Raw genomic sequence first — 57,671 nt, 5'->3', positions numbered from 1 at the left:
AGTTCGGTGATGACCTGGGACGAGGCTCGCTTGGCATGGTCGAGGTAGCTCGTGGCCGTGGCGTTTGCCGTGCCGAGTTGAGCGGAGGCTGCGTCCAGGTTGAGTCCGAGTCCGGTCAGGAGTGGTCCGAGCCCGTCGTGGAGGTCGCGGCGTAGCCGGCGGCGCTCCTCCTCCCGGGTGGTGACCAGCCGCTGCCGGGCGGCCAGCAGGTCGACGGTCAACGCCTCGGCTCGCACCGAGCCGCCCACCAGTTGCGCGATCGTGGCCAGGACCTGCCGGTCAGGCCCGGCGATCTGATCGAAGCCGTGGCGAGGCGCCGCCATCAGCTCGCCGACCGTCTCGCCGTCCAGGAGAACCGGCCAGGTCTCGATGGTGCTGTTGGGTGCAGCGCCGCAGGAGGCCAGTACCCGGCCATCGCGTCGGATCGCGAGATATGGAAGCCGCAGCATCTCGGCCGCCACCCGGACGGTGTTCTCCACCACAGTCGCCGGAGAGGCGAACGTCGCGACTGCCGAGCGGCGGATGATCGAGTCGATCGCCCACAGGTCGTAGCGCAGCACCGGGACCACCAGCGTGGTGACGAACCACAACGGCGCCACGTCCTGGATCACATCCTCGACGACCGTGGGCAGGACCTCGGTGACCACGAGCGGGAACAGCGCCAGCGCCCCGACGACACCCACGGCGCGCCACTTCAGCTGGAGCCGTTCCACGCCCTCGGACCGGACGAACCGCACCACCACACCGATCCCGGCGACGATGCCGAGCAGGATCACCACCGGAACCGCCACCACGGTCAGATTGGCGATGTCCACCAGGTGGGTGCCGTCGACGAAACGGCTCGCACCGCCGGGTGGCCCCGTCGGGTAGATCGCCCGCACTGCCGAGTCCCCGAGCACCCCGCCGACGACTCCGACGACGATGCCGACGACGATGGCTCGGTCCAGGATCAGGCCCCACCGACCGGTCGGCGTACCCGAGGGGAACCGGGTGTTGACCAGGCCCTCCAGGGCCACCGGCACGAACATCAGCGAGCCGGCGGTCAGTCCCCACACCGCGAGTTGGCCGCCGTTCCCGTGATCGAGCGCGATGATCGAGGGACCCGCAATCGCGAGCATCGCCACCAGGGACATGCCGGCCAGGCAGAGCAGCCACCCGAACGGCAGGTCCGGGCGTCGCGCCACCAGAACCGCTCCCACCACGCCGTACGGGAGGACCTGGCAGGCCACGTAGACCATGTCGCCGGCATCGACGTACGGCGTGGCGGTCAGCGCGCGGGCCGCCACGAGCGCGGCGCCGGCGCCGGCCACGCTCAGCACGAGCACCACCACCGCCACAGCTGGGGCCTGGCGGGTCGCGAAGAGTCGGACCGCGGCGATCACAGTCCTTGTAGCATCCCGCGCCGCCCGTGAGACGGGCAATCGCCCCACGTCCCGGATCGCCGGGACCCGATTCACGACCACCCGGGACACCTCGACGGCCTCGGCGGGACACCACACTCTGCACGCGGGACACGACCCGGACCAGAGTCGACCTCGTCCAAACCTGTCCGAACCCCTCGGACACCCGTTCGGAGGAGACCATGATGAAGATCCTCACGTGGGCAGCGGTCGCCGTCACCGCGCTTTTCACCTTGATGAACCTCGGCGCCGTCTTCGAGCCCGATGCCGCTATCCCGTACCGCGTCGTCGCGGCGGTCCTGGGCCTGGCGGGTGCCGCGGCTGCAGTCGGCCTGGCCACCACCCAGACCTGGGGTAAGCCAGCGGTCGTCGCCGTGGGCGTGCTCAACGTGGTCGCGGCCATCATCATGGTGTTCACCGGCCAGCAAGGCGCCGCGATCGGCATCGTGGTCGGCGGCCTCGGTGCGGCGCTCGGAGCGCTCGCCGACGGCGATCTCAAGCCACGAGTGGCGGCCCAGCGATGACCACCCCCATACCCCCTGCCACGGCCGTCCGCGCCACTCGCGACACCCGCAGCTACTGGCGGATCCTGCTCGCCCTGTCCGCGCCGATCGGCTGGCTCACGGTCGGCATCTCCAACGCGCTCAACCCGTACCCGCTCGGCGGCAGCACGGCCGAGAACGTCGCCGGCATCGCCGAGGACCCCGACCGGATGCGGGCCCTGCTCGACATCGCGCCGCTGTTCTTGTTCACCTTCGTGCCAGGCGTGATCGCGCTGGTCGTAGTCTGCCGGCGCACCAAACCGCTCTTCACCGCGATCCTGGGGACCCTCGGCATCCTCGGTGCTCTCGCCGGCACCTTCAACCCGCCGGTCGACATGATGGTCTGGCTGGGGCTCAAGAACGGCCTCGGCCAGGGCCAACTCGTCACGCTGGCCGACGCGTTCGACAGCAGCCCGTTCGGCTGGACGCTCCTGTTCACGCTCCTGTTCATCACCGTCGGCAGGATCGCCGCCGGCGTCCTGCTCTGGAAAGCCGACGTGGGGCCGCGCCCGCTCGCCGTGCTCATGGCCATCAGTCCCGTGATCGAGTTCGGCGGAGGCGCCCTCGGCCTCGGCAACGGCGCACCGGCGGCAGCATGGATCGCCTCCGGGATCGCCATGCTCGGCGTCAGCAGCGCTCTCCTGAGAATGCCCAACGACGAGTTCGACCTGCCACCGGTTTCGACGGCCTCGGACGATCGGCGAGAGTGACCGGTCGAGCCGCAGATCAGCGCACCGCCCGCATGGCCGGTCGCGACTCGGGCGTCACTGCACACCGATCTGACGCCGGGTCGGTCCGGGTCAACCGCAGGGCCGTCTCGTGCGTCCTCCACGACGTGCTCCCGATCGGCCTCTTCCCGGTGGCGGCAGCGGTCATGCCGCTGGTCCTCGGCCTGCCCAGCAGTACGGCGGGGGAGCGGCTCGGCGAGGCCGGCGCGTCCTCGTCCTGGGGCGGGCCGGTCCTGACCGACTGCGGCACCCGGCCGGGCACGGTTGTCCGTCAGTACCCCGAGTCGGGGAAGCGGCTGCGACCCTCGACCGAGGTGCGGATCCGGACCGCGGCCATCGACCCGCGGCTCGGTCCCTGCGACCGGGGACGGGGGATCGCGGGCGCCTTCTACCGGTTCGCCGTCGACCCGTCGCTCGGGGCGCCGTTCGCGGCCGGCGACACCTGGGCCGGGATCGAGGACGGGGCGCCCGGGACCTGGCTCGATCCGGTCGAGCGCGCCGACCCCGCCGCCTGGCGGCTGCCGGTCGGGTACGCCGAGCGGGGCAGCCCGACCGACCTGCTCCGTCCGCTGGCGGCCAGCGGCGGCTGGTACCGCGTGCGCCCCGGCGTCGTCGCCGGCTGCGCGTTCGACGACGGCGACCCTCCGCCACCGCTTCGCGGTCTGCGTGCGATCACGCTGACGCCGTACGACCCCGTCATGTCCTGCATGGACTGGTGGGGCGTGACCCTCTTCGTCGAGGACGGGCGGATCCGGGGGGTGGCGCTGCGCCAGGGCTCGCCGTGAAGTAAGGTTTACCTAACTTTATGTCGAGCGAAGGGCCGTCATGACCCAGACCGCCTCCCACTCCCTGCCGATGATCCTCGACGAGGTCGAGGTGGTCCGGGTGGACCGGCTCTCCCCGTCGTTCGTGCGCGTCGAGCTGGGCGGTGCCTGCCTCGCCGAGTTCGGCGTGGACGGCCCGCTCTACGACCAGCGGATCAAGCTGGTCTTCCCCGGCGTGCCCGGCGGCCCGCCGCCGTCGTTCGAGGGCGCCGACGAGTCGTGGTTCGACACTTGGCTGCAGCGCCCGGAGGAGGAGCGCGGCCACATGCGCACCTACACCGTGCGCGACGTGCGCGGCGAGGGCGCCGACACCCGGCTGGTCGTCGACATCGTGGTGCATCCCGACGACCACGGCGACGTCGGGCCGGGCTGCGCGTGGGCGGCCCGCGCGGCGATCGGCGACCGGCTGGTGCTGATGGGGCCGCGCCGGGGCCAGCTCTACGGCGGCATCGAGTTCGACCCCGGTACGGCGAGGCGCCTGCTGCTCGTGGGCGACGAGACCGCCGTGCCGGCGATCTGCGCCACACTCTCCCAGCTCCCCTGGAGCGCCACCGGTGCGGCGTTCCTCGAGGTGCCGACGGCCGCGGACGTGCAGACCGTCCAGCACCCCGAGGGGGTCGAGGTGGTCTGGCTGGCCCGTGACGCGCAGCCGCACGGCGCGGCACTCAGCGCGGCGGTGCTGGCGCACTTGGGCGCCGGCTCCGGCGCGGACGAGGAGCCCGAGGACGTGGACCCGGACCTCTGGGAGACCCCGACGTACTCCTCCTCGGGCGAGGACGTCGAGACCGGGCAGACCGTGGTCGGCCACGACCTCGAGGACCTCTACGCCTGGATCGCCGGCGAGTCCGGCCTGGTCACCGGCCTGCGCCGGGTGCTGGTGAGGGACCTGGGCGTCGACCGCCGCCAGGTCGCCTTCATGGGGTATTGGCGCCGGGGTGTGGCGATGCGCAGCTAGCTGTCCACGCGGTCGGCGAACCGGCGCAGCCGCTGCGCGAGCAGGTGCCGGTGGGTGGTCGCGGGGATCTTCGGCGTCCGCGCCCGGGCGATTCGCTCCGCGATCTCGCTGCGGTTGGCGTCGGCCTCGACGGTCGGGCTGTTGAGCTCCATGGTCTGACTCCTCTCGGTTCCGCATCTCAAACACGTGCTCAGATCTCGGTGAGGACGACGTCGCCGCTGACGACCTTCGCCCGGACCTCGACGTGGGGGGCGCCGTCCTCGGGCTGGCCGGCGCCCCGCAGGCTCGACCGGATCTCGCCGGTGACGGTCGAGATGTCGGTCCACACGGGCACGCCCGCGGGGATGCCGACGTGGACGTCGCCGGACGCGCCCTTGGCGGTCAGCCGGCCGCTCCGCGCCGCGCTCACGACGAAGTCGCCGGAGCCGGTCGTCATCGTGACGTCGGTGCCGGCCGCGTCGACCTTCAGGTCGCCGGAGCCGGTCTTCACGACGGCCGGGCCCCGGGTGGTGCCCAGCCGCACGTCGCCGGAGCCGGTGGAGATCAGGGCGCTCGCGGAGGCCTCCCGCACCACCACGTCGCCCGAGCCGCTCTTGAGCTTCAGCTCGGCGCCGGCGTGCTCGACGCGGACGTCCCCGGAGCCGGTCTCGACGACCAGCGGACCGTCGACGACGTCGAGCGCCACGTCGCCGGACCCGCTCTTGAGCTGGGTGGGGCCGACGGTCCCCGACGTCGAGATGTCGGCGCTGCCGGTGCGCACGGTCAGGTGGCTGCCGGTCGGCAGGGTGATCGCGACGTCGAGGCGGTTCTCGTTGCCGAAGAGCCCGCCGCGCTGCTTCGGCGCCACCACGGTGAGGTAGTCGCCGTCCTGGCGCACCACGACGTGCTCGGCGTCGCGCCCGGTGACCTCGACGCGGGTCTGGGTCGTCTCGGTCGCGGTGACCTGGACGCTGCCCCGCCCGACCTCGGTGAAGAGCCGCACGGGACGGGGGGTCTCGAAGTGGTGCTCGGTCATGTCGTCCTCCTGCGGACAGGTCGAGAGTGTGCCGATCGACGGGACCGGCGTGCTGCCGGGCCCGAGAGGTCGGGTGGGGCGCTGCTATATCCAGCCGGTCATCCGGCGGTTGCCGCGCCTGCCGCCGAAGGGGTCGGTGCCGCCGAGGAACGGGATGCTGGAGAGGTCGAGGTCGACGTTGATCGCGCCCCCGTCGCGGGTGGCGGCGCGGACCACGTTGACCAGCCAGGTGTTGAGCGAGCCTCCGGACCGCGCGGCCATCTCCTCGGCCCTGGCCTTGACCGCCTCCGGGATCCGGAGGGTGATCCGGGCGACGTTGCCGTCGTCCTCGGGCTCCTCGTCGGTCGGTGCCGGCCGGGCCGCCTCGGGGGCGGGGGTCGGCCCGGTGTCGACCACGAAGTCGAGCTCGCGGCCGTTGAGCCGGACGTCCACGCTGCCCGCCGGCATCTCCGCGGTGATCTCGGCGGCGGCCTGGGAGACCGCCTCCATCAGCGCGAGCCGGGCGGCGGGGTCGAGCGCGAAGGCGAGCCGCTCGGTGGCGGCCCGGGCCTCCGGGCCGGCCGCCTCGGCCGCGGCCAGCAGGTCGCGGCGGAGGCTCTCGACGTACGGCGTGATGTCCATGCGCACCATAATGACACCATAATGGTGTCATGTCAACACCGAGGTGACGTCACGCGACAGCCGGACCGGCGCCCCAGGTTTGTCGCCCTCGGCAACCGGGCACGGCCTCCGATGGTCCATCCTCGGGTGTGAAAGGCGCGACGCATGCAAGGTCCGACCGTCCTGGCGACCACGATCATCGACGCGAGCGCCGTCGACTACCTGATCGTCGCCCTGTACTTCGCCGTGGTCCTCGGGATCGGCCTCCTGGCCCGCCGCCAGATCTCCGACTCGCTCGACTTCTTCCTGTCCGGCCGCTCGCTGCCGGCCTGGGTCACCGGCCTGGCGTTCGTCTCCGCCAACCTCGGCGCCGTCGAGATCATGGGCATGTCCGCGAACGGCGCCCAGTTCGGCCTGCCGGCCGTGCACTACTTCTGGATCGGCGCGATCCCGGCCATGCTCTTCCTCGGCGTGGTGATGATGCCGTTCTACTACGGCTCGAAGGTGCGCTCGGTCCCCGAGTTCATGTACCGCCGGTTCGGCACCGGCGCCCACCTGGTCAACTCGATCTCGTTCGCCGTCGCGCAGTTGCTGATCGCGGGCATCAACCTCTACCTGCTCGGCAGCATCATCCGGGCCCTGCTCGGCTGGAACCTCACCGTCGCGCTGATCGTCGCCGCCGTCATCGTGCTGTCGTACATCACCCTCGGCGGCCTGAGCGCGGCGATCTACAACGAGGTGCTGCAGTTCTTCGTGATCGTCGCGGCCCTCCTGCCGCTGACCATCCTGGGCCTCCAGGAGGTCGGCGGCTGGGGCGGCCTCAAGGACAAGATCACCGAGAACGCCGGGGTGGGCGGCTCGGCCAGCGCCTCCGAGCAGCTCAACTCCTGGCCGGGTACGGCGCTCACCGGCTTCTCCTCCGACCTCCTCTCGGTCGTCGGCATCGTGTTCGGCCTCGGCTTCGTGCTGTCCTTCGGCTACTGGACCACGAACTTCGTCGAGGTGCAGCGCGCGATGGCGACCGACTCGATCTCCTCGGCCCGCAAGACCCCGATCATCGGCGCCTTCCCGAAGATGTTCGTCCCGTTCATCACGATCCTGCCCGGCATGATCGCGGCCGTCCTCGTGACCGAGATCGTCAAGACCAAGGAGGGCCAGGCGGTCGCGGGCGGTGCCGGCGGAACCGTCACGTTCAACGACTCGCTGATCTACCTGATGCGCGACCTGCTGCCCAACGGACTGCTCGGCGTGGCCATCGCGGGCCTGCTCGCGGCGTTCATGGCCGGCATGGCGGCCAACATCTCGGCGTTCAACACGGTCCTGTCCTACGACCTGTGGGAGCGGTACGTCGTCCAGGACCGCGACGACCAGTACTACCTGCGCATCGGCCGCTACGCCACCGTCGCCGCGACCGTGATCGCGATCTTCACCGCCCAGCTGGCGTCGAACTTCTCGAACATCATGAACTACCTGCAGACGCTGTTCGGGTTCTTCAACGCCCCGCTGTTCGCCACGTTCATCCTCGGCATGTTCTGGAAGCGGATGACGGCGACCGCCGGCTGGGTGGGCCTCACGGCCGGCACGCTGTCCGCCGTACTCGTGGCCCTCCTGAGCGAGGACGCGTTCGGCTCCTGGAGCACCGGTGCCCTGCCGCTGAGCGGCCAGGGGGCGTCGTTCGTCGCGGCCGGCGTCGCCTTCGTGGTCGACGTCGTGCTCAGCATCGTGGTCTCGCTCGCGACGAAGCCGAAGCCGGCCTCGGAGCTGCGCGGGCTGGTCTACTCCGAGACGCCGCGGGAGGATCTGGTGGATCCGGAGGAGGCGTCCTACCCGTGGTACCGCCGCACGATCCCGCTCGCGGGCATCGCGTTCGTCATCGTCGTCGTCTTGAACTTCGCCTTCTGAGGAGCACGCCATGGCACGCAACCAGCAGACCGCGGGCGCCTTCGACATCCGCAACGTGATCGGCGGCCTGATCGGCGTCTACGGCGTCATCCTCACGGTGATGGGGATCTTCGGCGCCGGCGACAACGGCACCGGCGACGCGAGCGCCAATCTGTGGGCCGGCCTCGCGATGCTCGCCTTCGGCGTGGCCTTCCTGGCCTGGGCCCGGCTGCGGCCGGTCGTGGTCGAGGAACAGGGTCGTCCGCCTGAGGGCGGTCTCTAGCCCCGCCAGAGGCGGACGACCCGGTCGGGTCGGTGAGCTCAGAGGTCGAAGAGGGACCCGGACTCGTTGATGTCGACGTCGGTCTTCGGCTGATGGGCGGGGCCGCTGGGCGGAGCCTTCGACCGCTCTGTCGCTGCCCCAGGCTCAGCCCCTGCCCCTGCCCCAGCCCCGGGCTCAGCCCCGGGCTCAGTCTCGGTCTCGGTCTTGACCTCGGGCTCCGGCTGCTCGTCGCGCGCGGCATCGGTGGCGGCCTGGCTCAGGGCGACCGGGTCCGGCTTGCCGCTGTCGGTGGGCTCGGGCTCCTCCGGCTCGGCCTGCTCCTGCGCGCCGGCCGCGGGCGACGCGGACTCGGCGGGAGCGATGTCGAAGAGCGAGCCGCCCGCACCCAGGTCGGCAGCGGGCTGCTCCTCGGCCTTCGGCTTCTCCGTCGCCTCCGGCTCGGGGGCGGGGGCCTTCTCCTCGGCGGTGGGCTCGGTGGTGGGCTCGGCGGCCGGCTCGTCCGCGCCGATGTCGAAGAGCGAGCCGCCGGCCGACGCGGCCGGCTTCTCCTCGATCGCCGCTCCCGCCGGCTGGGCGGGGGTGTCGAAGAGCGACCCGCCGGAGGTCGCGGGCTGCTTCTCCTCGACCACCTCCCCCGCGGGCTCTGCGGGGGTGTCGAAGAGCGAGGAGCCGCTGCTGGCTTGGGCGGGGGTGTCGAAGAGTGAGGAGCCGCCGCTGGCCTTGGCGGCCGGGCCGGCGTCCTCGGTCTCGACGACCGTGTCGGCGGTGATGGTCTCGTCGCCGGCCTCCGGCTCGGCCTTCGTCTCGACCGGCGCGGCAGCGGGCGCCGCGGCCGCGCCAGAGCCCGGCGCGAGCTTGGTCGCCATCTCGCCCCGCACCGACGCGAGCAGCATCTGCGCGACGTCGAGGACCTCGACCTCCTCGCGCGCCTCGCCGCTGGCCTGCTGGGCGGTGAGTCCGTCGGAGAGCATCACCCGGCAGAACGGGCAGCCGACCGCGATCTGGTCGGCACCGGTGCCGACCGCCTCCTTGGTGCGGTTGACGTTGATCCGCTCGCCGAGGTTCTCCTCCATCCACATCCGGGCGCCACCGGCGCCGCAGCAGAAGGACCGCTCGGAGCTGCGCTCCATCTCGACGTACTCCGCGCCCGGTAGCACCTGGAGCAGCTCGCGCGGCGGCGTGTAGACGCCGTTGTGGCGGCCGATGTAGCAGGGGTCGTGGTAGGTGATCGACCGCTTGTGCGCGCCCGCGCCGTCGCGCACCGGCGTCAGCCGGCCCTCGCGCACGAGCCGGTTGAGCAGCTGGGTGTGGTGCACGACCTCGAGCTCGACGCCGAAGTCCCGGTACTCGTTCTTGAGGGTGTTGAAGCAGTGCGCGCAGGTCGAGACGACCTTCTTGACCCGGTGCTCCTTGAAGGTCTCGGCGTTCTGCTGCGCCAGGCCCTGGAACACGAACTCGTTGCCGGCGCGGCGGGCCGGGTCGCCGGTGCAGGTCTCGCCGTTGCCGAGTACGCCGAAGGACACGTCCGCCAGGTGCAGCAGTTCGGCCACGGCGCGGGTGGTCTTCTTGGCGCGGTCCTCGTAGGCGCCGGCGCAGCCGACCCAGAACAGCCAGTCGACCTCGTCCAGCGACTCGATCCCCCCCTGATCGGACGGGGCGCCGACGACCTTGACCTCGAAGTCGAGGCCCTTGGCCCAGTCCAGGCGGGCGGTGGGCGACATGTTCCAGGGGTTGCCCTTGTTCTCCAGGCCCTTGAAGAGGCCGTTGAGCTCGGCGGGGAAGTTCGACTCGACGAGGATCGCGTAGCGGCGCATGTCGACGATGTGGTCGACGTGCTCGATGTCGACCGGGCACTGCTGCACGCAGGCACCGCACGACGTGCAGGACCACAGCACGTCCGGGTCGATGACCGCGGAGCCGTCGTCGGGCAGGTAGAACCACTCGTCGCCGGTGTCGCCGACCAGCGGCCGCTCGACCTCGCGGGTCAGGGTGTCGCTGCCCGCGAGCAGCGCCGGGCGGGCGTCCTCGGCGGCCTGGAGGTACGGCGCCTTGGCGTGCGCGTGGTCGCGCAGCGCCGTGACCAGCAGCTTGGGGGACAGCGGCTTGTCGGTGTTCCACGCCGGGCACTGCGACTGGCAGCGGCCGCACTCGGTGCACGAGGTGAAGTCGAGGATGCCCTTCCAGCTGAAGTCTTCGATCGAGCCGACGCCGAGCACGGTGTCCTCGTCGAGCTCCTCGACGTCGTCGAGCGACACGGGCCTGCCGGCGGAGGTGAGCGGCTTGACCGCGCCGAGCGCCGTACGACCCGAGGAGTCGCGCTTGAACCAGATGTTGAAGAACGCGAGGAAGCGGTGCCAGGCGACGCCCATGGTGAGGTTGAGCGAGATCGTGATCATCCAGACGAACGAGATCAGGATCTTGAGCATCGCGACGAGGTAGATGCCGTTCTCGATCGCGCCCGTGGACATCCCCGAGAACGCCTCGCCCAGCCAGAACGTGAAGGGGAAGTGGAACGCCGAGGCGTTGTCGTCGCCCGCGTGCTCGAGGTGGGCGTACTCGAGGCCGCGCAGCACGAAGATGCACAGCCCGACGCCGAGGATGACCAGCTCGACGAAGTACGCCTGCCACATGGTGGAGCCGAAGAACCGGCCGCGGGTGCCACGGACCCGCTCGCTCGGCCGGGTGAGGCGGTAGCCGATGAACGCCGCGATCGCGACGATCATCACCGTCGTCACGAACTCGGTCAGCCACTCCCAGAGGAAGAACTGGCCGATCAGCGGCAGCTGGAAGCTCGGGTCGAAGAGCTGTCCGAACGCGGTGACCAGCGTGAAGAACAGCAACCCGAAGCCGATGAAGACGAACCAGTGGCCCGCGCCGACCCAGTGCCACTGGAGCATCCGGGTGTGGCCGAGCGACTCCTTGAGGAGCGTGACCGTGCGCGCGCCGGGGTTGTCGGTGCGGCTCGCCGGCTGGCCGACCTTGAGCACCGCGACGATCGACCGGATCGCCCGGACGAACAGCGCGATGCCGACGGCGGCGACGGCCAGCGAGACGACGATGGCGACAATCTGCATGGGAGAGCTGACTCCTCGGGGTCCGTGGTGCTCCTCGGCGCCCGCGGGCGCGCCCGGTGAGCCTATGCCCAGCGCCCGGCGGCGTCAGTCCCGCGCGGACGTGAGAAGGATCCTACCCACAGGTAACTTGTCGGCCCTCCGGCCGAGCGCGAGCGGCGCGAGGCCGAGGCTGACCACGGTGGAGACGGTCACGCCGACGGCCGCGACCAGCAGGAACAGCGCGCCGATCAGCATCCGCCAGGCGCTGATGGTCACCACCGACAGATCCTCGGCGTCGCGGATGAGGTGCACCGCGAGGCCGCCGGTGCCCCGGAGGACACCGGCGAGACCGATCTGGAGGAGGCCGAGGCGCGGGCTCACCGGCTCCCGCCGATCCGGCGGGCCAGCCGGTGGGCGGTCTGGGCGACGGCCGCGACCATCCCGGTGGCGTCGAGGTCGTCGGGGTAGGTCACGGCGACCGCCGCCACCGGGTGCTGGTTGTGGTCGAGCACCGCCAGCGCGACGCTGGCGAGCCCGGGCGTGACCTCGCCGTCCTCGACGGCGTACCCCCGCTGCCGCGTCTCCGACAGCACGGTGCGCAGGGTGCTGAGGGTGCCCGGACCGCGGCCGTGGCGGTCGACGAAGTCGGCGGGCGTCGAGTAGAGCGCGCGCACCTGGCTGCCCGGCAGCAGCGCGAGGATCGCGCGTCCGCTCGCGGTGAGGTGCGCGGGCAGCCGGACGCCCACGTCGGTGACCAGCGGCGGCCGTCCCGGCGCGCGCTCCTCGAGGACGTAGAGCACCTCGCGGCCGTGCAGGATCGCCAGGTGCGCCGACCGGCCGGTGCGGTCGACGAGCTCGGCGAGCGGCCGGCGGGCGATCCGCTGGAGCGGCTCCTGGCGGGCGTAGCCGCTGCCGAGCTCGAACGCCGCCGGCCCGAGCCCGAACCGATGCTCGTCGACGAGGTGCACGACGAAGCCCTCCGCCGCCATGGCGTTGAGGAGGTGGTACGTCGTGCTGCGCGGCAGGCCGCAGGCGCGCATGATCCGATCCAGTGGCACCGGGTCGGGCTGACCGGCCAGGAACCGCAGCACCCGCAGCGCACGGGTCGCCGCGGGCACCTGGCTCATGCCTCCAGGCTAGGGCTCAGGTGAGTTCGCGCTCGCTCCGGACCGGCACCAGCGGCGCGGCGATCGCGGGTAGCAGCGCGCCGACGGCGAAGGCCGCGGCGAAGCCGGCGTGCGCGATGGCCAGGCCCGCGACCGGCGGCACCGCCGAGGCGGCGAGGAACTGCGCGGTGTTCTGCACACCCAGGGCCCGGCCCGACCAGAACGGTCCGGCCCGCTCGGCGACCGCGGTGAACGCCAGCCCGTTGTCCGCGACCGTCACCACGGTGGCCACGACGACCAGCGGTACGGCGATCGCGAGGTCGAGCGCGGCGGTGAGGCCGAGCAGCGCCATACTGGCCGCCGCGGCGAGCGCGACCCAGCGCAGCGGCCGCATCCGGCTGCCCACCGTGTCGGAGAGGTGGCCGGCCGCGATCCGGCCGAGCGCGCCCGCGACCTGGGCGATCGCGACGACGGCGCCGGCGGCGGCCGGCGACCAGTCACGGTCCTGGACCAGCCAGACCAGCGCGAAGGTCCAGACCAGGAACTGCGGCGCGACCAGCAGCACCGAGACACCGTGGACGCGGGCGAGGTAGGGGTCTCGACGGTACGGGTTGGCTGCCGCCGCACCGGTGCGCTCCGCCGGGCGGGGCGGGTCGACGACGACCGCGGCGACCAGAAGCGCGGCGAGCGCACAGGCGATCGTCGGCACCCAGAGCGCGGTGCGCACGCCGGAGGCGTCGGCGACGACGGCGACCGAGATGGCGGCGACGCCGACGCCGATCGGCTGCGCCATCTGACGGATGCCCATCGCCAGCCCGCGCCGCTCGGGTGGGAACCAGCCGACGACCACGCGGCCGCTCGCCGCGTTGGTGCTCGCCGCGGCGGCGCCGGCGAGGACGAGGGCGACCACGAGCAGCGGCGTACCGCCGGAGAGGGCGCCGGCGACGCCGGCGACGGTCGTGGCCGCGAGGCCCGCCAGCAGCACGAACCGCTCGCCGCGGCGGTCGGTCACCCAGCCCCAGGCGACGAGGGTCAGCATCACGCCGACGGTGGGCGCGGCGGCGACCAGGCCCGCCTCGGCCAGGCTCGACCCCTGCCGGGTCAGCGCCGGGATCAGGAACGCCGGCCCGTGGATCATCACCGCGGCCGCGGCCTGCGCCAGCGTGCTCGCCACGAGCATCGCCCATCGGCGCGCGACGCCGACGGCCGGCACGGGGGCGAGGAGCTGGGTCACAGCACCCAGTCAACGCCCCGGTGTCGGCCGCCGACGCCGTGTCTTGCGTGGTGATCGGTGAGTAGGCGTACCGAGATCAGCGGCGGATGGTCGTCTTCGCGACGCCCAGGTCGATCACCGCTCCGGTCCCGTCGAGCAGGGTGATCCGCAGCGCGACCACCTTGAGGCCGCTGGGCAGCCTCTCGACCACCTTGGGCTCGAGCTTGGCCACGCTCGGGATCTCGATCACCTGGTCGATCGGGAGCTCCTGCTCCTGGCCGTTGACGGTGATCGCGCCGATGCGGGTGCCTTCGGAGCTCCGGATCAGCTTGCCGCCGGCCATCCGGGTGACGCTGGCCTTGCCGACGACGGCCTCGACCTCGAGCGCGCCGCCGCCGAGGCTCAGCCCGGCGATCGAGCCGCGCTCCCAGGCCTTGCTGCGGTCGGCGAACCGCTTCGACCACTGCTGGGAGCTCACGCCGTCGACCCGGAGGCCGCCGCCGACGTCGACGTTGACGTCGTCCTTCTTGAGGGTCTTGCCCTTGGTGCTCTGGCAGGGCATCAGCGAGAGCGGGTTGCGGCCGCTGGTGAGCACACCGCCGAGCACGTTCGCCTCGGTGCCGGCGGAGTAGCCGCCGAACCGGCCGTACTTCACGCCCGAGAGGGCCTGCGCCTTGCTGCGCGCCACGAACAGCTCGGTGCCGGTCGGGATGATCTTCACCCGCAGTGCCACCGCCCACGCGGTCGCGCCGGTGGCGCTGCGCTGCTCGTTGGTGTCGCCGAGGGCGATCCGCGCCAGACCCGGGATGACGATCGGCTGGCCCGGGGTCGGGATCTCGAACTCCTGGGCCGGGCCGATCGGCGGGGTCAGCACGATCTTGCCGACGCTGGTGGAGGTCTCGGAGCGGAACCTGCTGCCGTCGTACCAGGCGTGCGACAGCGAGCTGATGCCGCGGATGCTGAGCTTGCCGAGCGGGGAGTCGGCGAGCACGACCTCGGCGGTCGAGCTGCGCGAGTAGGAGTGCCTGGCGGCGCCGTCGCGGCGGGTCCACACCCGGGTCTTGACGCCGGAGACCGTGCCCGCGCTGGGGAGATTGGCCTCGGCGACCTCGTTCTCGCGGGTGATCCGCGGCTTCACCGAGCAGCCGATCACGCTGAACGCCGTCGTCCCGGAGCCGGCCGGGAGGTCGCCGCCGGCGAGGCGGGTGCCGTAGGCCCCGCCCCGCACCGCGATGTCGGAGGAGCCGCGGGCGGCGGACGGGGCGTCCTGGGCCGGCGCGGGCGCCGCGCCCGCGGACGCCGGGAGGATCGAGAGGGCCAGCGCGGCCCCCGCCAGGATCGAGAGGGACTTCGCCCCCGTGAGTGCTCTCTGAGATGTCATGTTGTGCTCCCTCTGGTCGTACGGCGTCCCTGTCGTGCCCCCGGCGCCGAGTCGTCGCAGACCTAACGGACCTTTCCCGACCGTTGTTACGGCCGGGCCACAGGTTGTCTCGGATGCCAGACAAGGGTGGAGTTGACGGTCTGGCCGGCGGTACCCACTCCGACCAGGATTGCCACATGGTCACCGTCGGAGTCGGGCCCGTGTCGTTCGCCGAGCTGGTCGCGGTCGCCCGGGGTGGCGACCCGGTCGAGCTGGGGGAGGACGCGCTCGCCGCGATCGACCGCGCGCGGGCGGTCGTCGAGGAGCTGGCGGCGGCCGAGACCCCGGCCTACGGCGTCTCGACCGGCTTCGGCGCGCTGGCGACCCGGCACATCCCGGCCGAGATGCGGGCACAGCTCCAGCGCTCCCTCGTCCGCTCCCACGCCGCAGGCTCCGGCCCCGAGGTCGAGCGCGAGGTCGTGCGTGCGCTGATGCTGCTGCGGCTCTCGACGCTGGCGACCGGCCACACCGGCGTACGCCGCGAGACGGCGGAGCTGCTCGCCGGGCTGCTCGCCCACCAGATCACGCCGGTGGTGCGGGAGTACGGCTCGCTCGGCTGCTCCGGCGACCTCGCGCCGCTCGCGCACTGCGCGCTCGCGCTGATCGGCGAGGGCGAGGTGCGCGACGCGGCCGGCCGGCTGATGCCCGCCGTCGAGGCGCTGGCCGCCGCGGGCCTCTCACCGGTGGAGCTGGCGGCCAAGGAGGGCCTCGCGCTGATCAACGGCACCGACGGCATGCTCGGCATGCTGGTACTGGCGATCGAGGACCTGCGGCTGCTGCTGCGCACCGCGGACGTCGCCGCCGCGATGTCGGTCGAGGCGCAGCTCGGCACCGACCGGGTGTTCGCGTCCGAGCTCCAGGCGATCCGGCCGCACCCGGGCCAGGCGCTCTCCGCGGCCAACCTGGTGGCGCTGCTCGCCGACTCCGGCGTCGTGGCCTCGCACCGGGGCCCGGACTGCAACCGGGTGCAGGACGCCTACTCGCTGCGGTGCTCGCCGCAGGTGCACGGCGCCGCCCGCGACACCGTCGAGCACGCGGCCGTCGTCGCGGGCCGCGAGCTCGCCGCCGCGGTCGACAACCCGGTCGTGCTCGCCGCCGAGGGCCGGGTCGAGTCGAACGGCAACTTCCACGGCGCTCCTGTCGCCTACGTGCTCGACTTCCTGGCGATCGTCGCAGCGGACGTGGCCTCGATCAGCGAGCGGCGTACCGACCGGTTCCTCGACAAGGCCCGCAGCCACGGGCTGCCGCCGTTCCTCGCCGACGACCCGGGCGTCGACAGTGGGCACATGATCGCCCAGTACACCCAGGCCGCGATCGTCTCGGAGATGAAGCGGCTGGCCGTGCCGGCGTCGGTCGACTCGATCCCGTCCAGCGCGATGCAGGAGGACCACGTGTCGATGGGCTGGTCGGCCGCGCGCAAGCTGCGCCGCGCCGTCGACGGCCTGACGCGCGTGGTCGCGATCGAGGTCCTCACCGCCGCCCGGGCGCTCGACCTGCGCGCCCCGCTGCAGCCGTCGCCGGCCACCGGCGCCGTCGTCGGCCTGCTCCGCTCCTCCGGCGTCGCGGGCCCCGGCCCCGACCGCCACCTCGCGCCCGAGATCGAGACCGCCGTCGCGCTGGTCACTTCGGGCGCCGTCCTGAACGCCGCCGAGTCCGTGATCGGAGACCTGTCATGACTGCTGGCCCCAGGGAAGTACGCGCCGCCCGCGGCACCTCGCTCACCGCGCGGTCCTGGCAGACCGAGGCGCCGCTGCGGATGCTGATGAACAACCTCGACCCGGAGAATGCCGAGGCACCTGCGGACCTGGTCGTCTACGGCGGCACCGGCCGGGCGGCCCGCAGCTGGGAGGCGTACGACGCCCTGGTGCGGACGCTCACCACGCTGGGCGACGACGAGACGATGCTGGTGCAGTCCGGCAAGCCGGTCGGCGTGATGAGGACGCACCCGTGGGCGCCGCGGGTGCTGATCGCGAACTCCAACCTGGTCGGCGACTGGGCGAACTGGGAGGAGTTCCGCCGGCTCGAGGACCTCGGGCTGACGATGTACGGCCAGATGACCGCCGGGTCGTGGATCTACATCGGCACCCAGGGCATCCTGCAGGGCACCTTCGAGACGTTCGCCGCGGTCGCGGACAAGCGGTTCTCTGGGACGCTGGCCGGGACGATCACCGTCACTGCCGGCCTGGGCGGGATGGGCGGCGCGCAGCCGCTGGCGGTCACGATGAACGACGGCGTGGCGATCTGCGTCGAGTGCGACGAGGCGCGCATCCAGCGCCGGATCGACCACCGCTACCTCGACGTACGCGCGTCGTCGCTCGAGGAGGCCGTGTCGATGGCGGTCGCGGCGCGCGACGAGCGCCGGCCGCTGTCGATCGGCGTGCTCGGCAACGCCGCGGCGATGCTCCCGCGGCTGCTGGAGATGGACGCGCCGATCGACATCGTCACCGACCAGACCTCGGCGCACGACCCGCTGGCCTACCTGCCGGTCGGGGTCCCCTTCGAGGAGTGGGACGCCCGCCGTACCTCCGATCCCGAGGGATTCACGAAGGAGGCGCGGGCCTCGATGGCCGCGCACGTGCGGGCGATGGTGGAGTTCCAGGATCGCGGCGCCGAGGTGTTCGACTACGGCAACTCGATCCGCGACGAGGCCCGCAAGGGCGGCTACGACCGGGCCTTCGAGTTCCCCGGCTTCGTGCCGGCCTACATCCGGCCGCTGTTCTGCTCGGGGGCCGGCCCCTTCCGGTGGGCCGCGCTCTCCGGCGACCCGGCCGACATCGCGGCCACCGACCGCGCGATCCTCGAGCTGTTCCCCGACAACGAGCGGCTGAGGAAGTGGATCACGATGGCGCAGGAGCGGGTGCACTTCCAGGGCCTGCCAGCGCGCATCTGCTGGCTGGGGTACGGCGAGCGGCACCTCGCCGGCCTGAGGTTCAACGAGATGGTGGCCAGCGGCGAGCTCAAGGCGCCCATCGTGATCGGCCGCGACCACCTGGACTGCGGCTCGGTCGCGTCGCCGTACCGGGAGACCGAGGGGATGCTCGACGGCTCGGACGCCATCGCCGACTGGGCGATCCTCAACGCGCTGGTCAACACCGCCTCCGGCGCCACCTGGGTGTCCTTCCACCACGGCGGCGGCGTCGGCATGGGCCGCTCGCTGCACGCCGGCCAGGTCTGCGTCGCCGACGGGACGGCGCTCGCCGCCGAGAAGATCGAGCGGGTGCTCACCAACGACCCCGGCATGGGGGTGATCCGGCACGTCGACGCGGGCTACGACCGCGCGGTGGACGTCGCACATGCGCGGGGGGTGCGGGTGCCGATGGCGGAGGGGTGATCGTGGGGGCGTCCTGCGGTGGATATCAGCCCAGGGCCCGGATCGCCTCGTGGATGCTGAGCGTGCGGCGGGCGGACTCGACGTGGAGGCTCTCGACCATCTTGCCGCGGTAGGTGACGACGCCCGACCCATGACCGTCCTCGAACGCCTGGATCAGGCCGCGCGCGTCCTCGACCGCCTGCTCGTCCGGCGCGAACGCCGCGTTGGCACCCTCGACCTGGCCGGGGTGGATCAGGGTCTTGCCGTCGAACCCCAGCTGCCGACCCTGCGTGCACTCGGCGAGGAAGCCCTCGGTGTCCCGCACGTCGTTGTAGACGCCGTCGAGGATCGCGATGCCGGCGGCGCGCGCGGCGAGGAGGGCGGTGTGCAGGCTCGGCAGGATCGGGGCCCGGCCGGGCACGTGCTCGGCGTACAGCTCCTTGACCAGGTCGTTGGTGCCGATCACGAAGCAGGACAGCCGCTCGCTCGCACGGGCGATGCCGAGCGCGTCGAGGATCGCGATCGGCGTCTCGATCATCGCCCAGAGTCTCGTGTGGTCGGGGGCGCCGTACCTCTCCAGCGCGGCGACCAGCCGGTGCACCTGGTCGGCGCTGTCGACCTTCGGGACGACGACCGCGTCCGGCCCGGCCTGGGCGGCGGCGGCGAGGTCGGCGTCGTGCCACTCGGTGCCGATGCCGTTGACCCGGATGGTGACGGTACGGCGCCCGTACTCGCCGCTGGCCGCGGCGGTGCAGGCCGCCTCGCGGGCCGTCGCCTTGGCGTCGGGGGCGACGGCGTCCTCGAGGTCGAGGATCAGCCCGTCGCAGGGGATCGACTGGGCCTTCTCCAGCGCGCGCTCGTTGGAGCTCGGCATGTAGAGGACGCTGCGCAGGGGGGTGATCACGCGCCCCCCTCGATCGCGTCGTACCGCTCCTTCAGGGCGGGGTCGATCGCGGCGAGCTGCTCGGCGAGCTCGACCATCACCAGGCACTGCTTGAGGGAGGCGTCGTCCTCCATCTTGCCGTCGAGCATCACGGCGCCGGTGCCGTCGCCACTCTGCGCTCCCAGGGCCGCGACCACGCGGCGCGCGTGCGCGACGTCCTCGACGCTGGGGCTGAACACCCTGTTGGCGATGGCGATCTGTGTGGGGTGCAGGCTCCAGGCGCCGACGCAGCCGAGCAGGAAGGCGTTGCGGAACTGGTCCTCGCACGCCACCACGTCGGCGATGTCACCGAACGGGCCGTAGTAGGGGTAGATCCCGTGCATCGCGCAGGCGTCGACCATCCGCGCGATGGTGTAGTGCCAGAGGTCCTGCTGGTACGTCGCCCGGCGGGCCTCGATGTTCGCGGCGCCGTTCTCACCGGGCGGGTCCTGGCGCACGAGGTAGCCGGGGTGGCCGCCGCCGACGCGGGTGGTCTTCATCCGGCGGTCGGCGGCGAGGTCGGCCGGGCCGAGCGAGATGCCCTGCATGCGCGGGCTGGCGCCGCAGATCTCCTCGACGTTCGCGACACCGCGCGCGGTCTCGAGGATCGCGTGCACGAGGATCGGCCTCTCCAGCCCGGCCCTGGCCTCGAGCTGGGCGAGCAGCCGGTCGACGTAGTGGATGTCCTCGGCGCCCTGCACCTTGGGCACCATCACGACGTCGAGCCTGTCGCCGATCGCGGGGACCAGCGTGGTGAGGTCGTCGAGGACCCAGGGGCTGTCGAGGGAGTTGATCCGGGTCCACAGCTGGGTCGGGCCGCCCTGCCCCAGATCGGCGGTGTCCCGGCCGATCTTCACCAGGCCCGCGCGCGCGGCGACCTTGTTGTCGGCCCGGACCGCGTCCTCGAGGTTGCCGAGCAGGACGTCGACGGTGCCGACCAGGTCCGGCACCTTGGCCGCCATCTTCGGGTTGCTCGGATCGAAGAAGTGGATCGCCCGGCTGGGTCGCGCCGGGATCTCGGTGAGTGGCGTCGGCGCCCCCACCGCCAGGGGCCGGAAGAAGTCCTTCGCGCTGCGGGATCCGCTCATGGGGCGGAACGTAGCAGCGCTCCGCTGCTCGTTGGTATGACTGATCTGACACGCGGGCCGTCAGTCGTAGGTGTAGAAGCCGCGGCCGGACTTGCGGCCGAGCAGGCCGGCGTCGACCATTCGCTGGAGCAGGGGCGGGGCGGCGTAGAGGGGCTCCTTGAACTCCTGGTACAGCGACTCGGCGACGGCCTTGGTGGTGTCCAGGCCGATCAGGTCGGCCAGGGCGAGCGGGCCCTGCGGGTGGGCGGCGCCCAGCACCAGGCCGCGGTCGATGTCCTCGGCCGAGGCGAACCCGGACTCGTACATCCGGATCGCGGAGAGGATGAACGGGATCAGCAGCGCGTTGACCACGAACCCGGCCCGGTCCTGACAGTCGATCGCCTGCTTGCCCAGGACGCCCTCGACCCAGGCCCGCGACCGCTGCGTGGTGTCGGCCGAGGTCAGCAGGGAGGGGACCAGCTCGACGAGTTGGAGCACCGGGACCGGGTTGAAGAAGTGGATGCCGATCACCTGCGTCGGCCGGGAGGTGACCACGCCGAGCTTCATGATCGGGATCGAGGAGGTGTTGGACGCCAGGATCGCCTCCGGCGCGGCCACGACCTGGTCCAGCGACCTGAACAGCGCGACCTTCGCGGGCTCGTCCTCCACGATCGCCTCGACCACGACCTCGCGGTCGGCCATCGCGTCGAGGTCGGTGACCACCCGGATCCGGCCGAGCACCTCGTTGGCGGACTCGATCTTGCCCTTGGCCTCGGCGCGCTGCAGCGACCTCTCCAGCCGGCCCAGCGCCGCCTTGGCCGCGTCCTCGCTCGACTCCACGACGACCACGTCCTGACTGGCACGCGCGCTGACCTCCGCGATGCCCGACCCCATCAGGCCGCCACCGACCACACCCACGTTCTTCATGTCCCTCCCTCGGATCGGTTCCTCCGCCGATTCCACCAGTGCCGGCGTCGCGGAGGTGCGGCGGGTCCGGCTCGAGGGACGGTACGGCGGGCGGCGTACCGCTCCCGCCACGCGGCGACGGTCTCCTCCACGTCGCGCGGCATGGTGACCAGCGGCGGCCCGGCGCTGAGGGAGTAGCGGGCGCGGATCACCCGGGCATTGAAGTCCTCGATGTGCTCGCGGACCTGTGCCTCGGAGTGGTGGCGGTCGAGCTCGGCGTCGAGCTCGGCGTCCTCCTTGCGCAGCGCGAGGCCGGGCGGGAGGACGGCGATCCGCTCGCGCTCGACGAGCTGCTTCAGCCACCAGTCGGGGTCGTGCTGGTCGCCGAGGCCCTCGATCGGCTTACCGGCGCCGGGGAGATCGTCGAACTCGCCACGCTCCATCGCCTGCTTGACCTGGAGGTCGACCCACGTCTGCTGTTGCTGAATGCGCGCGCGGGCCGCGGCGCGGTCGGGCGTCTCGGGCACGGGCTGCTCACTCCGGCCGGTCGAAGATGTGCCGGGTCAGGGCCTGGACGTCGCGGTCGAGGTGGTCGAGCCGCTCGTCCATGCGCCGGAACTCCGCCCGCATCTCGGTGCGCACAGACCCGATCTCGGTACGCAGCTCGGTGCGCACGGACCCGATCTCGCTGCGCAGCTCGGTGCGCACGGACCCGATCTCGGTGCGCAGGGTGCGGTGGAAGGAGGTGGTGATGATGCCGAGTAGCGCGCTGACGGCGGCGAGGAACCCGATGATGAGCGTCCAGGACTGCGGCTCGGTCATGGTCCGCTCACTCCGGCCGGTCGAAGATGTGCCGGGTCAGCGCCTGGACGTCGCGGTCGAGGTGGTCGAGCCGCTCGTCCATGCGCCGGAACTCGGCCCGCATCTCGGTGCGTACCGCGCCGATCTCCGTGCGCAGTTCGGATCGTACGGAGCCGATCTCGGTGCGCAGGGTGCGGTGGAAGGAGGTGGTGATGATGCCGAGCAGCGCGCTGACGGCGGCGAGGAACCCGATGATGAGCGTCCAGGACTGCGGCTCGGTCATGGTTCACGCTCCTTCCGGCTCGGACGGCTGCCCGGCACCGTCCAGTCTGCCACCGGAGGGCGTGCGGGGCGAGACGGCCGACGGCGCCTGTGGAGGGAGTCAGCACAGGACTCGGCGCAGGGCTCAGCGCAGGGCGGGCGTCGGCTCCTCCGCGACCTGTCTCGGCAGCGCCAGCAGGGCGAGGGCGGCGAGCAGCGCGGCGACCGCGCAGACCGCCCACACGGTGAGGTAGCCCGACAGCGGCGCGTGGCCCTCCTCGGGGTTGTCGAGCGAGCCGGTGGCCGACAGCGCGATCGCGAAGACGGCCGAGGCGATGGCGCCGCCGACGGTCTTGGTCGCGTTGGTCATGCCGGTGGCGAAGCCGGTGCGCTCCGGCGGCGCCGCGGCCGCGGCGGCGGCCGGCAGCGAGGCGACGAGCGCGCCCGAGCCGACGCCGATCACCGCCATGTTGACCAGCGCCTGGGCCGTCGAGCCGTGGAACGGCAGCCACAGCGCATAGCCGATCGCCACCAGCACCGACGACACCACCAGCGCGCCCCGCGGCCCGAACGCCCGCGCGGTGAGCGGCAGCGAGAACGCGCCGATCGCCATGAAGATCACGTAGACGCCGATCAGCGTCGACACGAAGCCGGCGCTGGCGCCGAGGCCGTAGCCCGCGACGTCGGGGTCGGTGCGGGCGAACGTCGAGAGCGGGATCTGCGCGCCGAGCACGGACATGCCGAAGAGGAACGCCGTGAGCTGCACCGGCCACTGGCCCGGGGAGCGCAGCAGGCGTACGTCGACGATCGGCTCGACCTGTCGCAGCTCGAACCGCGCGAACGGCACGAGCGCGAGGAGGCCGAGCACGATCAGCCCCCAGGCGAGGACGCTGCCGGGACCGTCGAGACGGATGACGATCAGGCCCGCCATCACCAGGCCGAGGGAGGCGGTGATCAGCCCGAGGCCGCCCCAGTCGAGCCCCCCGGTGGACGTGCCCTCCAGGTCCTCGATCCCGAACCAGATCACGAAGAACACGACCGTCACCACGATCGCCGGCAGCGTCAGCAGCACGGTCATCGACGTCGCCGCGACGAGCGCGCCGCTGGTGAGCGCGCCGATGATCACGGCGAGCTCGAGCGCGCCGACCAGGATGCCGGCGGCCCGGCGGGTGAGCTGGTGCTGGCGACCGGTGCCGGCCGTACGCCGGTGGATGATCGCGACCTCGAGCGGCAGCCACACGACGTACGCGCCCTGCAGCGCGGAGCCGACGAGGAAGGTCGTGAACGACGGCGCGAACGCCATCACCCAGGAGCCGAGCGCGGTCACCGCGGTCGAGAGCAGCAGCACCCTCTTGTGGCCGACGATGTCGCCCATCCGGGCGAGCGGGGGTACGACGAGCGCGGAGACGATCAGCTGCGCGGCCTCGAACCAGTTGACGTCGGCGTCGGCGATGTCGAGGTGGTCGGCGATGTCGCTGAAGATCGGCGTGTAGTAGCCCTGCAGGATCCCGCTGGCCAGCTCGACGCAGACGAGGAAGCCGACGACGGTCGCGAGGCCCCGGGCCCGCGGATCGTTGAGCACGGTCATGCGGGGATCCTCTCGATCAGGCGCCGGTACCAGCGGACTCCCTCGGCGAGGGCGTCGACCCCGAGGTGCTCGTCGTAGGAGTGGATCGACTCGCGCTGTCCCTTGGTCATCCGGAACGGCGCGAACCGGTAGACCCTGGGGCAGATCGCGGTGAAGAACCGCGAGTCGGTGGCGGCCATCATGACGTACGGCGCGGGCACGGCGTCGGGGAACACCTCGTCGATCGTGTCCGCGATGAGCTCGAACGCCTCGTCCATCGGCGAGACCGGGCTGGGCTCGCTCTCCTCGACGACGGTGACCTGGACCTGGTCGTCGTCGATGGTCCTGCGGACGTGCTCGAGCACGGAGGCCACGGTGTCGCCGACCATGATCCGGATGTTCACGCCGGCCCGGGCGGTGCTGGCGATGACGTTGAGCGCGGGGGAGCCGGAGAGGGTCGTGACCGCGAAGGTCGTCCGGGTCATCGCGGCCGGCTCGGGGCCGGCCGCGATCAGCGCGCGGGTGAGCAGCGGGCGGAGCCGCGCGGCGTTGGCCATCAGCGGGCGCAGTGCGAGCGGGGCGTGCGGCGCCATCCGGCGGAGCAGCTCGACGGTCGGGTCCGGCACGCTGGCGGCCATCTGGTGCCGGTCCAGCCGGGTGATCGCCCGCGCGATCCGCGTGGTCGGGCCGTTGCGGGCCGGGGTCGAGGCGTGGCCGCCGCGCCCGTCGACGCGCAGCTCCAGCGAGGTGATGCCCTTCTCGGTCAGGCCGACCACCCCGATCGGCCTCGCGACGCCCGGGAACGCCTCGGCCGCGACGGCGCCGCCCTCGTCGAGCACGAACCAGGGGCGTACGCCGCGGCGGGTCAGCTCCTCGACGGCCAGCCCGGCCGCCGTACCCGAGACCTCCTCGTTGCAGCCGAAGGAGAGCCAGACGTCCTGGGCCGGGGTGAACCCCTCATCGAGCAGCGTCTCGACGGCCTCGCAGACCGCCACCAGCTGGCCCTTGTCGTCGAGCGTGCCGCGGCCCCAGATCGCGCCGTCGTGGATCTCGGCGCCGAACGGCGGGTGCCGCCACGGCGCGCCGTCGTCGACGGGTACGACGTCGAGGTGGGCCATCAGCACGACCGGCCGCTGGGCGCTGCGGCCGGCCCAGCGGAACAGCAACCCGTGGGCGTCGACCCGGGTCAGCTCCAGCCGCTCGTGCAGCAGCGGGAACTGCTCGCGCAGCTCCTCGACGAACCGGTCGAACGCGGCCGTGTCGACCAGGCTCGGGTCGCGGTGCGAGACGGTCGGGATGCGGACCAGGGCCTGGAGCTTGGGCACTGCGCGGTGGGTCGTCACGAGCGCAGGCTATTGGTCTCGGATGTGAGACTCACGGTGTTTGCGGGTCGTTGACCGCGACGGCTCACGCCGATGGACTGGCCTCGTGGCCCCAACTCCCGCGATGCACCAGGCCGGCCATCGGCTTGCGCGGCCGCCTGGTGGGCGAGCCCTTCGCGCCGACGGTCTCGGCCGGGTGGCCGATCGTGACCACGCCGACCGGGTCGAAGTCGTCGGGGATGGCGAACGCCGTACGCACCGCGGCCTCGCGGGCCGGCGGGATGCCGATGAAGCAGGAGCCGAGGCCGTGGGCGGTCGCGGTCTGCAGCATCAGCAGCGCGGCCATCGCGGTGTCCATGTCCCAGAACGGCTTCGGCCAGCGGGCCTCGTCGCGGTCGGCCCAGCCCTTGTCGGGCTGGGCGTAGCGGTCGAGGTACGCCGCCTTGCTGGAGCACGGCACGATCACGACCGGCGCCCTCATCATGCCCGCGAGCCATGCGTCGGGGCGGGCGGTGTCGTCCGCCGTCGCCGCCCAGAAGCGGGCGACGTCGTCGGGAGTGTCGAGCAGCAGGAACGCCCAGCCCTGGCTGAACCCGGCGTTCGGCGCGCGGGTCGCGTTGCGCAGCGCGAGGTCGACCACCGCCGGGTCCACGGGGTCGGTGGTGTAGTTGCGGACCATCCTGCGGCGGCGTACGACGTCCTGGAACTCCATGGAGAGCACTGTGCCTGACGATCTCGTGCCTGATGATCTCGTGCCTGACGACTTCGAGCGGATGTGGGCCGACCTCGCCCCGATCGGCCGGTCGGCGCGCAGCGGCGGCTACCACCGGTCGCCGTTCACGGCGCCGGAGGAGGAGCTGCGCGCGTGGTTTGCCGAGCAGTGCGCGGCGCGCGGGCTGCGCGTCGAGGGCGACGGGTTCGGCAACCTCGTGGCCTGGTGGGACGCGGGCTCGGGTCCGGGCGTGCTGACCGGCTCGCACCTGGACTCCGTGGTCGACGGCGGGGCGTACGATGGTCCGCTCGGCGTCGTCTCGGCGCTGGCCGCGGTCGACCTGCTGCGCTCGCGCGGGTTCGTGCCGGCGCGGCCGATCGGGGTGTCGGTCTTCGCCGAGGAGGAGGGCTCCCGGTTCGGGCTGGCCTGCCTGGGCTCGCGGCTGGCGACCGGCGCCCTGTCGTGGGAGTCCGCCCGTGAGCTGACCGACCGGGACGGGGTCGCGCTGGGCGACGTCGTACCGGGCGGCGTCTCGTCGCTGCTGTCGTCGGTCGGGACGTTCGTCGAGCTGCACGTCGAGCAGGGCCGCGACCTCGTCGACCGGGGCGCGGCGGTCGGGGTGGCGAGCGGGATCTGGCCGCACGGGCGCTACCGCTTCGACTTCGCGGGCGTGGCCAACCACGCCGGCACCACGCGGATGGAGGACCGGGCCGACCCGATGCTCACCTACGCGTTCACCGCGCTCGGCGCGAACAAGCAGGCCCGGCTGGCCGGGCAGCGCGCGACCTTCGGCCGGGTGGCGGTCTCGCCGAACGGCACGAACGCGGTGCCCTCGCTGGTGACGGCGTGGCTCGACGCCCGGTGCTCGACCGACGAGGGGTTGGCGTCGCTGGTGTCGTCCATCGAGGCGCAGGCGACGGACCGGGCCGGGCGGGACGGCACCACGCTGACCGTGACGCCGGAGTCGGTGTCGGGGTCGGTCGCCTTCGACCCGGCGCTGGCCTCGCTCGTGGCCGCAGACCGCTGGCCGATCATCCCCACCCAGGCCGGCCACGACGCCGGGATCCTCTCTGCCGCAGGGATCCCGACCGCGATGCTCTTCGTCCGCAACCCCACCGGCGTCTCGCACTCCCCCGCCGAGCACGCCTCGATGGCCGACTGCCTGGCCGGCGTCTCGGCCCTCGCCGACACCCTCGAGCGGCTGGCGCGGTGACGGCTCCCACGTCGGCGTACCTGCTGGAGCGGGCCTGGGTCGACGGCGCCGTCCGGGACGACGTGCTGGTCGAGGTCGAGGGCGGCCGGATCACCGCGGTCGGTCCGGGCTCGGACGGGGGTGGGAATCACCGGCTACCCGGTGATTCCCACATCCCCGGCCTCACCATCCCCGGCCTCACCAACGACCACAGCCATGCGTTCCACCGGGCGCTGCGGGGGCGGACCCAGTGGGGGCGAGGGACGTTCTGGACCTGGCGGGAGCAGATGTACGCCGTGGCGGAGCGGCTCACGCCGGACACCTACTTCGCGCTGGCGCGGGCGACCTACCGCGAGATGGTGGCGGCGGGGTACACGTCGGTGACCGAGTTCCACTACGTCCACCACCCCGAGCCCGAGGCGATGGGGCGGGCCCTGACCGAGGCGGCCGCCGAGGCCGGGCTGAGCATCACGCTGCTGGACACCTGCTACGTGAGCAGCGGCTTCGGCGCGCCGCCCCAGGGTGTGCAGTGGCGTTACAGCGATGGCACCGCGGAGCAGTGGGCCGAGCGCGCCGGCGACGGGCCCGCCGCGATCCACTCGGTGCGGGCCGTGCCGCGCGAGCAGCTGCACGTCTTCCGCGGCCGGGCGCCGCTGCACGTCCACCTCAGCGAGCAGCGGCAGGAGAACGAGGACTGCCTGGCGGCGTACGGCGTCACCCCGACCCGCCTGCTGTACGACGAGGGGCTGCTCGGCCCGGGCACGACCGTCGTCCACGCCACGCACCTGACCGACGAGGACGTCGCGCTGCTCGGCGAGACCCGCACCAACGTCTGCGTCACGCCGACCACCGAGCGCGACCTCGCCGACGGCATCGGCCCGGCGCGGCGGCTGGCCGAGGCCGGCTGCCGGCTCACGGTCGGCAGCGACAGCCACGCGGTCATCGACCCGTTCGAGGAGCTGCGCGGGCTCGAGATGGACGAGCGGCTCGCGACGCAGGAGCGCGGGCACTGGTCCGCCGCCGAGCTGCTCGAGATCGGTACGGCGGGCGGGCGGATCGCCGTGGGCGAGCCGGCCGACCTGGTCACCCTCGACACGCGCTCTCCCCGGACCGCGGGGACGGGCGCCGACGAGCACACCGCGGTCTTCGCCGCCACGGCCGCCGACGTCACCCACGTGGTCGTCGGCGGGCGACCGGTCTACACGCGCGGGGACGACGAACGGATCGGGCGCGAGCTCGAGGAGGCGGTGGGAGCGCTGTGGCCACGACCCTGATCACCAACATCGGCGAGCTGTTCACCGCCGACCCCGAGGGTCCGACGACGATCGAGGATGCCGCGATCGTCGTCGAGGGGAGCCGGGTCGCCTGGACCGGCCCCGCCGCCGCGGCCCCGGACGCCGACGAGCGGATCGACGTCGGCGGCCGCGCCGTACTGCCCGGCTTCGTCGACAGCCACAGCCACCTGGTCTTCGCCGGCGACCGGGCGCAGGAGTTCGCCGCGCGCATGGCCGGCAGGCCGTACGCCGCCGGCGGCATCCGCACCACGGTCGCGGCCACCCGCGCGGCGACCGACGAGCAGCTGACCAGCCACGTCGCCCGGCTGGTCGCCGAGATGCGCCGGCAGGGCACGACGACCGTCGAGATCAAGAGCGGCTACGGCCTGACCGTGCACGACGAGGCGCGGTCGCTGGCGGTGGCGCGGCAGTTCACCGAGGAGACGACCTTCCTCGGCGCGCACGTGGTGCCTTCCGAGCACGCAGCCGACCCGGGGGAGTACGTCGACCTGGTGACCGGCCCGATGCTGGACGCCGCGCGTGAGCACGCCCGCTGGATCGACGTCTTCTGCGAGCGCGGGGCCTTCGACGGCGATCAGGCCCGCGTGATCCTGGCCGCGGGCGAGGCGGCCGGCCTGCGCGGACGGCTGCACGCGAACCAGCTCGGCCCCGGCCCCGGCGTGCAGCTCGCCGCCGAGCTCGGCCTGGTCGCGGTCGACCACTGCACCCACCTGTCCGACGCCGACGTGGCGGCTCTCGAGAGCAGCGGCACGATCGCCACGCTCCTGCCGGGCGTGGAGTTCTCCACCCGCCAGCCCTACCCGGACGCCCGGCGGCTGCTCGACGCCGGCGTCCGCGTGGCGCTCGCGTCCGACTGCAACCCGGGGTCGTGCTTCACCAGCTCGATGCCGCTCTGCATCGCCCTCGCCGTCCGGGAGATGGGGATGACGCCGGCGGAGGCGGTCCACGCGGCGACGTACCGTGGCGCGGAGGCGCTGGACCGCGACGACGTCGGCGCCCTGGTGCCCGGTCGCCGCGCCGACCTCGTCGTGCTCGATGCGCCGAGCCATGTGCACCTCGCCTACCGACCGGGCGTCCCGCTGGTCATCAGCACCTGGCTGGCCGGGCGGCCGGGCTGAGGTCGGTGCGCGGTCTCGGATGTAACGCCGGGTTACCCCTTGTTCCCACCAGGTTGCAACACCGTGGGAACAAGAGATAACCCGGCGTTACATAGGCGGTGGAGGGACTGCTGCCGAGGCAGGTCGGGTACCGCTTGTCCGCCGGTCGGCACCGCAGCAGACTGGCGAGCACGAGACCGATCCGCTGCAGACACAGGAGGACAGATGACACCGGAAGAGCCCCTGAGTGACGACGACATGACCACCGGCCCGGTGGTCGACCAGAGTGCCGGCGGTGATGCCGACGGCACCGATGGCGGTGACAGCGACGGGACCGACGGCGACGCGTCCGACGGCGACGCCACGGACACCACCGACGGCGACGGCAGCGACAGCGACGGCACCGACGCCTGAGTGCCCCGAGTGAGCGCACTCGACCTGCTCAGCGGTGACGCCCAGACCTTCCTGAGGAAGGTCTGGGCGTCCCGTGTGCACCTGCACCGCACCGACCCCGATGACCTGGTCGGGCTGCTCTCCCTCGACGACGCCGACCACCTGCTGACCTCGACCGCGATCCGTACGCCGTCGATCCGGATGGCCAGGGACGGCTCGGTGCTGCCGGAGTCGGCCTACACCCGCGGCGCGACGCTGGCCGGCAGGCCGCTCACCGGGCTGGTCGACGCCGGCAGGGCGCTCGCGCTCTTCGGGGACGGCGCGACCGTCGTCTTCCAGGGCCTGCACCGCTACTGGCCGCCGCTGACCCGGCTGATCGCGGAGCTCGAGCTCGAGCTCGGCCACCCCTGCCAGGCCAACGCCTACCTCACCCCGCCCGGCTCGCAGGGCTTCGCGGTCCACTCCGACAGCCACGACGTCTTCGTCCTCCAGACCGCGGGCGCCAAGCTCTGGGAGGTGCACGGTCAGGACGGGCCCGAGGACGTGCTGCTCGAGCCCGGCCTCTCCCTGTACCTCCCCACCGGCACCCCCCACGCCGCCCGCGCGCAGGAGACGGTGTCGCTGCACGTCACGATCGGCGTCAACCAGCTCACCTGGCGCGGCCTGGTCGAGCGGACCCTGACGGACGTGCTGGCCGGCGTACCCGACGAGCACCTGCCGGCCGGCTACCTCGATGCCCCCACCCCGCTCTCCGCCGCGCTCGCCGAGCGGCTGGCCGGCCTGGCCGAGGAGGTACGCCGCCTCGACGCATCGGCCGCGGTCGAGGCCGAGATCCGGCGGTTCCTCACCACCCGGCCGCCGCGGCTGCCCGGCGGCCTGCACGACGTGCTCGGCTCGGTCTCGGCGAGCACCGTCCTCCGTCGGCGCCCTGGCCACCCCTGCGTGCTGCTGGATCGCGGCGAGCAGGTCGAGGTGCTGCTGGGCGACCGCGCGATGGTCGTGCCGGCGTGGATCCGCCCGGCGCTCGACGAGGTCCGCGCCCGTGAGAGCTTCACGCCGGCCGACCTCCCGCTCGACCCGCAGAGCAACCTGGTGCTCTGCCGGCGCCTGGTGCGAGAAGGGCTGCTGGAGATCGCGTGACCCCTTCTCGGTCGACGCGGCGCTGCGCGGCGGAGAGCCTGCTGCGGGACGAGCCCGTCGGCGGCACCGCCACCCACGTCCGCACCTGGCTGCTGCTCGAGCACGTCGGGCCGTGGGGCAGCGACGCGCTGCTCGACGCCCGGCTGCCCGACGGCCTCGGCGCCGCGCTCGAGCAGCGGGCGAAGGCCCACCGCGCCAAGATCCTGCTGATCCGGCGGTTCAGCTCGAAGCCCGACGGCGAGGGGGTGCGCGTCTTCGCCGCCCACTCCGACCCGGTCGCGCCGCGGATCGAGTCGGGCACGCTCGCCGACCCGCGGGAGGTGCTCGACCTCGACCTGGCGGCGTTCCGCGACGGCGGCACGAGCGGCCTGGCGGCGTACGCCGGATCGCTGTTCTGCGTCTGCACCAACGGTCGCCACGACGCCTGCTGTGCTGAGCGCGGGCGGCCGGTCGCGCGGGCGCTCGACCGGGCGCATCCCGAGGAGACGTGGGAGGTCTCGCACATCGGCGGCGACCGGTTCGCGGCCAACCTGGTGGTGCTCCCGCACGGGCTCTACTACGGGAGGCTCGACCCGGTCTCGTCGATCGCGGTGGCCGGCGCGCACCTCGCCGGCGAGCTCGACCTGGACCACCTGAGGGGCCGCTCGTCGTACCCGATGGCGGTGCAGGCCGCCGAGATCCACCTGCGCCGCGAGCTCGGCGCGACCCGGGAGGGCGACGTCGTGCTGACCCGGCGGCAGGTCGACGGCGACGTCACCACGGCGACGTTCGCGGTCGCGGGCGGGAGCTACCAGATCGCCGTCCGCACCCACCGCGACCCGGCCACGGCGACCCGGCTCACCTGCGCGGCGCGCCGCGACAACCCGGTGCCGCGGCACGAGGTGCTCGGCGCGGCCCGGAGCTCCTGACCCGGCCCCGGTGCGTGGTCACTTAGGTCGTTGCAAATGGTCACAAGGGTCTATGCTGGGAATTGTGAGCGAGACGATGACGATCAACCCTGCGTACCTGTCGGAGGAGGACTGGGCGTCGCTTCGCGCGTTCCTGGAGTCGGCGAAGGCGCGCGGCGAGGTGGTCGACGTGTCGGCCCGGGTCGAGCTGCTGACGCCTGCCGAGGTGGCGAGACGGCTGGGGATGTCGCGGTCGACGGTGTTGCGGCGGATCGCCGAGGGCGACTTGTCGGCGACGAAGGTCGGCACGCACCACCGGATCCCGTTGGCCGAGTTCGAGCGGTACAGCCACGAGCTGATGCGGCGGATGGCCGAAGCCGGCGCCGCGGAGATCGGGGCCGAGCTGCTCGGTGAGTGAGCCCACGACTCTCTTCCTGGATGCGAACACTCTGGCTTCGCCCGTCACCCGGACCCTGGTGATCGCCGGTGCTCGCGCCGACGGGCTACGGGTCACCTGGTCGGCCCTTGTCGAGGCCGAGGCCGACGGGCACGCCCGAGGTACGGCGTCGCTCGTCTCGGCGGTGCGCACCGAGACCGAGGTGCACCGCATACCTGGGCCGCAGGCACCCACACCTGACGGACCCGATGGAACTCGTCCAACCCCGACGCGCAGTACCCCGCCGCCCCGACGGTTCCCCACAGCTACAAGAGCCCCGACGACCGGCCCGCCAATGATCCGCCGAACCCACCTGGCCGCCAACACCCACCGAGACACGAGCGCAGGTTGGTCGTACGTGTCGGAGGTTCGGGCTACACTGAAACAGCAGGCCGCAGCCGCGCTGCCGCCCGCATGGCCTTCAGCCCCACGCTTGCGTGGGGCTGTTGTGCGTCACGGCCACTGACCAGGCTCGAACAGCTTGCCGGACGAGGTGAGCTTCGACCACATCCGATCCATGATCTTCTGAGCCCTCAGGTCCGACTCAACGACCGTCTGGTGACGTCGATAGGTGAACGCCAGCATGTCGGCGGCCTGCAACATACGTGACCGGTGGCTCGGCGCGAAGTGGACGGTGTCCAGCAGCGAACTCAGCGTCGTGTGCATGTAGACACCCGGAGTGCCCTCGGTCTGGTACGTGGCGAACCGCTCCCGGTGCCGTTCGCGGTCTCCGCGCTCGTCGGCGATCACCAGCGCGTAGGTAACTGCGTTCTTCGCGAGCCGGTCGACCCGTTGGAGGATGTGCTGGAAGCACACCTGCTCAGCGGGGAATCGAACGGGGTAGTTGTTGCGCTCTTGGCGCCGGAGCAGCCCTTCCTCGCTTACGGAGCGCAGCAGGATCGTCACGTCAGCCTCCAGGATGGCGTCGATGACCTTCTCGTGGATGCCTGCCCTCGCTCGCGCTCCGACGTCCTTCCAATCTTCCTTGCCGTGAAATAGGGGGTGTCCGTGGATCTCAGCCGTGCGTGGGACGCCGTAGTCAACGCTGGCCTGCCGGACGATCGCGTTGAGCCGATCGGTGAGCTCCTTCGTGGCGACGTCGTCAGCGACAACAGCAGCGAAGCAGCGGAAGTCTCCGCGGTCAGATTCATCAACGAACGCCAGCAGCACGGCCTCATCGTCTCAAGGACCACCGACGCTCACGACGGCTCGACGTGCCGTCTACTTTGGCGACTCGCCCGGATCGTTGCCGTTTGGCCACAGTTGGCCGCGTGCGCTTCGTCAAGCTTCGCTGCATCTCGACATGTGCCGCCAGCGTCGAGAGCCGCAGGCCCGCGCCCACTATTGACGAGTTTTCAATAGCGGGCGTAGCGTCGGCACGGTGACGATCCTGGACGACGTCGACCAGCTCACGACCCAGCGCTTCCGCCGGATGAGCCCGGGCAACCAGGAGCGGCTGCCGCCCGTGGACCGCACCGGCCTGCCGCCCGGGCCGCGCTGGCCGGTGCTGCTGCAGACCGCCGGGCTGCTGCGGTTCCGGCACTGGTTCCACCCCTACATGCGGCGCAGGTACGGCGACGTCTTCACCGTCCGGCTCGCGCCCGGCGGCCGGCCACTGGTGTTCTTCACCCGGCCCGAGCACGCCAAGGAGATCTTCGCCGGCGACCCCGAGGTCTTCCACGCGGGCAAGGCCAACGGCATCCTCGGCCCGATCATGGGCGAGCACTCGCTGCTGCTCCAGGACTCCGCCGAGCACAAGCGGGCGCGCAAGCTGCTGATGCCGGCGTTCAACGGGCACGCGCTGCGCGAGTACCAGGCGCTGGTCACCGAGGTCGCGAAGGCCGAGGTCGCCACCTGGCGGCCCGGCGTCGAGTTCCGCGCGCTCGACCGGATGAACGCGCTCACCCTCGAGGTGATCCTGCGCGTGGTCTTCGGCGTCACCGACGAGCGCCGCCTCGCCGAGCTGCGCCCCCGGGTCAACAAGACGGTGAACATCAGCCCCGCGATCCTGCTGGGCTGGGGCTACCCGTGGCTGCAGCGGTACGGCCCGTGGCGGGCGACCATCGACAACCAGCGCGAGCTGGACCGGCTGATGTACGCCGAGATCCGCGAGCGGCGTACGGCGCCGGACCTGGCCGGCCGCACCGACGTCCTGTCCAAGCTGATCGTGCAGGGTCAAGACGGCGACGCTACCAGCGAACGACTGAGCGACACCGAGCTGCGCGACCAGCTGGTGACGCTGCTGCTCGCCGGCCACGAGACGACCGCGAGCGCGCTGTCGTGGGCGCTCTACGAGGCCGGCCGCGACCCGGCGCTGCTGGCGCGCTGCCGGACGGCGGCGGTCGAGGGCGACGACGAGCTCCTCGACGCCGTGCTCAAGGAGTCGATGCGGCTGCACCCGATCATCCCGATGGTCGTGCGGACGCTGATGCAGCCGGCCACGATCGCGGGCTGGGACCTGCCGCGCGGCACCACGGTCGGGCCGTCGATCATCATCGCCCACTCGCGCGAGGACAATCACCCGGATCCGGAGGTGTTCCGGCCCGAGCGGTTCCTCGGCCAGAACCCGCCCGCCAACACGTGGATCCCGTTCGGCGGCGGCGTGCGCCGCTGCATCGGCGCGGGCTTCGCGACGATGGAGGGGGTCGCCGTGCTGCGCGAGGTGTTCACGGCGTACGACGTCACCGCGGTCGGCCGCGACGAGCCCAAGGTCCGCAACATCACCAGCGTCCCGCGGCACGGAGCGCGGATCCGGGTGACGGCGCCGCGCGGCGATCAGAGCAGGGGCACGAACCGGTAGCGCCCGTGCCGGCTCACCACCGGCTGCCCGGAGCTCGCCTCGACCAGCAGCATCTCGCCGGCGACCGGCACGACCAGCCGGCCGGCCGGGGAGAGCTGGGCGACCAGGGCGGCGGGCAGCTCGCGCGCCTCGGCCGAGACGAGGATCCGGTCGTACGGCGCACCGGCCCGATCGCCGTACTCGCCCGGCGTCGCCTGCTCGATCCGCGCCCACGGCCACTCGCCGCGCTCGAGGTTGCCCCGGCCGTACTCCACGAGCTCCGGCACGAGCTCGAGGCCCAGCACGCTGCCGCCCGCGCCGGTCAGGTGGGCCAGCAGGCCCGTCGTCCAGCCCGACCCCGACCCGACGTCGAGCACCCGGTCTCCGGGCTGGACGTCGAGCAGGCGCAGCATGTCCGCCACCGTGCGCGGCTGGGAGTTGGTCTGGCCGTGGCCGATGTCGATCGGTCCGTCGTACGCCGCCCGGCGCCGCTGCGTCCGGGGCAGGAACCACGCCCGCGGCGCCGCCGCGAACGCCGCGTCCACCCGGTCGTTCGCCATCTGCCGAGTCAACCACGCGAAACCGGTGACGAAGCCCGTCGCTGCGGGGGACACTTCCGCTCGTGATCAAGCTGGAGCTGCTTCTCGGGATCGTCACGTTCGCCCTCTGGGTCTTCTGCCTGGTGGACGCGATCGGCGCGCGGTCCTCCTCGGTCCGCAACCTGCCCAAGGTCGCCTGGATCATCCTCGTCCTGCTCTTCCCGCTCGTCGGGTCGCTCGCCTGGCTGATCGCCGGCCGTCCTGACGGCGGCGCCGCCCGTCGCTCGGTGCACGAGCGCGCCCAGCCCTCCTATCCCGAGTACGACCGCCCCGGCCGTGCCGCCGCCGTCGACCCGGAGAAGGACGAGGAGTTCCTCCGCCAGGTCCGCGAGCGCGCCGAGGCGCAGCGCAAGGCGTACGAGGAGAGGAAGAGGCGCGAGCGCGAGGCCGGCTCCGAGTAGCGCGTGTCCGCGGCCGACAGGACAGTCCGTCGGGGTCGTGTGCCTGACACCGAGCCATAGGGCGTTCTCAGGCACACGACTCACCAGAAGCCGACCGGAACGCATCGGTTCGACGACCGCCATGACCGAAGGGAACGTGCACAGCGCCGGCGCCATCCAGATGGGCGTCCGGACCGTCGCGAACCTCGCCGACCTCGACAGGCTCTTGGGACCGGACCTCGTCGCGCCGTACGCGGACCTGTTGAACGCCGGCGGCGCGTTGCTCGTCAGCGGGACGTCCGATGGCCGGACCGTGCAGATCCAGGTCGGCAACAGGCTCGCACCTCGACCACCGTCGGTCGATCAACGCGCGCGCACCAGGGTCAGCTGCTGGACGTCGAGGTAGCCGGAGGCGAAGCCGGCGCGGGAGTAGGCCAGGTAGAAGTGCCACATCCGCACGAAGGTCTCCTCGAAGCCGAGCTCGAGGACGTCGGCGCGGCGGGCGAGGAAGGCCTCGTCCCAGCGGCGCAGCGTCTCGGCGTAGTCGGGACCGAACGCGAGCCGGTCGACCACCGCGAGTGAGGTGTCGGCGGCGCACACCTCGTCGATCACCCGGGCGGAGGGCAGGAAGCCGCCGGGGAAGACGTACTTGTTGATCCACGTGTAGCCGCCGCGGGTGGCGAGCATCCGGTCGTGCGGCATCAGGATTGCCTGCAGGCCGACCCGGCCGCCGGGGGCGAGCACCCGGTCGAGGGTGCGGAAGTACGCCGGCCAGTACTCGTGCCCGACCGCCTCGATCATCTCGACGGACACCACGGCGTCGTACTGCTCCCCGCTGGTCGAGCCCGTCGAGACGTCGCGGTAGTCGCACAGGTCGACGTCGACCCGGTCGGCGTGGCCGGCGTCGGCGATCCGCTTGCGGGCCAGGTCCCGCTGCTCGGTGGAGAGCGTGATCGACCGGACGGTCGCGCCGCGGGCGGCGGCGCGGATCGCGAGCTCGCCCCAGCCGGTGCCGATCTCGAGCACGCGCGTCCCGGGCCCGACGCCGGTGGTGTCGAGCAGCCGGTCGATCTTGCGCAGCTGCGCCTCGTGCAGGTCCGAGGAGGTGTCGAAGAGCGCGGAGGAGTAGGTCAGCGACTCGTCGAGGAACAGCCGGAACAGGTCGTTGGAGAGGTCGTAGTGGTGCGCGATCAGCTCGCGGCTGTTGCCGGTCGACGGTCGGTGCCTGCGGGGCCGCCGGCGCTGGACGACGGGACGCAGCCGCTGGAGCGGCCGGGGCACCAGGTCGGCGACGTCGGCGGCGAGCACGGTGAGGAAGCCGGCCAGGTCGGGCGCGTCCCACGCGCCGGTCAGGTAGGCCTCGCCGAAGCCGATCAGCCCGTCGCGGCCCAGCCGCGAGAACAGCTCGTCGGGCCGGTGCACGACCATCGGCGGGCCGCCGCGCCCGAGCGCCCGGCCGTCGAGGGACACCGCGACGTCGAGCCGGTCGACGGCGCCGACGAACAGCCGTCGCGCGACGGCTGACCGGAGTGAGGTCACCGGACACCTTCCTGGTGGTGGTCGGGGCGGGGCCGCACCGGCAGCTGGCGCAGCCAGAGCGCGAGGCCGTGCAGCCGGATCAGCAGCGCTCCGCGCAGCGCCTCGGGCGCGGTGCGCCGGGCGCCCCGGGCCGAGCGCCGGCCGGAGAGCGAGGCGCTGAACACCGCACCGTCGTCGGTGTGCAGCGTCACCGCCACGTGCAGGCGACCGTGCGGGACGGGGACGGCGACGTCGTACCACCCGTCGGTGCCGTGGAACGGCGACACGTACATCGCCTTGTCGGTGCGCGCGCGCCCGTTGGCGTCGGGGTGCACGAGGTAGGCGTGCCGGTCGCCGTAGGTGTTGTGCACCTCGACGACCACACACGGCGGCCCGCTCGACGGGAACGCCCAGAACACGCTGATCGGGTTGAAGCAGAAGCCGAGCGCGCGCGGGTGCGCGGCCAGCCAGACCTTGCCCGACCCGAGCTCGATCCCGTGCAGGGACAGGAAGGCGGCGACGTTATCGCGCAGGGAGAGGGCGGGGTCGCCGAGGTGGTCGCGCGCCTCGAAGCGCGCCAGCACGCCGTGGTCGGGCAGGTGGTCGAGGTCGACCAGCCAGGTGCGCGACCGGTGCGTGAAGGTACGCCGGAACGGCGTGCGTCGGGTGTGCCGGATCGTCGTCGCGTAGATGCCGGTGGCCGGCGCGGGCGGCGCGTCCCAGGACAGCCCGAGCCGCTCGGCCGCGGCGAGGCCGGAGCGGGCGCCGTCCTCGTGGAATCCCCAGCCGTGGTAGGCGCCTGCGAACACGACCCGGTCCGAGTCGATCGACGCCAGCCGCGACTGCGCGGCGACCGACGCGGGCGTGTAGAGCGGGTGCTCGTACTCCATCCGGTCGATCACGAGGTCGGGGTCGACCAGGTGCTCGCCGCCGAGCGTGACCAGGTAGCGGGTGTCGGTGGGCAGCCGCTGGAGCCGGGTCAGGTCGTAGGTGACCGTGACATGGCCGAGGTCGTCGACCGGGCGCCGGAAGTTCCACGACGCCCGGGCCCGCGGCGCCCGCGGCAGCAGCGAGGTGTCGGTGTGCAGCAGCGCCACGTTGGCGGAGTAGCCGATCGCGCCGAGCACCTCGCGCCGCGCGACCGTCGGCTCGGCCAGCATCGCCAGCGCCTGGGCCGGGTGCGTGGCGATCACGACGGCGTCGTACGCCGAGACCCGGCCGTTGCCGTCGGTGACCTCGACCCCGTCCGCGGTCTCGAGCACCGAGGTCACCTTGGTGCCGGTGCGCACCTCGTGCAGCGCCTCGCCGACGCGGCGGACGTACTCGTGCGAGCCGCCGGTGACGGTCCGCCACCGCGGCGACCCGGTGACGCCGAGCATGCCGTGGTGCGCGAGGAACGCGAACAGGTAGCGGGCCGGGTAGTCCCGCGCCACCGCCGGGTCGCACGACCACACCGCGGCGACCAGCGGCTCCACGAAGTGCCGGCGGAAGTACGCCGAGAACCCGTGCCGCTCCAGGAACTCGCCGAGCGTCACGTCGTCGCACAGCCGCCGGGCGAGCCGGTGGAAGCGCGGGACCTCCGCCAGCATCCGCAGGTACGCCGGTCGCGCGATGCTCCGCCCACCCGGGAAGAGGCCCGAGAGACCGAGCGCGCCGGCGTACTCCAGGCCGGTGGCGTCGTCGCGCACCGACATCGACATCTCGGAGTCCTGGGTGGTCACGCCGAGCTCGCGGAACAGCCGCAGCAGCGTCGGGTAGGTGCGCTCGTTGTGCACGATGAAGCCGGTGTCGATCGCGAGCCCGTCCACCACATGCGTGTCGGCGTGCCCGCCGAGCCGGTCGTCGGCCTCGTAGAGGGTGACCCGTGCGGAGCGGGACGCGACGTAGGCCGCCGTCAGGCCCGCGACCCCGGACCCGACGACGGCGACACGCTGTCGTCGCTCAGGCATCCGACCTCGCGAACTCGAACAGCGCGATCGGCTTCGTGGTCGGCGACGTCGACCCGCCCGCGGGCTCGACGGTGATCCCGGCGCCGGTCGCCGTGGCGGCGTCGCCGGTGAGCACCAGGGTCTGGTCGGCAGCGACCGGCATCACGCCCGCGGAGACCATGCCCTCGCCGGGCTGGTCGAGCCAGAGCTGGTAGACCCTGCCGTCCGGGGGCGGGGGCATGTCGCGCGTCTCGATCACCGCGCGGCCGACGGAGTCGGAGCGGGTGACCTTCGCGGACGCCCCGCCGGGGAAGGCCAGCGTGGTGCTGCGCGCGTCGTCGGCGGTCAGCACCTGCTGGGCGACGCTCGGCGCCTGCACGGTCTCCTCGGCCCACGGCTGCTGCCAGACGACGGTGCCGGCGCCGAGGAGGACGGCGGCGGCCGCGGCGGCGACCAGCAGCCGCGGCGTACGGCGGCGGGGCCGGGCGGCCGGGACCACCGGCGGCAGCGGGCGGACGGTGGCGATGCCGGCGAGCACGCGGTCGCGCAGCTCGGGCGGCGGGTCGGCGGTCGTGGTCTCGGCGATCAGCGCGGCGGCCTCGCGGAGGCCGGCGACCTCGGCGCGGCACTCGGCGCACTCGGCGAGGTGTCGCTCGAAGGCGGCCCGCTCGAGGTCGTCGAGCGCGTCCACGGCGTACGCGCCGGAGAGAGCGTGGATCTCCGTCATGAGCTCACCCCCAGGGCGTCGCGCAGCCGGATCAGGCCGTCGCGGATGCGGGTCTTGGCGGTGCCGACCGGCAGGTCGAGCATGGTCGCCACCTCCGTGTGTGTGTATCCCCCGAGGAACGCGAGGCCGACGGCCTCGCGCTGCACCTCGGTCAGGTCGGCGAGGGCGCCGCGCACGCGGCGCGCCTCGAGCGAGGCCTGGGCGGCCTCGGCGGTCGCGTCGTGCGCGACCTGCTGGTTCCGGTGCTGGTAGGCGACGTCGCGCCGGCTGGCCGCCTCGGCCGAGCGGACCCGGTCCACCGCCTTGCGGTGGGTGATCGTCAGCAGCCAGGAGAGCGGGCTGCCGCGGTCGGGGTCGAAGCGGGACGCCGTCCGCCAGATCTCCAGGAACGCCTCCTGGGTGACCTCCTCGGCCTGGGCCGGGTTGCGGACGACCCGCAGCGCCAGCCCGTGGACGCGGGAGCCGGTGGCGTCGTACAGCTGCGCGAACGCGCTCTCGTCGCCCCGGCTCGAGCGCCGCAGCAGCTCGACCAGGTCGGGGCCGGACGCCCCGCCCCCGGGGGGCGAGGCGTCCGGCTCGACGGGCCTGATGTGCTCCACGTGCAGTCCTTTACCCCATTGCCGGCATGAGCACCGAGTCGATGACGTAGACGGTGGCGTTCGCCGTGGGGATGTTGCCGCACAGCACCTGCGCGCCGCCGTCGCCGACGGTGAAGTCCTCGCCGGAGCCCTTGATCGTCAGCTTCGAGCCCTCGAGGGTCTTGAAGGTGCCGGCGAGCTGGTCGGGCGCGAGCTGCTCGGGGACGACGTGGTAGCTCAGGATCTTGGTGAGCGTGGCCTTGTCGGACATCACGGCCTTCATGTCCTTCGCGGGGATCTTCGCGAACGCGTCGTCGGTCGGCGCGAACACGGTGATGCCGTCGGCGGAGTTCAGGGTGTCGACCAGGCCGGCCTGGCCGACCGCGGCGACCAGCGTCTTGAGCAGCGGGTTCGAGCTCGCGGCGGTGGCGACCGGCTCGGTGGCCATGCCGTCGAAGGACCCGGCGCCGTCGGCGGGGATCTGGGAGCAGCCGGCGCCGAAGGTCTGCGCCCCGGCGCCCATCGAGCCGCCCGAGGACATGTCGTCCGACGGCGTCGGCGACATCGCGGACGACGAGGGGGTGTCGGACGCGGTGTCGCCCGAGCCCGAGTCGCCGCTGCATGCCACGAAGCTGAACGTCGCGGCGAGCGCGAGGGCGGCGAGGGGGAGCTTGCGGTTCATGGTGGTGCCTTCCGTTGAGGTCGGTTCGGGAGTGGTTCGGAGCGGGTGCCGGATCGGATTGGCCGGATCAGCCGACGTTCACGACGATCTGCTGGATGCCGCTGGAGCCCTCGGGGAAGGGCGTGGCGCGGACGGCGGTCTGCACGTCGCCCTCGCCGTCGGTCGCGCGGACGGCGAGGGTGTGCTGCCCGGTCTCGGCGGTCCACGGCAGGTACCACTGCCGCCAGTAGTCGTTGCCGGCCGACGGGCCGAGCCGGGCCTCCTGCCACGGCCCGCCGTCCACGCGCACCTCGACCCTCCGCACCCCGCCCTGGCGCTGCGCCCAGGCGACGCCGCCGACGAGGGTGCGGCCCGGATCGACGGTGGACAGCGGCTTCGGGGTGTCGATCCGGCTGGAGACCTTGATGGGCGCGTCGGTCGCCCAGTCGCGCCGGGTCCAGTAGGCGTCCTGCTCGGCGTACGTGGTCAGCGTCATCCGGGTGATCCACTTGCAGGCGCTGACGAAGCCGTAGAGCCCGGGCACCACCATCCGCGCCGGGAAGCCGTGCTCGCGGGTCAGCGAGGTGCCGTTCATGCCGACCGCGATCATCGCGTCCCGGCCGTCGGTCGCGACGTCGAGCGGCGTGCTGATCGTCATGCCGTCGACGTCGGTGCTGAGGATCTGGTCGGCCTTCGTGCTGCCGATGCCCGCGCGGTCGAGCAGGTCGGTGAGCCGGACGCCGAGCCACCGCGCGGCGCCGATGTACTTCCCGCCGACCTCGTTGGAGACGCAGGTGAGCGTGATGTCGCGCTCGATGAGCGGCATCGCCAGCAGCTCGTCGAAGGTGAAGGTCACCTCCTGCTCGACGTCGCCGTCGATGGTGAGCGTCCAGCCGCCCTGGTCGACGATCGGCAGGGTGAGCCGGGTGTCGACCCGGTAGAAGTCGTCGGTCGGCGTGCGGAACGGGCTGATGCCGGGGACCCGCTCGTCCAGGCCGGCCGGGAGCCGCGGCGCCGGGTCGGCGGCTGCCGGCAGCGCCACGTCGGTCAGGTCGGTGCGGTACGACGTGATCCAGCGTCCCGCGCCCGCCAGTGCCGCGGCGCCGACTGCCAGCACGCCGCCGGCGACCAGCACGCCGCGGCGCCCGGTGGCCTCCCGAGAGGGGCCGGCGGTCTGGACCAGCCAGGCCAGCGAGCCGGCCCCGGCGACGGCCGCGACCAGGCTCGGGACGACGTCGAGGGCGCCCGCGCCCGGACGGCTCACGGCGGCCACGGCGGGGATCGCTACCAGGGCGACGAGCAGCCCGGCGCCGTACCCGAACCGGCGCCGGGCGAGCAGCCCGGCGACCGCCGCGAGCACCAGCACGCCGAGCATCACCGAGCCGACCAGGACCGCCTTGTCGTTCGTGCCGAACTGCCGGATCGCCCACTCCTTCGCCGGCGTGGGCGTCAGGTCGATGACGGTGGAGCCCACCACGAGCACCGGCGACGAGGCGGGCTCCAGCAGGCTCGCGGCCAGGTGGCCGGCGGCGACGCCGACGATCGCGGACAGGACGCCGAAGCCGGCGTGGGCGAGTCGGTTCCTCATGGGGGTGGTTCGGAGCGGCCCGACCTCAAGATTTCCTCAAGGCCGCACGGGGCCACCCGGTTCACCCCTACGGTTGCCGCCGAAGTCGCATCTGTACTGCCCGGAGACGGGCCGAGGCTGGGGGGCCAGGCGATGACGTCGCTGACGCGCGCAATTCCGATCCACTCGCACGACCGGGTACGCCGCCACGGCGTGGTCGTGCTCACGATGGCGCTGCTGCTCGGCGCCCTCGCCCTCGTGCTGCTGCCGGCGCCGCCCGCGCAGGCGACCGGGTCGTCGAGCTCGCCGCGCTTCGTCTGCGCGGCCGACGTGGTCTACAGCGTGAACGGCAGCACGCGGGCGCTGAGCAAGGTCAACCCGACCGCCGGCACGTTCGCGTCCAACGGCACCATCCCGGCCGGGAGCGGGGACGACGTCAACGCGCTCGCCCTCCCGAACGGCGGCGGCCGCTACATCTACGCGTTCAACCGGGCCCGCAACGAGATCATCCGGTTCGACGCGGACACCAACGACGCCGACACCTGGAGCGCGCCGGCCAACTCCAGCGCCAGCAGCGTGATCGCCGGCGCGATCAACCCGGCCAACGGCATCTACTACTACGCCTCCGGCGGCACGCCCTGGAAGGTGTTCGCGTTCGACACCAACACGAACACGTCGATCGGCCAGGTCGGCACGATCGCCGGGCTGTCGAGCAACGGCGACATGGCCTTCGACGCGGTCGGCAACCTGTACGTCGTCAGCAACGCCAGCACCACCGCGGCCGGCACCCTGGCCCGCGTCAACGGCCCGCTGCCGACCACGGCGGGCACCCAGTCGCTCAACGCCACCGTGCTCGCGAGCCTGCCGGGCAACTCCGGCCAGTACGCGTCGATGGCGTTCGACGGCTCGGGCGTCCTGGTCATCGGCACCGGCTCCGGCAAGGTGCTCAAGGTCAACCCGTCCAGCGGCGACCTGATCTCGACCAAGACCGTGTCGCTGAGCCTCTCCGACATGGCGTCCTGCTCCTCCCCGAGCACCGCCTCCGTGCGCGTCGACCTGCCCCAGGGCCGCCACGACGCCGCCGACCAGTTCCAGGTCACCCTCACCGGCGGCGGCGTCTCCAGCGGCAACGCCGGCACCACCGCGGGCGCCGACTCCGGCCTGCAGACCGAGGACGACGAGGTCGCCGGCCCGGTCGTCGTACTGCCGAGCACGACGTACACCATCACCCAGACCGCCTCGGGCGGCACCGACCTCAACGACTACACGACCACCTGGAAGTGCGTGAAGAGCGCCGACGGCTCGACGGTCGCCGAGGGCACCGGCAACAGCGGCACCTTCACGATGCCGTCGACCTCCGGCAACACGGTCGTCTGCACGTTCACCAACCTGCCGCTCAAGCCGGCCATCGAGATCGACAAGACCGGCAGCGCCATCAACGATCTCGACGGCAACGGCCCGGACGTCGGCGACACGATCACCTACGGCTTCAAGGTGACCAACACCGGCAACATCGCGCTGAACACGATCGCCGTCACCGACGTCAAGGTCGGCGCGGTGACCTGCCCGCAGACCACGCTGGCGGTCGGCGCGAGCATGACCTGCACGCCGAAGACCTACACGCTCACCCAGGCCGACGTGAACGCCGGCAAGGTCGACAACACCGCGACCGCGACCGGCAAGGGCTCCAACGGCGTGACCGTGACCGACGACGACAGCGTCTCGACCACGGTCCCGGCGAACCCGGCCATCGCGCTGGACAAGACCGCCGGCTCGATCACCGACGTCGACGGCAACGGCCCCGACGCCGGCGACACGATCACCTACGGCTTCAAGGTGACCAACACCGGCAACGTCCCGCTCAACCCGGTCACGGTGACGGACCCGAAGCTCGGCGCCATCACCTGCCCGTCCGGCGCGGTCGCGCCCGGCACGTCCATCACGTGCACGCCGAAGACCTACACGCTGACCCAGGCCGATGTGAACGCCGGCAAGGTCGACAACACCGCGACCGCCACCGGCAAGCCGCCGACCGGCGGCAACGTCACCGCGACCGACTCGGTCACGGTCGTCGTCCCGACGGTGCCGAAGATCGAGATCGACAAGTCCGCGGGCGCCCTCAGCGACAACGACGGCAACGGCGCGGACGCCGGCGACACGATCACCTACTCGTTCGTGGTGACCAACACCGGCAACGTCGCGCTCACCCTCGTCGCGGTCGACGACCCCAAGCTCGGCGGCGCGATCGCGTGCCCGACCACCACGCTCGACCCGGGTCAGTCGATGACCTGCCCGAGCAAGGTCTACACGCTGACCCAGGCCGACGTGAACAGCGGCAAGGTCGAGAACACCGCGACCGCGACCGGCAAGCCGCCGACGGGCGACAACGTGACCGACGACGACTCGACCACGACCGGCCTCACGGGCACGCCCGCGATCGAGCTCGACAAGACCGCGAGCGCCGTCCTCGACCAGGACGGCAACGGCGCGGACGCCGGCGACCGGATCAACTACACCTTCAAGGTGACCAACGTCGGCACCGTGACGCTCGACCCGTGGTCGGTCTCCGACCCGCTGGTCGGGACGATCACCTGCCCGTCCGGCGCGCTCGCGCCCGGCCAGACCAGGACCTGCACGGTCGCCGGCTACACGCTGACCCAGGCCGACGTGGACGCCGGCAAGGTCGACAACACCGCGACCGCGACCGGCAAGCCGCCGACGGGCAACAACGTGACCGACCAGGACTCCACGAGCACGCCGGTCCCGGCGTACCCGTCGATCGTCCTGGACAAGACCGCCGGCGCGATCACCGACGTGGACGGCAACGGCCCCGACGCCGGCGACACGATCACCTACGGCTTCGAGGCGACCAACGCCGGCAACGTGACCCTGAACCCGGTCACGGTGTCCGACCCGAAGCTCGGCGCCATCACCTGCCCGTCGGGCCCGCTGGCCCCGGGTGCGTCGGTCACCTGCACGCCGAAGACCTACCCGCTGACCCAGGCCGACGTGAACGCCGGCAAGGTCGACAACACCGCGACCGCCACCGGCAAGCCGCCGGTGGGGTCGAGCGTGACCGACACCGACTCGACCACGACGCCGGTCCCGGCGGCCCCGTCGATCACGCTGGTGAAGACCGCCGGCTCGATCACCGACGTGGACGGCGACGGCCCGGACACCGGTGACACGATCACCTACCAGTTCGCGGTCACCAACACCGGCAACGTGAAGCTCGACCCCGTGACGGTCGCGGACCCGAAGGTCGGCCCGATCACCTGCCCGGCCGGCGCCCTGGCGCCGGGTGCGACCGTGAGCTGCTCGCCGAAGACGTACGCGCTGACCCAGGCCGACGTGAACGCCGGCAAGGTCGACAACACCGCCACCGCCTCGGGCACGCCGCCGACCGGCTCGCCCGTGACCGACACGGACTCGACCACGACCCCGGTCGCGCCGAGCCCGGGCATCAAGCTGGTGAAGACCGCCAGCGCGGTCAACGACGTCAACGGCAACGGCATCGACGACGGCGACACCGTCACCTACACCTTCGAGGTGACCAACACCGGCAACGTGACGCTCACCAACATCACCGTCTCCGACCCGAAGGTCGGCCCGGTGACCTGCCCGAGCGCTCCGCTGGCCCCGGGTGCGTCGGTGGACTGCGACCCGCGCGTCTACGCCCTCACCCAGGCCGACGTCGACTACGGCTCGGTGGACAACACCGCCGAGGTGACCGGTACGACGCCGGGCGGCGACACCGTCACCGACGACGACTCGCGCACCGTGGACCTGCCGGCCACCGGCTCGATCCAGCTGTCGAAGACCGCGAGCGCGATCGACGACCTGGACGGCAACGGCCCGGACGCGGGCGACACCATCACCTACTCGTTCCGGGTGACCAACACCGGCAACGTGAAGCTCGACCCGGTGACGGTCACGGACCCGAAGGTCGGCCCGGTGACCTGCCCGTCCGGCGGCCTCGAGCCCGACGAGTCCTTCGACTGCACCCCGGTGACCTACCCGATCACCGCGGGCGACGTGAGCAACGGCAAGGTCGACAACACCGCGACCGCCACCGGCAGGACGCCGGACGGCAGCACGGTGCAGGACTCGGACTCGACCACCACGCCGGTCCAGCCGACGGTCACGAACGTCAAGGTCAAGAAGACCGTCGACGACACGACGCCGCGCGAGGGCGACGTGATCACCTACACGCTGACCGTCACCAACACCGGTGCCGCGGACGCGAACGACGTGGTCGTGACCGACGCGCTGCCGAGCGGCGTGACCTACGTGTCCGCGGACGCGCCGTGCACCCGCTCGGGCTCGACGGTCCGCTGCGAGCTCGGGACCGTGCCGGCCGGCCAGACCCGCAGCGTCGACATCCGGGTCAAGGTGGACCCGCTGCCGGAGGTCGGCACCGACCACCAGCACCTGTTCGACGTGCAGAAGACCGAGGTCCAGGTCGACATCGAGGCCGACGACCAGGCCACCGGCACCGTGGCCTGCATGCCCGGCTACGTCGTGACCGACGGCTCGGGCCGGATCGACCAGGTCGACCAGGGCACCGGCACGTTCGCCGACATCGCGATGACCGAGAACCGGGCGATCGGCAACGACAGCTGGCGGGCGACGTTCGTCAACGACGCGACCGGCCGGGCCCAGGGCAAGGTGTTCGCGGTCTGCGTGAAGACCCAGAGCGAGACGGTCAACGGCCACAGCCACGACGTGGTGGTCGGCCCGCAGCTGAGCGAGACGCGGGCGCTGCCGTCCGGCCGCACCGACGTCACGCTGACGTGCGGCCCGGGCCAGACCCCGATCCAGCCGGGCTACCAGCTGGACGGCACGGCACCGGTCGTCACGACGTACCCCGACGGCGACAACGGCTGGCGCTTCGGCGTCGTCAACGACGGTGCGGCGACCACGGGCACGTTCACGATGCGCTGCATGGACAACCTGGTCAGCACCGCGAACGGGCACACGCACCAGCTCGGGCTGGACGAGATCCGCCAGACGGTCTCCGTCCCGGCCGGGCAGACCGCGGAGTACACGCTCACCTGCGCGAACGACGCCAAGGGCATCGTCGCCGGCTACGACATCGACCCCGGTCTCGTCGTCCTCGGCAACGACCCGCGGCCGATCGTCCGGGTGTTCAAGTTCTACAACCCGACCAACGGCCCGCTGTCCGCGAAGCTGTACCTGCTCTGCCTGTCCAACCGCACCGAGCGCGGGGCCGACCAGGGCGGGAACATCGAGAACACGGCGACGGTGACGACGTCGACCCCGGAGACCACGAGCGGCGACAACAGCTCCAGCGTCTCCGTCCGGGTCGACACCTCGCCGCCGGTCGTGCCGGTCGCCCCGCTGCTGGTCTCCGGCTCGGCCCGGACGGTCTCCACGACCGTCAGGTGCGGCTCGGGCGGCGGCACCTGCCAGGGCACGGCGACGCTGTTCGCGGCGTCGACGATGAAGGTCGGCGGCAAGACCGTCAAGGCCGGCAGCGTCCTCGCCAAGGGCGCGTACAAGATCAAGTCCGGGAAGAAGGCGACGCTGCGCCTGAAGAAGACCGCCCTCGGCAAGAAGACGCTGGGCAAGCTGAAGAAGGCGAAGCTGAAGATCGGCGGCGACGTCCGGACGGTGCGCATCAAGCGCTGACCTCCGGCCGGGGCCACCGCCCACCGGGCGGATCCGGGGCGGGCTCGGGCATGCGGCAGACTCTCCTGACAGGATGGGCCGCATGCCCGAGCTCGTTCGCTACTCCGTCGACGACTGCCATGACAGCGCAATTGCGACGGTCACGCTCGACTCACCGCACAACCGGAACGCGCTCTCGCGGCAGCTGGTCACCGAGCTGTTCGAGGCGCTCGAGCGGGCCGCGGGCGACCCGGACGTGAAGGTGGTGCTGCTCACCGCCGAGGGCCGGGTGTTCTGCTCCGGCGCCGACCTGTCGGAGGCGTCGGCCGGCGGCATGGACGAGGGCGCCCGCCGGGTCGTCGACCTGCAGCGGCTGATCCTCACCCTCGACAAGCCGGTGGTGGCCCGGGTCCAGGGCGCGGTCCGCGCCGGCGGCATCGGCATCGTGGCCGCCTCGGACATCGTGGTCGCGTCGGCGGACGCGACCTTCGCGCTGACCGAGGTCAAGCTCGGCCTGGCGGCCGCGATCATCTCGCTCACGGTCCACGCCCGGATGAGCCCTCGGGCCGCGGCGCTCACCACGCTCGGCGGCGAGGTCTTCGACGGCACCGCCGCGGCGGCGTACGGCCTGGTCACGACGGCGGTGCCCGCCGACGACCTGGACGCCGAGGTCGCGAGGGTCTGCGCCTCGCTGGCGACCGGCGCCGCCCAGGGCCTGCGCGAGTCCAAGCGGATCCTCAACCGCGACCTGGTCGCCCGGGTCGACGAGCGGGGCGACGAGCTGGCCGAGCTGTCCGCGCGGCTGTTCGCCTCCGACGAGGCGCGCGCGGCGATGGCGGCGTTCCTGTCCCGGAAGAAGTAGCTCCCGGGTAGGCTTGTCCACTTGCCGGAGCCGGTCCGGGACGAGGGGAAGACAGGCGTTGTCCGAAGAGCTGGTCGATCGGGAGATCGCTGCCGAGCAGGCGTTCGTGGACCGGGTGTACGTGCAGCTGGCCGCGTCGGCCAAGGCCGCCGAGGCGATCGCCAAGGAGGGCCACAGCCGCGGCCGGCTGGGCCACGAGGGCGGCCTGGTCGAGCGCGACGCGATGGTCTTCCAGGCCGCGCGGCGGATGGCGCAGCTCGACGCCGCCCACGAGGGCCTGGTCTTCGGCCGCCTCGACCTGCGCGAGCAGGTCGACCCCGAGCCGCGCTACATCGGCCGGATCGGGCTGCGCGACGCCAACCGCGACTCCCTGCTGATCGACTGGCGCGCCCCGGCGGCCGCCGTGTTCTACCAGGCCACCGCGGCCGAGCCGCACGACGTCGTACGGCGACGCGTCTTGCGTTGCGCCGGCCAGAAGGTCGTCGGCGTGGAGGACGAGCTGCTCGACGCCGAGGCGGAGACCTCGCTCCCCGTCGTCGGCGAGGGCGCGCTGCTGGCGCAGCTCTCCCGCGCGCGCGACCGCTCGATGCACTCGATCGTCGCCACCATCCAGGCCGAGCAGGACCGGGCGATCCGGGCGCCGGGCAAGGGCGTCGTGTCGATCTCCGGCGGCCCGGGCACCGGCAAGACCGTGGTCGCGCTGCACCGCGCGGCGTACCTCCTCTACAGCGACCGCCGGCGCTACGAGGGCGGCGGCGTGCTGGTCGTCGGCCCCAGCGGCGTCTTCATGCGCTACATCGAGCGGGTGCTCCCGAGCCTCGGCGAGACCGCGGTCGCGCTGCGGTCGCTCGGCGAGGTCGTCGACGGCGTCCGCGCCACCCGCCACGACGACCCCGCGGTCGCCGACGTCAAGGGCGGCGAGCGGATGGCCGAGCTGCTGCGGCGTACCGCCCGCCAGCAGGCGCCGGGCAGCCCGCAGGAGTTCCGCGTCTTCTGGCGCGACGACACGATCGTGCTCGGCCGGGGCGAGCTCGGCCGGCTGCGCCGCCAGCTGATGTCGCAGGGCCGCCGCAACCGGCAGCTGCCGAGGGTCGCCACCACCCTGCTCGACGCGATGTGGCGCCAGGTCCGCGGCGAGCGCGGGCGCGACCGGGGCCGCGAGGCGTTCGACGACGACCTGCTCGGCCACCGCGACTTCCTCGACTTCGTCGCCGCGTGGTGGCCGCCGCTCGACGCGGTCACCGTGTTCGGCTGGCTGCGCGACCCCGAGCTCCTCTCCCGCGTCGGCGACGGCGTGCTCAGCTCCGAGGAGCAGCGGCTGCTGTCGAAGTCGTGGTCGGAGTCGGCGGCGCTCACGGTCGAGGACGTGCCGCTGCTCGACGAGCTGCGCTACGCAATCGGCGACGTCCCGGCGCGCACCGACGACGAGCGCGACCTCGACGAGACCGGGCTGCTCGAGGGCGGCGTCGACGTGCAGGAGCTGTTCACCGCCGCGGACCGCGAGTACGCCCCGACCGGCCGGGTCTGGGCCCCGCCGACGCACCGGCTCGAGGACGACCCGTTCGCGCACGTCCTCGTCGACGAGGCCCAGGACCTCACCCCGATGCAGTGGCGGATGGTCGGCCGGCGCGGCCGGACGGCGTCGTGGACGATCGTCGGCGACCCGGCCCAGTCCTCCTGGCCGGTGCCGGCCGAGGCCGCGGCCGCGCGGGCCGCCGCCCTGGAGGGCAAGGACGTCCACGAGTTCCACCTGTCCACGAACTACCGCAACTCCTCGGAGATCTACGCCCACGCCGCGGCGTACGCCGAGCGGGTCGGCCTCGACGCCGACCTGCCGACCGCCGTCCGGTCGACCGGCGTGTCGCCGGAGGTCGTCGAGGGCGTCGCCGACGCCGACCTGGAGTCCGCCGCCCGTGCGGCCGTCGCCGAGATCGCGGGCCGGGTCGAGGGCACCGTCGGCATCGTGGTGCCGGTCGCGCGGCGCTCGGAGGCCAACGCCTGGCTGGCCTCCTGGCCGGAGTTCGCCGCCGACGCGCCGGGCGCCCGGGCGGCCATCGACTCCTCGGTCGCGCCGTCGGGCGAGGACCGGATCGTGGTGCTCACCGGCCTCGACACCAAGGGCCTGGAGTTCGACGGGATCGTGGTCGTGCGGCCCCAGGAGATCGAGTCCGAGTCCGCCACCGGCCGCGCCACGCTCTACGTCGTACTCACCCGCGCCACCCAGCTGCTCACCACCCTCTCCTGATCCGCTCCGTCCTGATGCGCTCCTCGAGCCGACGCCGGGCACCTACGACACCTCCCGGCTGACCCTCCGCTGACGCCGAGTCGGCGCAATCTCAGCTGAGACTGCGCCGACTCGGCGGGCTGAGACACTGAGACTGCGCCGACTCGCCGGGAACTAGAGTCGCCGTCATGACGACCACGCCGACTGCGCCGACTGCCCGGGAAGCCATCGCGGCCGTCCAGGGGCACGAGGCGTGGGCGATCATCCGGCGCTCCACGCGGGCCGGCGACCGCGACACGGTCGGCGTGGTCGGCGGTCGCCGACGGGTGGTCGAGTCGATCCTCGACGTACCTCTCACCGAGGGCGTGCCGGAGGCCGGGCACATCGCCGACCGGCTGCTCGCGGTGCCGTTCCGTCAGGTGCGCGAGCGCGGCTTCGAGGCGCACGACGACGGTGCCCCGCTGGTCGTCGTGGACGTCGAGTCCGAGCTGGAGTTCACCGTCGCCGAGGTGGTCGAGGCGATCGACGAGGTGCCGGTGGAGTTCGCCGACCGCGGCGGCTTCGAGACCGACGACGAGGAGTACGGCCGGCTCGTCGCGGCGATCATCGAGGACGAGATCGGCCAGGGAGAGGGCGCCAACCTGGTGATCGGCCGGCACTACCGCGCGACCGTCGCGGACTGGGGTGCGGACCGGGCGCTCGCGGTCTTCCGGCGGCTGCTCGAGCGCGAGCGCGGGGCGTACTGGACCTTCGTCTTCTTCACCGGCGACCGGTTCCTGATCGGCGCGAGCCCCGAGCGGCACGTGACGATCCACGGCGGCGACGTCCGGATGAACCCGATCAGCGGCACCTTCCGGCTGCCGGCGGTCTCGACAGGCTCGACCGACGGGGGCGACCTGAAGAGCCAGCTCCTGGAGTTCCTGCACGATGAGAAGGAGATCTACGAGCTCTTCATGGTCGTCGACGAGGAGCTCAAGATGATGTGCGACATCTGCCACGAGGGCGGGCAGGTGCTCGGACCGTTCCTCAAGCCGATGAGCCGCCTGATCCACACCGAGTACCTCCTCGCCGGCCGCACCGACCGCGACCCGCGCGAGGTGCTGCGCGACACCATGTACGCCGCCACGGTGACCGGCTCGCCGGTCGAGAACGCCTGCCGGCTGATCAGGAAGTACGAGACCGAGGGCCGGGGCTACTACGGCGCCGCACTGGCCATCCTCGGCCGCGACGCCGAGGGCGGCCCGGTCGTCGACAGCCCGATCGTGATCCGGACGGCGTCCGTGGACCTCGACGGCCGACTCACCGTCACGGCCGGAGCGACCCTCGTGCGCGACTCCGACCCGGCGTACGAGGTCGCCGAGACCCACGCCAAGGCGGGCGGCATCCTCAGTGCCTTCGGGCTGGTCGAGCCCGCGCCGACGCCGGCGGTGAACGTCGCCGAGCTGGTCAACGACGAGGACGTGCTGCTCGCGCTCAACCAGCGCAATCGCCGGCTCTCGTCGTTCTGGCTGACCGACCAGGGCGGCTCGCCGCCCGACCCGCGGCTGGCCGGCATGAGCGTGGTGATCCTCGACGGCGAGGACGACTTCGTGAACATGCTGCGCCACGTCCTCGGCGTGCTCGGCATGACCAGCGCCGTCGTACGCCACGAGGACTACGCGCCCGGCTGCCTGGACGGCTTCGACCTGGTGATCGTCGGGCCCGGGCCGGGAGACCCGCGCGACGGCAGCGACCCGAAGATGGCGAACCTGCGCGCGGCCGTGGCCGAGCTGATGGCGGCCGGGCGGCCGTTCCTCGCCGTGTGTCTGGGCCATCAGGCGCTCTGCCACCACCTCGGCATCGGGCTGTACTACAAGGACATCGTGTTCCAGGGCACCCAGTCGCCGGTGGAGATCGACGGCCGCACCGAGCAGGTCGGCTTCTACAACACCTTCGTGGCCCGGCTCGGCTCTGCGGGCTCACCCGAAGGGGTGGTCGTGGACGCGGATGTCCAGACCGGGGACGTCCACCGGGTCCGGGGTCCGCACTTCCAGGGGATCCAGTTCCACGCCGAATCCATCCTCACCGAGCACGGATACGACCTCCTCCACGAAATCGTGCGACACCTTCTCCTCGAACGCGGTACATCGGACCGGTGAGCCGCTAGGCTGCTCCACGTAACACGGCGGGAACCCGCTCATGGGCCCGGTGAAGACTGCCCCCCAGCTTCATCGGGCCCTTCCGCATTTCCCGGGATTGCTCGAGGTCCGGAGAGCCGGTCCGGGGCTTCCTCTGCGCGCGGGCCGGTCTGCGTCCACAGGCGTGCTTCGCCGGCCCGGTTTGCGTCCCCAGGGATGCGGTTGGTGACCAAACCGCAGAGATTTCGGGCCGCGATCTGCGGTTGGTGACCAATCCGCGACGTCCGACACGCCGAGGAACGACGTCGGGCTAGGTTGTCGCCCGTGGTTCCGGACGTGGTCGTGGTCGACCATCACGACTCCTACACGTGGAACCTCGTCCACCTGGTCGCGTCGGTGACCGGGGCGCTGCCGTCGGTGGTGCAGCACGACGAGGTGTCCGCCGACGAGGTGCTCGCGCACTCCCACGTCGTGCTCTCACCCGGTCCCGGCCATCCCGCCGACCCGGCCGACTTCGCCGTCGGCCGCGCGGTGCTGGCCGCCGGCACCCGCCCCGTGCTCGGCGTCTGCCTTGGCATGCAGGGCCTCGTCACGGCGTACGGCGGGGAGGTGGGCCGGGTCCCGCCCGCCCATGGCGAGGTCGCGACCGTGACCCACGACGGGCGCGGGGTCTTCGCGGGGCTGCCGGCGTCGTTCGACGCAGTCCGCTACCACTCGCTCGCCGCGCTGTCCGTGCCCGACGCCCTGGAGGTGTCGGCGTGGGCGGGCGGCGTGGTGATGGGGGTGCGCCACCGGACGCTGCCGCTCGAAGGCGTGCAGTTCCACCCGGAGTCGATCCTCTCCGAGCACGGCGCGCGGCTGGTCGCGACCTTCCTGGGGCTCCCGTGACCGACCCCGTCTCCTTCTTCGCCAACGTGGCCGCCGGGCATCGGCGCTGCTTCTGGCTCGACGGGGGTGGTGCGCGCGAGTGGTCCGGCCGCCGCTCGATGGTCGGCTGGCTCGACGAGGACGACGTGTCGCTGACCTACTCCGCGACGACCCGCCAGGTCACCAGGCACGCCTCCGGCCGCGCCGAGGTCGTCGGCGACGACGTGTTCGCGGCGCTCGAGGCGGAGCTCGACGCCGGGTCGCCCGAGGACCACTGGGTCGGGTACCTCGGCTACGTCTGCCGGCCGGACCTGCCCGCGTCGTACGGCGACGACCTGCCCGACGCGGTCTGGATGCGGCCGCGCGAGATCCGGTTCTTCGACCACGAGGTTGTCGGCCCTTCCCTGACGTTGTCAGGTGTTGCAACGGCCGACAACGTCAGGAATCCCCGGCCAGCCGGGGATCCCGACACCGCCGAGCCCGGCACCACCGCCCCCCCCACCGCCTACGCAACCGCCTTCGCCGAGGTCCAGGAGCAGCTGCACGCGGGCAACAGCTACGAGGTCAACCTCACCTACCGGGTCGAGGCGGCGGGCCCGCGGGATCCGCTGGCGGCGTACCTGCGGCTGCGCGAGGTCAACCCGGCGCCGTACGCCGGCTTCCTCCAGCACGATCTCCCCGAGACGCGGGCCTGGCTGCTGAGCAGCAGTCCGGAGCGGTACGCGCTCATCGCCGCCGACCGCACTTTGGAGACCAAGCCGATCAAGGGCACCACCCCGCGCGGCGCCACACCCGCGGAGGACGAGCGCCAGCGGCGGCACCTCGCCACCGACCCGAGGTTCCGCGCCGAGAACCTGATGATCGTCGACCTCCTCCGCAACGACCTCGCGATGGTCTGCGCGCCGGGGACGGTGACGGTGCCGAGCCTGATGGACGTCGAGTCCTACGAGTCCGTGCACCAGCTGGTGAGCACCGTCCGCGGCCGGCTGCGCGACGACGTGTCGACGATCGGCGCGCTCCGGGCGCTCTTCCCGGCCGGCTCGATGACCGGCGCCCCGAAGCTGCGCACCATGCAGGTGATCCGGGACGTCGAGAGCACGCCGCGCGGGCCGTACGCCGGCGCCTTCGGCTGGATCGCCGCCGACGGCCGCGCCGACCTCGGCGTGGTGATCCGCAGCCTGACCACCACCGGCGACGGCCGCTACCGGCTCGGCACCGGCGGCGGCATCACGGTCCGGTCCGAGGCGGCGGAGGAGTACGCCGAGTCGCGGTGGAAGGCGGAGCGGCTCCTCCGCGCGCTGGAGCGGTGAGGGTCAGCGTCGGACTTTGAGCCGGACGGTGCGGGTGTTGCCGGCTTGGTCGGTGGCGGTGGCGGTGTAGACGACGGCTCGGGGGGTACGGGTGCGCTTCAGGGTGCAGCCGCGGGGGGTGAGCCCGGAGACCGGGTCGGTGGCGGTGCAGCGGACGCCTCTGGTGGCGGTACGCCGGATCTTGACCCGGGGCTTGGTCCGGTCGATGTCGATACCGGCGACGGTGAGGGTGGTGGTGCCGCCGTCGGTGGCGGTGATGGTGCGGGTCCGGGTCTGGTCGGCGCCGTTGCGGCGCAGCACGACCGGGCCGGGGCACGGGCCGGTCAGGGGTGCGGTGTCGGGGGTGCAGGTGAAGGTGATCGTGACCGGTCCGACGTACCAGCCGCGGTTGCCCTTCGTCCCCGTCAGGGTGGCGGTCAGGGTCGGGTTGGTGCGGCTGATGGTGGCCGTGGACCCGGTGTAGTTGGTGTCGCCGGCGTAGGTCGCGGTCACGACGGCACCGTCCGGGAGCCCGCCGGGGAACTCGTCCACGGGGATGGTGGCGACGCCCTGGTCGAGGGTGGCGGTGCCGACCTCGGTGTCGCCGACGGTGACGGTGACCTCCCCGGACGGCCGACCGACCCCGGGGTCGGGTGAGCCGGCCGGGCCGACCAGGACGGTGAGGTCCTGGCCATCCAGGGTGAGGGTGGTGGTGGTCTCGGCGCGGGTGACGCGCAGGGTGGCGCTCGCGGCGGAGCCGGCCAGCTCGGGGGAGGTGGGCTCGAGGGTCGCGGTGAGGGTGTAGGTGCCCGGGGTCAGGGGCCTGCCGGTGGCCGGGTCGGTGATCGGTGGCGAGGTGGTCTCGCCGCCGCTGGTGGGGACCGGGGCGCCGAGTTGGGTGCCGTCGAGGAGGAACCGTACGGCCCCGGCCGCCGAGGTGCGCGCGGTCGCGGTGACCGGCTGCCCGTAGGCGGTCTGGTCAGCCGAGAGGGTCAGGTCCATCCAGGTCCCGGCCCGGTCCACGGTGATGGTGACGGACTTGGTGGGGGCGGGGGTGTAGTCGGTGGTGCCGGCCTGGTCGGCGGTGACCACGCAGGTCCCGGCCCGGACGAAGGAGACCACGTCCTGGTCGTTGAGGGTGCAGGCGTTGTTGGTGGTGGCGGCGGGGTCGATCGCGAAGGTCACCGGCTGTCCTGATCCACCGCCGGTCGCGGCGGGTGTCCAGGTCCCGCCCACGGTGCCGCGGGTCGGGGGTGCCGGGTCGAACACGATCGCCTGGCCGGCCCGGTCCACGGTGATGGTGACGGGCTGGGTGGGGGCGGGGGTGTAGTCGGTGGTGCCGGCCTGGTCGGCGGTGACCACGCAGGTCCCGGCCCGGACGAAGGAGACCACGTCCTGGTCGTTGAGGGTGCAGGCGTTGTTGGTGGTGGCGGCGGGGTCGATGGCGAAGGTCACCGGCTGTCCTGATCCACCGCCGGTCGCGGCGGGTGTCCAGGTCCCGCCCACGGTGCCGCGGGTCGGGGGTGCGGGGTCGAACACGATCGCCTGGCCGGCCCGGTCCACGGTGATGGTGACGGACTTGGTGGGGGCGGGGGTGTAGTCGGTGGTGCCGGCCT

The 57,671-nt window shown here is 72.6% G+C and carries 51 protein-coding genes (1 of these 51 running past the window's edge); 24 read left to right on the top strand and 27 right to left on the bottom strand.

The annotated features are described in order from the left end of the window. On the bottom strand, positions 1 to 1,382 hold the 5' portion of the coding sequence (locus ACYVKX_RS05285) for a sensor histidine kinase (RefSeq protein WP_460829610.1). 421 nt of this gene lie to the left of the window's left edge; only the first 1,382 of its 1,803 coding nucleotides appear in the window; the start codon lies at positions 1,380 to 1,382; its stop codon lies off the left edge, out of view. Positions 1,383 to 1,585: 203 nt separating this feature from the next. Between ACYVKX_RS05285 and ACYVKX_RS05280 the strand changes: the two genes are divergently transcribed. Genes ACYVKX_RS05280 through ACYVKX_RS05265 form a run of 4 tightly spaced genes read left to right on the top strand, consistent with a single transcriptional unit; the run spans position 1,586 to position 4,449 of the window. Further along, positions 1,586 to 1,924, top strand: coding sequence for a hypothetical protein (locus tag ACYVKX_RS05280; RefSeq protein WP_460829609.1), 339 nt, complete (start codon positions 1,586 to 1,588; stop codon positions 1,922 to 1,924). Next, positions 1,921 to 2,652: a DUF4386 family protein gene (locus tag ACYVKX_RS05275; protein WP_460829608.1), complete on the top strand. Its 732-nt coding sequence runs from the start codon at positions 1,921 to 1,923 to the stop codon at positions 2,650 to 2,652. Before ACYVKX_RS05280 ends, ACYVKX_RS05275 begins: the two co-directional genes overlap by 4 nt. Next, positions 2,649 to 3,455, top strand: coding sequence for a PASTA domain-containing protein (locus tag ACYVKX_RS05270; protein WP_460829607.1), 807 nt, complete (start codon positions 2,649 to 2,651; stop codon positions 3,453 to 3,455). The genes ACYVKX_RS05275 and ACYVKX_RS05270 overlap by 4 nt, the downstream gene beginning before the upstream one ends. A 40-nt stretch (positions 3,456 to 3,495) precedes the next feature. Then, a complete protein-coding gene (locus ACYVKX_RS05265) occupies positions 3,496 to 4,449 on the top strand; it encodes a siderophore-interacting protein (protein ID WP_460829606.1) in 954 nt (317 codons plus the stop codon). Here ACYVKX_RS05265 and ACYVKX_RS05260 read toward each other — a convergent pair. The 3 genes from ACYVKX_RS05260 to ACYVKX_RS05250 form a co-directional block, all read right to left on the bottom strand. After that, positions 4,446 to 4,601 carry a hypothetical protein gene (locus ACYVKX_RS05260; RefSeq protein ID WP_460829604.1) on the bottom strand — a complete coding sequence of 52 codons (156 nt, stop codon included), beginning with the start codon at positions 4,599 to 4,601 and terminating at the stop codon, positions 4,446 to 4,448. The genes ACYVKX_RS05265 and ACYVKX_RS05260 overlap by 4 nt on opposite strands. A 38-nt stretch (positions 4,602 to 4,639) precedes the next feature. After that, a complete protein-coding gene (locus ACYVKX_RS05255; RefSeq protein WP_460829601.1) occupies positions 4,640 to 5,464 on the bottom strand; it encodes a DUF4097 family beta strand repeat-containing protein in 825 nt (274 codons plus the stop codon). A gap of 84 nt (positions 5,465 to 5,548) precedes the next feature. Next, a complete protein-coding gene (locus tag ACYVKX_RS05250) occupies positions 5,549 to 6,094 on the bottom strand; it encodes a toxin-antitoxin system HicB family antitoxin (protein WP_460829600.1) in 546 nt (181 codons plus the stop codon). 135 nt (positions 6,095 to 6,229) lie between these two features. Between ACYVKX_RS05250 and ACYVKX_RS05245 the strand changes: the two genes are divergently transcribed. Continuing rightward, positions 6,230 to 7,966, top strand: coding sequence for a sodium:solute symporter family protein (locus ACYVKX_RS05245; RefSeq protein ID WP_460829599.1), 1,737 nt, complete (start codon positions 6,230 to 6,232; stop codon positions 7,964 to 7,966). 10 nt (positions 7,967 to 7,976) lie between these two features. Further along, on the top strand, positions 7,977 to 8,228 hold the full coding sequence (locus ACYVKX_RS05240) for a hypothetical protein (protein ID WP_460829597.1): 252 nt from the start codon (positions 7,977 to 7,979) through the stop codon (positions 8,226 to 8,228). A gap of 38 nt (positions 8,229 to 8,266) precedes the next feature. Here the strand turns inward: ACYVKX_RS05240 and ACYVKX_RS05235 are convergent, their stop codons facing one another. From ACYVKX_RS05235 to ACYVKX_RS05215, 5 genes are all read right to left on the bottom strand, one after another. Continuing rightward, positions 8,267 to 11,302 (bottom strand): heterodisulfide reductase-related iron-sulfur binding cluster, encoded by a 3,036-nt coding sequence (locus tag ACYVKX_RS05235; RefSeq protein ID WP_460829595.1) that lies wholly within the window; start codon positions 11,300 to 11,302, stop codon positions 8,267 to 8,269. A gap of 84 nt (positions 11,303 to 11,386) precedes the next feature. Next, positions 11,387 to 11,662, bottom strand: coding sequence for a hypothetical protein (locus tag ACYVKX_RS05230; RefSeq protein WP_460829594.1), 276 nt, complete (start codon positions 11,660 to 11,662; stop codon positions 11,387 to 11,389). After that, entirely contained in the window at positions 11,659 to 12,408 is a 750-nt protein-coding gene (locus ACYVKX_RS05225; protein WP_460829593.1) for an IclR family transcriptional regulator, read from the bottom strand. Before ACYVKX_RS05225 ends, ACYVKX_RS05230 begins: the two co-directional genes overlap by 4 nt. Positions 12,409 to 12,424: 16 nt before the next feature. Then, entirely contained in the window at positions 12,425 to 13,621 is a 1,197-nt protein-coding gene (locus tag ACYVKX_RS05220) for an MFS transporter (RefSeq protein ID WP_460829592.1), read from the bottom strand. A gap of 76 nt (positions 13,622 to 13,697) precedes the next feature. Next, positions 13,698 to 14,981 carry a choice-of-anchor P family protein gene (locus tag ACYVKX_RS05215; protein WP_460829591.1) on the bottom strand — a complete coding sequence of 428 codons (1,284 nt, stop codon included), beginning with the start codon at positions 14,979 to 14,981 and terminating at the stop codon, positions 13,698 to 13,700. Positions 14,982 to 15,157: 176 nt separating this feature from the next. Between ACYVKX_RS05215 and hutH the strand changes: the two genes are divergently transcribed. Together hutH and hutU are read left to right on the top strand one after the other, a co-directional pair. Further along, positions 15,158 to 16,696 (top strand): histidine ammonia-lyase, encoded by a 1,539-nt coding sequence (gene hutH, locus ACYVKX_RS05210; protein WP_460829590.1) that lies wholly within the window; start codon positions 15,158 to 15,160, stop codon positions 16,694 to 16,696. Continuing rightward, a complete protein-coding gene (hutU, locus tag ACYVKX_RS05205) occupies positions 16,693 to 18,351 on the top strand; it encodes a urocanate hydratase (RefSeq protein ID WP_460829587.1) in 1,659 nt (552 codons plus the stop codon). Before hutH ends, hutU begins: the two co-directional genes overlap by 4 nt. A 25-nt stretch (positions 18,352 to 18,376) precedes the next feature. On the opposite strand, the gene ACYVKX_RS05200 is transcribed toward hutU, so the two are convergent. The 9 genes from ACYVKX_RS05200 to ACYVKX_RS05160 all read right to left on the bottom strand — a co-directional run bounded on the left by ACYVKX_RS05200 (position 18,377) and on the right by ACYVKX_RS05160 (position 25,888). Beyond that, complete coding sequence (locus ACYVKX_RS05200; RefSeq protein WP_460829586.1) at positions 18,377 to 19,234, bottom strand: HpcH/HpaI aldolase/citrate lyase family protein; 858 nt, start codon at positions 19,232 to 19,234, stop codon at positions 18,377 to 18,379. Beyond that, positions 19,231 to 20,340 carry an HpcH/HpaI aldolase/citrate lyase family protein gene (locus ACYVKX_RS05195; protein WP_460829585.1) on the bottom strand — a complete coding sequence of 370 codons (1,110 nt, stop codon included), beginning with the start codon at positions 20,338 to 20,340 and terminating at the stop codon, positions 19,231 to 19,233. Before ACYVKX_RS05195 ends, ACYVKX_RS05200 begins: the two co-directional genes overlap by 4 nt. Before the next feature lie 60 nt (positions 20,341 to 20,400). Further along, complete coding sequence (locus ACYVKX_RS05190; protein ID WP_460829584.1) at positions 20,401 to 21,246, bottom strand: 3-hydroxybutyryl-CoA dehydrogenase; 846 nt, start codon at positions 21,244 to 21,246, stop codon at positions 20,401 to 20,403. Then, positions 21,243 to 21,752: a DnaJ family domain-containing protein gene (locus tag ACYVKX_RS05185; protein ID WP_460829582.1), complete on the bottom strand. Its 510-nt coding sequence runs from the start codon at positions 21,750 to 21,752 to the stop codon at positions 21,243 to 21,245. Before ACYVKX_RS05185 ends, ACYVKX_RS05190 begins: the two co-directional genes overlap by 4 nt. 7 nt (positions 21,753 to 21,759) lie before the next feature. After that, positions 21,760 to 22,047 (bottom strand): hypothetical protein, encoded by a 288-nt coding sequence (locus ACYVKX_RS05180; RefSeq protein WP_460829580.1) that lies wholly within the window; start codon positions 22,045 to 22,047, stop codon positions 21,760 to 21,762. 7 nt (positions 22,048 to 22,054) lie between these two features. Further along, on the bottom strand, positions 22,055 to 22,309 hold the full coding sequence (locus ACYVKX_RS05175; RefSeq protein ID WP_460829579.1) for a hypothetical protein: 255 nt from the start codon (positions 22,307 to 22,309) through the stop codon (positions 22,055 to 22,057). 123 nt (positions 22,310 to 22,432) lie between these two features. Then, on the bottom strand, positions 22,433 to 23,875 hold the full coding sequence (locus ACYVKX_RS05170; RefSeq protein ID WP_460829578.1) for an MFS transporter: 1,443 nt from the start codon (positions 23,873 to 23,875) through the stop codon (positions 22,433 to 22,435). Next, positions 23,872 to 25,197, bottom strand: a complete 1,326-nt coding sequence (locus tag ACYVKX_RS05165; protein WP_460829577.1) for a M20 family peptidase — start codon at positions 25,195 to 25,197, stop codon at positions 23,872 to 23,874. Before ACYVKX_RS05165 ends, ACYVKX_RS05170 begins: the two co-directional genes overlap by 4 nt. A 64-nt stretch (positions 25,198 to 25,261) precedes the next feature. Next, a complete protein-coding gene (locus tag ACYVKX_RS05160) occupies positions 25,262 to 25,888 on the bottom strand; it encodes a nitroreductase family protein (protein WP_460829576.1) in 627 nt (208 codons plus the stop codon). A gap of 10 nt (positions 25,889 to 25,898) precedes the next feature. Here ACYVKX_RS05160 and ACYVKX_RS05155 point away from each other — a divergent pair, with 10 nt between their 5' ends. The 7 genes from ACYVKX_RS05155 (at position 25,899) to ACYVKX_RS05125 (ending at position 32,310) form a co-directional block, all read left to right on the top strand. Beyond that, positions 25,899 to 27,101, top strand: a complete 1,203-nt coding sequence (locus ACYVKX_RS05155) for an allantoate amidohydrolase (RefSeq protein WP_460829574.1) — start codon at positions 25,899 to 25,901, stop codon at positions 27,099 to 27,101. After that, a complete protein-coding gene (locus tag ACYVKX_RS05150) occupies positions 27,098 to 28,354 on the top strand; it encodes a formimidoylglutamate deiminase (RefSeq protein WP_460829573.1) in 1,257 nt (418 codons plus the stop codon). The genes ACYVKX_RS05155 and ACYVKX_RS05150 overlap by 4 nt, the downstream gene beginning before the upstream one ends. Then, on the top strand, positions 28,339 to 29,493 hold the full coding sequence (hutI, locus tag ACYVKX_RS05145; RefSeq protein WP_460829572.1) for an imidazolonepropionase: 1,155 nt from the start codon (positions 28,339 to 28,341) through the stop codon (positions 29,491 to 29,493). Before ACYVKX_RS05150 ends, hutI begins: the two co-directional genes overlap by 16 nt. Before the next feature lie 204 nt (positions 29,494 to 29,697). Continuing rightward, positions 29,698 to 29,886, top strand: a complete 189-nt coding sequence (locus tag ACYVKX_RS05140; protein ID WP_460829571.1) for a hypothetical protein — start codon at positions 29,698 to 29,700, stop codon at positions 29,884 to 29,886. A gap of 9 nt (positions 29,887 to 29,895) precedes the next feature. Then, the gene (locus tag ACYVKX_RS05135; protein ID WP_460829569.1) at positions 29,896 to 31,005 is read left to right on the top strand and encodes a cupin domain-containing protein; all 1,110 of its coding nucleotides are present in this window, start codon (positions 29,896 to 29,898) and stop codon (positions 31,003 to 31,005) included. Further along, the gene (locus ACYVKX_RS05130; protein ID WP_460829567.1) at positions 31,002 to 31,913 is read left to right on the top strand and encodes a sucrase ferredoxin; all 912 of its coding nucleotides are present in this window, start codon (positions 31,002 to 31,004) and stop codon (positions 31,911 to 31,913) included. The genes ACYVKX_RS05135 and ACYVKX_RS05130 overlap by 4 nt, the downstream gene beginning before the upstream one ends. 64 nt (positions 31,914 to 31,977) lie before the next feature. Then, positions 31,978 to 32,310, top strand: a complete 333-nt coding sequence (locus ACYVKX_RS05125) for a helix-turn-helix domain-containing protein (RefSeq protein WP_460829566.1) — start codon at positions 31,978 to 31,980, stop codon at positions 32,308 to 32,310. A gap of 471 nt (positions 32,311 to 32,781) precedes the next feature. Here the strand turns inward: ACYVKX_RS05125 and ACYVKX_RS05120 are convergent, their stop codons facing one another. Continuing rightward, positions 32,782 to 33,498: a DUF3800 domain-containing protein gene (locus ACYVKX_RS05120; RefSeq protein WP_460829565.1), complete on the bottom strand. Its 717-nt coding sequence runs from the start codon at positions 33,496 to 33,498 to the stop codon at positions 32,782 to 32,784. A gap of 211 nt (positions 33,499 to 33,709) precedes the next feature. Between ACYVKX_RS05120 and ACYVKX_RS05115 the strand changes: the two genes are divergently transcribed. After that, entirely contained in the window at positions 33,710 to 35,128 is a 1,419-nt protein-coding gene (locus tag ACYVKX_RS05115; protein ID WP_460829563.1) for a cytochrome P450, read from the top strand. Here ACYVKX_RS05115 and ACYVKX_RS05110 read toward each other — a convergent pair. Further along, positions 35,104 to 35,667 carry a protein-L-isoaspartate O-methyltransferase family protein gene (locus ACYVKX_RS05110; protein ID WP_460829562.1) on the bottom strand — a complete coding sequence of 188 codons (564 nt, stop codon included), beginning with the start codon at positions 35,665 to 35,667 and terminating at the stop codon, positions 35,104 to 35,106. The genes ACYVKX_RS05115 and ACYVKX_RS05110 overlap by 25 nt on opposite strands. Before the next feature lie 62 nt (positions 35,668 to 35,729). Between ACYVKX_RS05110 and ACYVKX_RS05105 the strand changes: the two genes are divergently transcribed. Next, positions 35,730 to 36,107, top strand: a complete 378-nt coding sequence (locus ACYVKX_RS05105) for a PLD nuclease N-terminal domain-containing protein (protein ID WP_460829561.1) — start codon at positions 35,730 to 35,732, stop codon at positions 36,105 to 36,107. 121 nt (positions 36,108 to 36,228) lie between these two features. Further along, a complete protein-coding gene (locus tag ACYVKX_RS05100) occupies positions 36,229 to 36,492 on the top strand; it encodes a hypothetical protein (protein WP_460829560.1) in 264 nt (87 codons plus the stop codon). On the opposite strand, the gene ACYVKX_RS05095 is transcribed toward ACYVKX_RS05100, so the two are convergent. The 6 genes from ACYVKX_RS05095 to ACYVKX_RS05070 form a co-directional block, all read right to left on the bottom strand. Further along, a complete protein-coding gene (locus tag ACYVKX_RS05095; RefSeq protein ID WP_460829558.1) occupies positions 36,450 to 37,625 on the bottom strand; it encodes a class I SAM-dependent methyltransferase in 1,176 nt (391 codons plus the stop codon). The genes ACYVKX_RS05100 and ACYVKX_RS05095 overlap by 43 nt on opposite strands. Beyond that, a complete protein-coding gene (locus tag ACYVKX_RS05090; RefSeq protein WP_460829557.1) occupies positions 37,622 to 39,553 on the bottom strand; it encodes an FAD-dependent oxidoreductase in 1,932 nt (643 codons plus the stop codon). The genes ACYVKX_RS05095 and ACYVKX_RS05090 overlap by 4 nt, the downstream gene beginning before the upstream one ends. Further along, complete coding sequence (locus ACYVKX_RS05085; protein WP_460829556.1) at positions 39,546 to 40,259, bottom strand: anti-sigma factor; 714 nt, start codon at positions 40,257 to 40,259, stop codon at positions 39,546 to 39,548. The genes ACYVKX_RS05090 and ACYVKX_RS05085 overlap by 8 nt, the downstream gene beginning before the upstream one ends. Next, on the bottom strand, positions 40,256 to 40,858 hold the full coding sequence (gene sigK / locus ACYVKX_RS05080; RefSeq protein WP_460829555.1) for an ECF RNA polymerase sigma factor SigK: 603 nt from the start codon (positions 40,856 to 40,858) through the stop codon (positions 40,256 to 40,258). Before sigK ends, ACYVKX_RS05085 begins: the two co-directional genes overlap by 4 nt. A gap of 10 nt (positions 40,859 to 40,868) precedes the next feature. After that, positions 40,869 to 41,519 (bottom strand): fasciclin domain-containing protein, encoded by a 651-nt coding sequence (locus ACYVKX_RS05075; protein ID WP_460829553.1) that lies wholly within the window; start codon positions 41,517 to 41,519, stop codon positions 40,869 to 40,871. Positions 41,520 to 41,586: 67 nt separating this feature from the next. Beyond that, on the bottom strand, positions 41,587 to 43,086 hold the full coding sequence (locus tag ACYVKX_RS05070; RefSeq protein WP_460829552.1) for a molybdopterin-dependent oxidoreductase: 1,500 nt from the start codon (positions 43,084 to 43,086) through the stop codon (positions 41,587 to 41,589). Between the two features lie 132 nt (positions 43,087 to 43,218). Here ACYVKX_RS05070 and ACYVKX_RS05065 point away from each other — a divergent pair, with 132 nt between their 5' ends. The 6 genes from ACYVKX_RS05065 to ACYVKX_RS05040 all read left to right on the top strand — a co-directional run bounded on the left by ACYVKX_RS05065 (position 43,219) and on the right by ACYVKX_RS05040 (position 56,076). Then, positions 43,219 to 48,717 carry a DUF7507 domain-containing protein gene (locus tag ACYVKX_RS05065; RefSeq protein WP_460829551.1) on the top strand — a complete coding sequence of 1,833 codons (5,499 nt, stop codon included), beginning with the start codon at positions 43,219 to 43,221 and terminating at the stop codon, positions 48,715 to 48,717. A gap of 82 nt (positions 48,718 to 48,799) precedes the next feature. Further along, on the top strand, positions 48,800 to 49,558 hold the full coding sequence (locus ACYVKX_RS05060) for an enoyl-CoA hydratase-related protein (RefSeq protein ID WP_460829550.1): 759 nt from the start codon (positions 48,800 to 48,802) through the stop codon (positions 49,556 to 49,558). Between the two features lie 58 nt (positions 49,559 to 49,616). Continuing rightward, positions 49,617 to 51,803, top strand: coding sequence for a HelD family protein (locus tag ACYVKX_RS05055; RefSeq protein ID WP_460829548.1), 2,187 nt, complete (start codon positions 49,617 to 49,619; stop codon positions 51,801 to 51,803). Between the two features lie 167 nt (positions 51,804 to 51,970). Then, entirely contained in the window at positions 51,971 to 53,920 is a 1,950-nt protein-coding gene (locus ACYVKX_RS05050) for an anthranilate synthase family protein (protein WP_460829546.1), read from the top strand. Between the two features lie 303 nt (positions 53,921 to 54,223). Next, complete coding sequence (locus tag ACYVKX_RS05045) at positions 54,224 to 54,787, top strand: anthranilate synthase component II (protein ID WP_460829545.1); 564 nt, start codon at positions 54,224 to 54,226, stop codon at positions 54,785 to 54,787. Further along, on the top strand, positions 54,784 to 56,076 hold the full coding sequence (locus tag ACYVKX_RS05040; RefSeq protein ID WP_460829544.1) for an anthranilate synthase component I family protein: 1,293 nt from the start codon (positions 54,784 to 54,786) through the stop codon (positions 56,074 to 56,076). The genes ACYVKX_RS05045 and ACYVKX_RS05040 overlap by 4 nt, the downstream gene beginning before the upstream one ends. A 3-nt stretch (positions 56,077 to 56,079) precedes the next feature. Here the strand turns inward: ACYVKX_RS05040 and ACYVKX_RS05035 are convergent. Next, positions 56,080 to 57,671 (bottom strand): Ig-like domain repeat protein (locus tag ACYVKX_RS05035; RefSeq protein ID WP_460829543.1); only part of this gene is annotated, 1,592 nt, incomplete at its 5' end.

This window comes from Nocardioides hungaricus (assembly GCF_054782915.1).
This window is presented reverse-complemented; position numbering and strand designations above follow the sequence as displayed.

Coding starts and splice junctions, on each gene's coding strand:
- ACYVKX_RS05085 (WP_460829556.1), bottom strand. CDS start 40,259: ATGACGGAGATCCACGCTCTCTCCGGCGCGTACGCCGTGGACGCGCTC.
- hutU (WP_460829587.1), top strand. CDS start 16,693: ATGACTGCTGGCCCCAGGGAAGTACGCGCCGCCCGCGGCACCTCGCTC.
- ACYVKX_RS05070 (WP_460829552.1), bottom strand. CDS start 43,086: ATGAGGAACCGACTCGCCCACGCCGGCTTCGGCGTCCTGTCCGCGATC.
- ACYVKX_RS05160 (WP_460829576.1), bottom strand. CDS start 25,888: ATGGAGTTCCAGGACGTCGTACGCCGCCGCAGGATGGTCCGCAACTAC.
- ACYVKX_RS05060 (WP_460829550.1), top strand. CDS start 48,800: ATGCCCGAGCTCGTTCGCTACTCCGTCGACGACTGCCATGACAGCGCA.
- ACYVKX_RS05065 (WP_460829551.1), top strand. CDS start 43,219: ATGACGTCGCTGACGCGCGCAATTCCGATCCACTCGCACGACCGGGTA.
- ACYVKX_RS05250 (WP_460829600.1), bottom strand. CDS start 6,094: ATGGTGCGCATGGACATCACGCCGTACGTCGAGAGCCTCCGCCGCGAC.
- ACYVKX_RS05140 (WP_460829571.1), top strand. CDS start 29,698: ATGACACCGGAAGAGCCCCTGAGTGACGACGACATGACCACCGGCCCG.
- ACYVKX_RS05280 (WP_460829609.1), top strand. CDS start 1,586: ATGAAGATCCTCACGTGGGCAGCGGTCGCCGTCACCGCGCTTTTCACC.
- ACYVKX_RS05260 (WP_460829604.1), bottom strand. CDS start 4,601: ATGGAGCTCAACAGCCCGACCGTCGAGGCCGACGCCAACCGCAGCGAG.
- ACYVKX_RS05075 (WP_460829553.1), bottom strand. CDS start 41,519: ATGAACCGCAAGCTCCCCCTCGCCGCCCTCGCGCTCGCCGCGACGTTC.
- ACYVKX_RS05275 (WP_460829608.1), top strand. CDS start 1,921: ATGACCACCCCCATACCCCCTGCCACGGCCGTCCGCGCCACTCGCGAC.
- ACYVKX_RS05235 (WP_460829595.1), bottom strand. CDS start 11,302: ATGCAGATTGTCGCCATCGTCGTCTCGCTGGCCGTCGCCGCCGTCGGC.
- hutH (WP_460829590.1), top strand. CDS start 15,158: ATGGTCACCGTCGGAGTCGGGCCCGTGTCGTTCGCCGAGCTGGTCGCG.
- ACYVKX_RS05240 (WP_460829597.1), top strand. CDS start 7,977: ATGGCACGCAACCAGCAGACCGCGGGCGCCTTCGACATCCGCAACGTG.
- ACYVKX_RS05255 (WP_460829601.1), bottom strand. CDS start 5,464: ATGACCGAGCACCACTTCGAGACCCCCCGTCCCGTGCGGCTCTTCACC.
- ACYVKX_RS05180 (WP_460829580.1), bottom strand. CDS start 22,047: ATGACCGAGCCGCAGTCCTGGACGCTCATCATCGGGTTCCTCGCCGCC.
- ACYVKX_RS05190 (WP_460829584.1), bottom strand. CDS start 21,246: ATGAAGAACGTGGGTGTGGTCGGTGGCGGCCTGATGGGGTCGGGCATC.
- ACYVKX_RS05195 (WP_460829585.1), bottom strand. CDS start 20,340: ATGAGCGGATCCCGCAGCGCGAAGGACTTCTTCCGGCCCCTGGCGGTG.
- ACYVKX_RS05110 (WP_460829562.1), bottom strand. CDS start 35,667: ATGGCGAACGACCGGGTGGACGCGGCGTTCGCGGCGGCGCCGCGGGCG.
- ACYVKX_RS05170 (WP_460829578.1), bottom strand. CDS start 23,875: ATGACCGTGCTCAACGATCCGCGGGCCCGGGGCCTCGCGACCGTCGTC.
- ACYVKX_RS05050 (WP_460829546.1), top strand. CDS start 51,971: ATGACGACCACGCCGACTGCGCCGACTGCCCGGGAAGCCATCGCGGCC.
- ACYVKX_RS05225 (WP_460829593.1), bottom strand. CDS start 12,408: ATGAGCCAGGTGCCCGCGGCGACCCGTGCGCTGCGGGTGCTGCGGTTC.
- ACYVKX_RS05245 (WP_460829599.1), top strand. CDS start 6,230: ATGCAAGGTCCGACCGTCCTGGCGACCACGATCATCGACGCGAGCGCC.
- ACYVKX_RS05100 (WP_460829560.1), top strand. CDS start 36,229: ATGACCGAAGGGAACGTGCACAGCGCCGGCGCCATCCAGATGGGCGTC.
- ACYVKX_RS05175 (WP_460829579.1), bottom strand. CDS start 22,309: ATGACCGAGCCGCAGTCCTGGACGCTCATCATCGGGTTCCTCGCCGCC.
- ACYVKX_RS05215 (WP_460829591.1), bottom strand. CDS start 14,981: ATGACATCTCAGAGAGCACTCACGGGGGCGAAGTCCCTCTCGATCCTG.
- ACYVKX_RS05090 (WP_460829557.1), bottom strand. CDS start 39,553: ATGCCTGAGCGACGACAGCGTGTCGCCGTCGTCGGGTCCGGGGTCGCG.
- ACYVKX_RS05265 (WP_460829606.1), top strand. CDS start 3,496: ATGACCCAGACCGCCTCCCACTCCCTGCCGATGATCCTCGACGAGGTC.